Source organism: Variovorax sp. efr-133-TYG-130, from assembly GCF_030208835.1.
Lineage (GTDB): Bacteria > Pseudomonadota > Gammaproteobacteria > Burkholderiales > Burkholderiaceae_C > Variovorax.
Genome location: NZ_JARVTD010000002.1, coordinates 55337 through 112023, shown reverse-complemented (window position 1 = coordinate 112023; position 56687 = coordinate 55337). Strand labels below are relative to the sequence as shown.

Sequence of the window (56687 nt, the reverse complement as noted above, 5' to 3'; positions counted from 1 at the left end):
CTTCGGTACGGGAGACTGGCTTGCGACGATTGCGGAGCTGGTCGTCATCCGACGGGCCCCTTCGCGCCGATCGGCAATTCGGCGCTCCAGGAAGCGTGCGAACCGCGTGAGCGAGAAGCACAGGCAGAAGTAGATCGCCGCAAGAATGAAGTACACCTGAAATGGTTGAGTCATCAGCGAACTGTTGATCTGGTTGGCCGCGAACGTCACTTCGTTCACGCTGATCACGTACCCAAGGGACGTTTCCTTAATGGTCGAAACAAACTGGCTGACCAGCGCCGGCACCATGTTGTAGAGCGCCTGCGGGAGAACAACTTTCACCATCGTCTGCGTGTAGCTCAGGCCCACCGCGCGCGCCGCTTCGGTCTGCCCGCCAGGCAGCCCCTCGATGCCGGCGCGGACGATCTCTGCTAGGTAGGCAGCCTGGTAGATCACCAGCGTGATCACCATCGTCGTGAAGCCGCTGACCGTTCGGCCGGTCAGAACAGGTACGAAGAAGTAGACCCAGAAAATGAACATGAGCAACGGCACGCCGCGCACTCCGTAGATCACGGCGGCCGCCGGCATGCGCAGCCAGCGGAACGGACTGATCCGGGCCAGGGCGATGGCGACGCCGAGAGGAAATGCGAGCAGCAGTCCAAGAACGGAGAGAACCAACGTGACCGCCAACCCTCCCAATGGCCCGTTCGGGTACTGGCCCACGAGAAGCAGCGTGCCGTAGTCGCGCAGGATGAAGAGAACACTGTCCACGGCTCACCTCGTCCGGATGCGATAGCGGCTTTCAAGGCCAGCTCCCGCCGTCATGATCAAAAGAGAAACGCCTAGGTAGATCACCGTCGAGAGCATGTACACCTCGATGGTTTTGAACGATTGACTCTCGATCTCCCGCGTTGCGTAGGTCAGCTCCGCCACACCGATGGTCATGGCGAGACTCGTGTTCTTGAACAGCAACACCGAGTGGCTCACCAGCGTGGGCAAAGCAATCCGGAGCGCCTGCGGCAGTACGACGAGGCGCGAGGCTTGCAGGTAGGAAAGACCCATCGCGCGCGCCGCTTCCAGTTGCGACTTCGGAATCGACCGGACGCCGCCGCGCAAACCTTCGGAAACATAGGCCGCCATGCACAAGCCGATGGAGACGAAAGCCAGCAGGAACTCGCTGTTGTGTACATTGAGCCATTGCTGTGCAACTCGCGGCAGCAGCGCAGGCATGCCGAAGTACCAGAGGAAAATCTGCACGAGCATGGGGACGTTCTGGTGATACTCGACGTAGCTCGACACGAAAGCCTTGGCCACGCGGCTGTCCGCCATGCGAATCACCGCCAGCACCGTACCCAGCACGACGGCGAACAGCCATGCGGCCAGCGTGAGTTCGAACATCGTGAGCACGCCGTGCCATATCCATTGCGGATATTCGCCTCGCGACAGGACCGAGAAGTCGAGCTTGCTACCCATGACGTGCGTCCCGTTGCATGCGACCTATCAGCCCTTGATCGGCTCGATCTTGAAGCCGCGCTGCATCTTGTAGGACGTCCCGGTGCCCAGCCACTTGTCGAAGATCTGCCGTGCTTCGCCGGATTTTTCCATCGACTCCAGCGTGGCGTTCACCTGCTTGACGAAGGCCCCCTCTTCCTTGCGCATGCCGATGCCCCAAGGCTCCAGCATCAGGGAGGGCTCCAGCATGACGATGGGCACCGTGCTTTCGGACTGCTGGCGGAACTTCACGAGGTTGAGCTCGGAGACGGCAAACCCTTCAGCCTTCCCCTGCTGCATCGCGAGAAAGGCATTCGGCGGATCCTGGAAGGTGATGGTGGTTGCTCCGGGGATCATCTTGCGTACCAGCATCTCCGAACTGGAGCCCTTGACCGCGCTGACCCGCTTGCCCGTCAGATCCTTGAGAGAAGTGAATCCGCTGTCCTTGCGCGCAGCAACCTTCTGCTCGCTGGCAAAGTACTGATTGCTGAAGGCGATCTGCTCGGCACGCTCGGCGCTCCACCCCAGATTGGCGATCACGGCGTCCACCCGTCCCTGCTGCAGCTCGGGGATGCGAGCCGCCACCGAGATGAGCTTGAGTTCCAGCTTGACCCCCAGCGACTTGGCCAGTGCCTTGCAGAAGTCCACGTCGTAGCCTTCGACTTCCCGCGTCTGGGCGTTGGAAAAGCTGAACGGCTCGGCCGTACCCAGGGTGCCGCAGACGAAGGTTCCCTTTGCCTTGATATCGGCGAGTTGGTCTGCTTGCGCGAGGTTGGCCAACAGCGCCAGGCAGGCGCCGGCAATGAGGATCGATGCAGTCTTTTTCATAGGGCGACTCCGGGCAAGTTGAACGAAATGAGAGGACATCAGGAAAGATCGCGTACCGCGTCTTGCAGGAAGCTGCAGCCCTGCTCGATCACGTCGACGCCGGTGGCAAAGGACATGCGCAAGTGGTTGGGCATGCCGTAGGACGTTCCATCGATCGTCGCGACGCTGGCATGCTCGAGGAAGTAGTGCACTACGTCGACATCGGAAGAAAGAACGCTGCCCTCCGGCGTGGTGCGTCCGATCAATCCGGCCACGCTGGGGAAGACATAGAACGCTCCGTCCGGCGGAGCGCACTCGAGACCCGAAACCTCCCGCAGCAGCTGCACCATGCGGTCCCTGCGACTGCCGAACAAGGCCGCAGCCGCCCCGACCGACTCCTGTGGGCCTTCGAGCGCAATGACCGCTGCAGCCTGGCCTATCGAACTCGGGCACGACGTGCTCTGCGACAGCAGCATGGTGATGGCCTTGATCAACGACACGGGACCGGCGCCGTAGCCGATTCGCCATCCGGTCATTGCATAGGCTTTCGAGACACCGTTGATCAACAGTGTGCGCTCCGCCAGCTCAGGCAGTGCACCCAGCGGAGACACGTGCACTGCATCGCCGTAGACGAAGTGCTCGTAGATCTCGTCGGTCATCAGCCAGACGTGCGGGTGCCGCTTCAAGACCTCGCCCAGCGCCGCCAGCTCGCCGCGGGTATAGACCGCCCCCGTCGGGTTGTTGGGCGTGTTGAGAACCAGCCACCGCGTCCGAGGGGTGATGGCAGCGCCCAGCGCCGCTGGCGTCAACTTGAATCCCTCGCGCTGCGAGCTCGGCACCACGACAGCCGTACCGCCGTGAAGCGCCACCATGTCCGGATACGAGACCCAGTACGGCGCAGGCACGATCACCTCGTCCCCCGCGTTCAGCGTCGCGGCAAAGGCGTTGTAGATGATGTGCTTTGCCCCATTGCCCACGGCGATGTTCTCTGGCTTGAATGCCAGTGCGTTCTCGCGTTGCAGCTTGTCGGCGATGGCCTGCCGCAGGGCGGGCGTGCCGTTGGATGCGGTGTAACGGGTCTGCCCGGCCAGCAGGGCGGCCACTCCGCCGTCGACGATGTGGCGCGGTGTCGGGAAGTCGGGCTCGCCGATGGTGAAGTCGACGATGCGGCGGCCGGCCGCGCGCATGGCATCGACCCGGGTCTTCGCGGCCATGCTGGGTGAAGGTTTGACGCCGAAGAGGCGTTGGGCCAACAAGGTGCTCACAGGGGTCTCCGGAAAAGTTGAATGGGAGGGAGTGGCCGACGGGTTCAGAGGCCGTGGGGCGCAAACGCTTTGGTGAGCCAGGATTGCTCGACCTTTCCGTTGGCGATCTCCGCCTTGATCGCCGCCTCGAAGCGGGCGGTCTGTTCGATCGCGTCCAGCAGGCGGGCGGCCTCCGTCGGGGGGAAACTCACGATTCCATCGTCGTCGGCAACCACGATGTCGCCGGGCTGCACGATCTGCCCACCTACGCTCACGGGCACGTTGACGGCGCCAGGCCCGTTCTTGTAAGGCCCGCGGTGAATGGCGGCACGCGCATAGCAGGGGAAGTCGGCTTCGCGAAAGGCCGCTGCATCACGGATCGCGCCATCGAGGACGAGGCCAGTGCAGCCGCGCTGTTGCGCGTAAAGCATGATGAGTTCGCCCACCAGCGCATTGTTCGTATCCCCACCGCCATCGATGACCAGCACATGGCCTGGAGCGCACATCATCAGGGCCTTGTAGATCAGCAGGTTGTCGCCCGGGCGCGTCTTGACCGTGATCGCCGTTCCCACCAGCTTCCTGTGCCGGTGAAAACGATGCAACCCGACGATCCCGCTGAGGCGCTGCAGGTTGTCGCTGATGTGGGGGGTAGCCACTTCCCGAAACGCGGCCAGCACATTTTCCGGCGCGACGGGTGGTGCGGGGTGAATGGCAAAACTGGAAGCAACCATGGACATACGCCTCAACATCAATTCGATGGCGCAATTGTGAAAGTTGCCTAAAATTTCAAAAAGCGAAATTTTTCGGGAAATTTGGTGGAAAAAAAGGAAACCATTCAGGGTTTTTCCGGACCATGATGACCTTCAAGCAACTGGAAGCCCTTTATTGGGTTGTGCAGTTGGGCGGCTTCTCCCAAGCCGCCCGGAAACTGCACACCTCGATATCCGCGGTGTCGAAACGGGTGCACGAGTTGGAAGCAAGCTTCGACCTGGAGCTCTTCGACCGGTCCCAGCGCACAGCCCGCCTCACCGAAAAAGGCGAGGAAATGTTTGTATTGGCCAAGAAGCTCCTCGAGCACCGGGACGCCGCCATCGACCAGATCGGCAAGTCGGAGGTCATCGAACGCCGCGTGCGCATCGGCGTGACCGAGTTCACCGCCATGACCTGGTTGCACCGGCTGGTGGATGCGATCCAGCGCTACTACCCCAAGGTCACGATCGAGCCCGACGTGGATGCAAGCGGCAACCTGAAGGAGAAGCTGCTGGCGGATGAACTGGACCTGGTGCTCGTGCCGGACGTGTTCGCGGAAGCGCACCTGCCGAGCCATGTGGTCGGCGAGTTCTCCAGCGTCTGGATGTGCAAGCCGGGGTTCGTCGAGCCGGGAAAGGCCTTCCGGCTGCATGAATTGGCATCACGCCGACTGCTGCTGCAGGGCAGTCGGTCGGGCGCGGGCATGGCCCACAACAGCTGGATGAAATCGCTTGGCGTCCAACCGTCCAATGTGATCATCGTCAACAACCTCGTGGCGATGATCGGTCTGACCGCATCGGGTCTCGGCATCGGCTGCATGCCGGAGAAATGCCTGGCCCCGATGGTGGCCACCGGATCGCTGATGGTCATCGCGTGCACGCCGGCACCGCCTGTGATGAAGTACGTCGCGATGTACAAGGGAGATCAACGAAGCACGTTGATCTCCTCGATCGTGATGCTTTCCCAGGAGTGCTGCGACTTCAGTCGAATGTTCGAGATTTCCTCGTAAGCAATGAAGGCTCCTGCCACCGGCAGCAGCGATTGGTGCCGCCATGACACGGTGGCAACCGCCCTCGACCTTTCATAGGAGGTCTCATGCGCCCCGCGAAGGCCTGGTGCTCCGTCAGCCGGATACAGAGACGGCGTTGAAGCGCGTCCGATCGTCTTTCGCGCGAGCATCACCAACATGGGCGTGCCGTCCTCCGACAAAGAACTCAACCACTATTAGAAATGCGCTTTCGACGCCGGCGAATATGGATTGGGCCGCTTGGTCAATCAACTGCAACTCGGATGCGATTGCCTTGGCGCCATCACCTACTTCGACATCCCCGCGGCCGACGATTTCGGGTTGCCGTATGTGATGACGAACGCCGTGTGCATGCGCGAGGAAGGCTACGGCATGCTCTGGAAGCACTACGAATCCCGCTCAAGCGTGCTCGAGATGCGGCGGTCGCATCGGCTTGTGACCCGTTTCTTCTGCGCCGTCACCAACTACGATTGCGGATTCTTCTGGTACCTCTATCAGGACGGAACCATATAGTTCGAGGTCAAGCTCACCGGAATCATCCAGACAGCCGCGCTGGCACTTGGCCAGCGCTCTGCCACGGGCGGCACGGCGACACCGGAGATCTAAGGCCTCGCCCATCAACACTTCTTCAGTGCCCGGCTGCACATGATGGTGGATGAGAGAAGAACACGGTCGTCGAGGCGGAGTTCGCCCTCCGAGCGAAAGGAGATGGAAATGGCAACGTGTTCGATGCCATTTCCACCACGCTAACGATGGGGCACTTGGCGGCTCGTGAAGCCGATAGGCACACGGGTTGGTTCTGGAAGGTGGTAAACCCGAATGTGCTGGCAAGCTTGCGCCCCTGATCAGCGCTGGACATGTCGAGGCGCCGGCGCGGGTGGCCTTGGCACCAGCGACGAACAAAGCCGGGGTGCAGCAAAGCAAACAGCGCTTCAGCGTGCTGTACGCGGCCGTCGTGCTATCGCGTTCAGCTAGGCCAAGGGTTTCTGGGATTCACTACGCCCATTTGCTAAGCTCGCGGCCTACTTCATAGGCAACAGCGACAAGCCTATCGTGACCGTGTCAGCCTATAGACCTCACAGCAATGTGTACCGCTTTTTGCGGCACCTATGACGCCCTTTCGAGGAAAACTAAGAATTCGCCACCTCGAGATCGTCTTGTTGGTTGCGGATCAAGGCAGCCTATCCAAGGCCGCGTCCCTGCTGATCGCCGACCGCATCGACATCGCATTTCGCAGTGGATCCTTCCAAGACTCCAGCAATGTGATCCGGCGAATCTTCGCGAGCAACGGCGAACTGATCGCCAGTCCTGCCTATCTGGCGGCGCACGGCACGCCCACTGACCCCGAAGAACTGCGCGAGCATGAGTGCGTGGTGCAGTGCAATACCGGTAGCGGCGTCACATGGCACTTGCAGGACATGAATGGCATGCAGAAGGAGGTGCGCGTGAGGGGACGTTTCAACAGCAACGTACAAGAAGTTCTGCGCAAGGCCGCGTGCGCCGGCCTTGGCATCGCGGCACTGCCGTCCGTCCTGACTGCATCAGATATCGCGACGGGCAGGCTGGTGCGGGTGCTGCCGCAGTACACGCGGGCCGGCCGCGGCCTGAGCGTTGTCTACCCCAGCCGCCAGCAGCGGCCAATGGCAGTGGCGTTGTTCGCCGACATGGCCGTGGAGAAGCTCAGTCATCAGGATTGGGTGCCAATCAGCCAGCGATAGTGGGCACCGCGATCAGAGTGAACGATGGGCCGGGCGTTGCCGTCGGCTACGGTCTGGATGGCTGCATTCAGCATCGTGAGTTGCACGGGCGACATCTTTCTTGTTGCTCCTTCTCATTGCCTGCAGCAGCGAACGAGCATCAAGCGTCGTCCGCACGTGCACCGGCAAGCTGCTCGGCATAGCTGAAGACTCCCGGTGTTCCGCCCGTATGGATGAACACAATGTTCTGGCCCGGCTTGAAATGACGCACGGCCAGATCCATCGCACCCGCCATGGATTTGCCCGTGTAGCAAGGATCCAGCAGGAGGCCCTCGGTGCGCGCCAGAAGGTCGATGGCGGCCATGCCAGCGTCCGACGGAATGGCATAGCCGGCGCCGATATAGTCATCCAGCACGCGCACCTCTTCCTCGGCCAGCGTTGCGTCCAACCCGATCAGCCTGGCTGCGGCCTCGACGTCGTGCAGGATGCGAGGCCTGAGCTCGGCCACACTGCGGTTGATAGTCAGGCCTATCACTGGCAAACGCGCGCCGCTCACCATTCCGCCGAGCAGCAACCCACTCTGTATGCAGCCCGAGCCCGATGCGAACACCATCGCATCTATGCCAATACCGGCGTCCTCAGATTGCTGCACCAGTTCCTGCACCAAGCCGACGTAGCCGAGCGCACCCACCGGCGAATAGCCGCCGCCCGGAATGATGAAAGGCTTGGCACCCTGGTCCTTCAGTTCGCGGGCCACGCGCTCCATTGCCGGCTCCAGTTCGGCCAGCGAGTCCACGTCAGCGTAGACGAGACGTGCGCCGAGCACATGGTTCAGTAGCATGTTGCCTTGCAGCGGCACCGGGGCGCCGCTGGGACGTCGCAGCACCAACACAACGTTCAGTCCCAGCCGGCTGGCGGCCGCCGCCGTCAGTCGCACGTGGTTCGATGTCGTCGGCCCGCACGTGATAACCGTGTCCGCACCGTCGGCCAGCGCGCGGCCGAACAATGTTCCCAGCGATCGCGTCTTGGATCCTCCAAAAGCCAGTCCGGTCAGGTCGTCGCGCTTGACCCACAGCCGGGCACCGCCCAGGCGACTCGAAAGCCTTTTCAGTTCCTGCAGGGGTGTCGGGTACTCACCTAACGCGGCAACCGGCACATGATCGGGAAGCGTCATTGCTTCAGGCCTCTTGTCATTTCGATCTCAGGCGCTCAGCGCCGGCAGGGCGGCCTGTCGGAGCGCATCATCAAGCCAAGGCGACACCAGGAGCCCCTCTTCGATCTCCTTGATGCGCTGAGCCTCGAGTTCCACCTTTTTCTGCGCAGCCGCTAGCACTCCTTCGACTTCATTGCGCGGTATCACGACCACGCCATCCACGTCGCCCACCACCAGGTCGCCCGGGTTGACGGCGACGCCCCCCACCGACACCGGAATGCTCAGGCGGCCTGGCAGGCCTTTGGTGGGTCCGCACGGGTTCGTGCCGCCAGCGAAGATTGGAAAATTGCCGGCCGCCAACGAGGCCGTGTCGCGCGAAGCCGCGTCCACGACGAAGCCACCCAGGCTTGCCGCCTCGGCTTGGGTCACCATCAGGTCGCCGAATAGCGCGCAGGTGGTGTCCGCCTTGCCGTCCACCACGATCACGTCGCCCGGCTTTGCAACCGCAAGGGCCACATGGAACATCAGGTTGTCGCCGGGGCGCACTTCCACGGTATAGGCTGGACCGCACACGGTCATCGCGGGGTTCAGCGCACGAATCCGGGAATTCATGGTGCCGCGACGACCGGCCACATCGCACAGGATGGCGGCCTGGAACTGGCGGGCGCGCGCAATCTGGTCGGGGGTCACGCGATCGAATTCGGAGGTGGATTGATAGGACATGAGGTCTCCAGTTGAAATGGGGTTATGGCTTGCGCAGTTCATCCACCGCGGCAGCGATCGCCGCACAGCCGCGGTCAATCTCGGCAGCGGCGGTAGCGAAGGAAAAACGCAGGTATGGCGACAGGCCGTAAGAGGTGCCGTTGATGGTGACGACGCCGGCATGCTCGATGAGGTAGTTCGCCACATCCTGGTCGGTCTTCAGCCGGACGCCGGCGGGCGTGCTGCGCCCGATCAAGCCGGCGATGGAGGCAAACACGTAGAACGCGCCGAGGGGCAGGTCGCACTCGATGCCGTCGATGGCGCTCAGTTGGGTCGCCAGGCGATCGCGCCGGCTCTCGAAGAGCCTGGCGGCCTCGGCCACGCAATCCTGCGGGCCGTTCAGCGCCTCCACGGCGGCGGCCTGGGCGGCCGAGGTCGCGCACGTCGTGCTCTGGGTGATCAGCAGCGTGATGGCCTTGACCAGTTCGGCCGGCCCGGCACCGTAGCCGATGCGCCAGCCGGTCATCGCGTAAGCCTTGGAGACGCCGTTGATGACCAGCGTACGCCCGCGCAGTTCGGGCATCGTCTGCAGGATGCAAACATGACTCGCGCCGTTATAGGCGAAGTGCTCATAGATTTCGTCTGTCATCACCCACACCTGCGGATGCTTGAGCAGTACCTCGCCGAGCGCGCGCAGCTCCGCCTTCGAGTAGACCGCGCCCGTCGGATTGTTGGGCGAGTTCAGCACCAGCCAACGCGTGCGCGGCGTGATCGCCCGCTCCAACGCGGCCGGTGTCAGCTTGAAGCCGCTCGTTGCCGGGCAGTCCACGATCTTCGGCACGCCGCCGTTGATGAGGACCATCTCGGGATACGAAACCCAGTACGGCGCAGGGATGACTACTTCGTCGCCAGCATTCAGCGAGGCAGTGAAAGCATTGAAGATGATGTGCTTGGCACCGCATCCCACCACGATTTCGGGAAGCTCGTAATCCAGACCGTTCTCGCGCTTGAGCTTGCCGATGATGGCGTTGCGCAGCGGCAGGGTACCGGCCGAAGCGGTGTAGCGAGTCTGCCCTTGCAAGAGCGCCTTGGTGCCGGCCTCGACGATGTGCGCGGGCGTTGGAAAGTCTGGCTCCCCAACGGTGAAGTCGATGATCTCCCGGCCGGCGGCACGCAGCGCGTCGGCCTTGGCCTTTGCGGCGATGCTGGCCGAGGGCTTCACTTGGCCCAGGCGCGAGGCGACGATGGAGGTTGTGCTGCTCATGCGCTGTCACTCCCTGCTCTTGGCGGGCGACCAGGCGGTCACCTCGATCTCGACGTCCACGTCCTGCGACAGCTTGGCTTCCACGGTGCTGCGCACCGGCAATCCTTCGATGAAGTAAGTCGCATAGATCTCGTTAAAAGGCTTCATCAGCTTGATGTCGGAAAGCCAGCATGTGGCGCGCACCACGTGCTCCATGCCCAGGCCGTGTTCGGCCAGGCTGGCGGCGATGGCATCGAGCACATTGCGGGTTTGCGCCTGGATGTCGCCGCGCAGCGGCGTGAGGTCATCGTTCTTCGGCGTCTGGCCGGAGAGGAACAGGAAATCGCCGGCGCGCACGGCTTTGGACAGGGGTGCGGCGAGCGGAGACGGAAAGCGGATCGGCAAAGACATGTGGTTGTTCCTGGTGATGAAGAGAAGGTCTGTCGAGTGACGTGAGACGGGCGCGGATTCAGCTGAACCGCTCCAGTGCCATCGGGCCAGTGGCTACCGGCGGCGCTGCCCCTCGCACCAGAGCCGATACGCACTGCGCAGTCACCGCCGAAAGCGTCAGGCCGTTGTGCGCGTGGCCGAACGCGTAGTGGATGCCGGGTGCGTCGGGAACCGTCCCGATTGCCGGCAAGCCGTCAGGCAGCGAGGGGCGGATCCCCATCCATGGTTTGGCCTGCGCACCATCAACCTGCCGCAGGTACTGCTGCGCCAGCGTCAGCAGCATGTGGGCCCTGCTCCAACTGGGCGGGGAGTCCCAGCGCGCGAATTCCGCCGTGCCAGCCAGCCGCAGTCCTTCGTCCATGGGCGTGGCTGCGAAGTGCGGCTCTCCGAAAACAATGGGGCGCCTGAGTTGGAGCCCAGGTCGCGGCAGCATCAGGTGGTATCCCCGTTCTGACACCAGCGGAACGCGGCGGAAGAAGGGCTGCATAAGCGAGCCGCTCCAGAATCCCCCACAGACCACGACTTGGCCGTAGTTCGCGCTGCCCCGTGTGCCTCGGACCGCGATCTGGCCGTCCGGCAGTCGGGACAAGGCGCGGACCTCGTCCTGCACGAACTGCACCCCGTGGCGACGAAGATGCTCCGCATAGCGCAGCCCCAGTCCTTGCGGATTGCTGCAGCGCCCGGAGTTCTCGAACAATAGCCCGCCCACGATCTCGGGAACCAGTGCGGGCTCGAGGTCCTGCATCTCCGCGCCCGACAATCGGCGCACCGGCAAGCCGTGGCGATTCCAGGTGTCCATGCAAGCCGCCTTCTTCTCCAGCGCAGCGACTGTCTTGTAGGCAACCAAGCCTCCATCACGCGTCAGCAAAGCGGCCGCGTCCGCCTGCGCGGCCAGCTTCGAGACCGATTCGAATGCGAGGCGGGTCATGGCGGCCAGCGTGTCGGTCACCTTGGCGAGAGCCTGGGACTTGAGGACGCTGAGCGCGCGCATGCTCCACGGCAGCATGTGGCCGACGTAGCCGGGACGGATCACCAACGGGCCGTCCTTGGCCAGCAGCAGCCTGGGCATCTGCCAGAGCATGTCGGGCGACGCGGGCGGAAAGATGTTGGCGTCGGACAGGTAGCCAGCGTTGCCCGCGGAGCACGCCTGCATGGGTGCATCGCGCTCGATGAGCGTCACGGCGTGGCCATCGCGCAGCAGTTCCATCGCCACCGACAGGCCGATGATGCCGCCGCCGACGACCGCGATCGATTCCTGCGAAGAGGAACGGTTCATGACAGGTGGAGGCTCAGTGCGAGCGCAGGTCCGACAGGAAGCGCTTGGCGCGCTCGCTCTGCGGGTTGGTGAAGAATGCATCGGGCTTGCCCGTCTCGACCAGCCGGCCTTGATCCATGAACCACACGCGATTGCTGACCTCGCGCGCGAAATTCATCTCATGCGTCACGCACATCATCGTCATACCATCGCGCGCCAGCGATCTCATGACGTTGAGCACCTCGCCCACCATTTCCGGATCCAGCGCACTGGTCGGTTCATCGAACAGCATGACCGGCGGCTCCATCGCCAGGGCTCTGGCGATGGCGACCCGCTGCTGCTGGCCGCCGGAGAGTTGCTGCGGGTATGCCTCGGCCTTGTGCGCCAGGCCCACGCGGTCGAGCAACTGCATGCCCTTCTCTCGCGCCGCGGCCTTGGACTTGCCGGTGACCTTCACAGGGGCAAGGCAGACGTTGTCGAGTGCCGACATGTGCGGGAACAAGTTGAATTGCTGGAACACAAAACCTACCTGCGTGCGAAACCGATTGATGTCCACCGACTTGTCGTGCACGTCCTTACCCTCCAGAAAGATCTGGCCGCCCTGAATTTCTTCCAGCCGGTTGACAGTGCGGATCAGAGTCGATTTGCCTGAACCGGAGGGGCCGCAAACGACCACCACCTCCCCTTTGCCGACCTGTTCAGTGACATCGGCCAGCGCGTGGTAATCGCCATACCACTTGTTAACTTTGGAGAAGCGGATCATTGGATGTTCCTGCGGAGGGGGTGACATGGGACCGCCGACGCTCCACCCGGCGCTCGAGGGCACGCGCGGTCTGCGTCAGGGCGAAACAGACGAGGAAATAGATCGACGACAGCGTGATGAACACTTCCAGCGGCTTGGTCAGCAAGGCGGAATTGACCTGGTTGGCCGAGAAGGTGAGTTCGTGCACGCTGATCACGTAGCCGATGGATGTCTCCTTGATGGTGGAAACAAACTGGCTGATCAGGCTGGGCAACATGTTGTAGAGCGCCTGCGGCAGGATCACCTGGCGCATCGTCAGTCCGTAGCTCATACCCAGCGAGCGAGAAGCCTCAGTCTGCCCTCGCGGCAACGCCTCGATGCCGGCGCGCACGATCTCGGACATGTAGGTCGCCTGGTACAGCACGAGGGTGACGACCAGCGTGGTGAAGGCGCTGGTGGGACGACCGATGAGCACCGGAACCAGGAAGTAGCTCCAGAACACCAGCATCACCAGAGGGATACCCCGGATCACATAGACGAACACGGTGCTCGGCCATTTCAGGATCGCATAGGGCGACAGGCGGCACAGCGCCAAGGCGATGGACAGCGGAAACGCCAGCCCCAGACCGAGCACCGACAGGATCAGCGTCAGCGCCAGTCCTCCGAGCGGTCCGTTGGGCGCCTGGCCGATCAGCAGGCTGGGCAGATGGTCTTGAAGGATTTCCCACATGGCCTATCTCCCCGGTACCTGCATGCGCCGGGCCACGAGCACGCCGACGCCCATCAGCCCTAGGGAGACCAGCAGATAGAACGCGGTGGCCAGCGTGTACGCCTCGAACGTCCTGAACGTCTGGTTCTCGATCTCGCGCACCACGTACGTCAGCTCCGCTGCGCCCAGTGCCATGGCTAGGCTCGTGTTCTTGAACAGGATGATCGTGTGGTTGATGAACGGCGGCAGCGCCGTACGCATGGCCTGCGGCAGCACCACGAAGCGCATGGTCTTCAGAAAGCTTAGTCCCAGCGAGCGGGAGGCTTCTTGCTGACCCGGTGGCACAGCGCGCAAGCCGCTGCGAACGTCCTCGCAGAAATACGCGGACATGCACAGCCCGATGGCGATCGAGGCGAAGATGAGTTCGCCGTTGTGGCCGTTGATCCACGATTGCGCAGCGTCCGGCAGCAAGGTCGGAATGCCGAAGTACCACAGGAAGAGGTGCGCGAGGATGGGCACGTTCTGCTGATACGACACCCACGCCGCGACCCCGCGCTCGGCCACCGGATTGCCGGTGACCCGTAAGGTGGCCAGCGCCACTCCTAGAACGAAGGCCAGGAGCCAACTCGCCACCGTCAGCAGGCCCGTGAACTTGATGCCCGCGAGAAGGTGGTCAAGGTTGGGCGCGGCCAGGAGCGAAGTGAAATTCAGACTGATGGACATGGCATCCCCTTCTGTGACCGACCTTCATCTCAACCCTTGATCTGCTCGACCGCGAAGTCGCGGCGCATCTGGTAGGTGGTCTTCGGCCCCATCCACTTGTCGAAGATTTGCTGCGCTTCGCCTGACTTCTCCAGGGCGTCGAGCGCGTCGTTCACCGCCTTCTCCAGCGCGGGTTCACCTTTCTTCATGCCGAGGCCCCAGTATTCGCGGCCGACGGGCGGACTCAGCACTTCGATGTTCGCGCTCGGGCCCAGCTTCGCGATGAAACGGCGCATCAGCGATTCGGAGAGGACGTAGCCCTCCACCTTGTTCTGCACCAGCGCAGTGAATGCCGAAGGCGCGTCGTCGTAGCTCACCAACTGCGCGGTGGGCACCACCTTTTGCATGAGCGGAATGTTGCTCGAACCCTTGATGGTCGCGACACGCTTGCCAGCGAGATCGTCACGCTGCTGGAAAGCGCCCTTCTTCGCCGCGACCGACTGATTGCTGACGAAATAAGCTTTGGAGAACGCGATCTGTTCTGCGCGGCTCGGGTTGTAGCCGAGCACTGCCGCCAGGATGTCCACGCGTCCCTGGGTCAGCTCGGGAATACGCGCCTCCAGCGAAACAACCTTGGGCTCCGCCTTCAGCCCCAGCAGCTTGGCCACGGCCTTACAGAAATCCACGTCGTAGCCCACGACATCGCGCGAAGCCGTGTCCTGGAATGCAAACGGCTCCAGCGTGCCGACGACGCCGCACACCAACGTTCCCTTGGCCTTGATGTCCGACAGCTGATCTGCGCGTGCCGAGGCGACGACAAGAAACAGGCCCGCCATAGCCAGGCAGGAGAAGAGTTTTCCGAATTTCATGATCGTCGCTTTCAGAGTTGAAGGAGGGATCAGTGAGTCGGCCTTTGCGACACAGCAAGGGCGGACGAAGCTCACGGACAGACGGATTCTTCTCACCCGGGGATATTCCGTAAAGGGATATTTATCGATACGATATGGTTCATTTTTGAGAACTATTACAAGGGTAAGCCACGGCAGCGTGGGCACTTGGCGGAGGACGCTGGATGACGACTTTTAGAGAACTTGAAGCCCTCGCGGCGGTGGTGGACATGGGCTCGTTCAAAGGTGCGGCCCGCAGTCTCAACACCTCGCAATCAGCGGTATCCCGCCTCATTCAGGACTTCGAAGCCGAGTTCGCATTGCCCCTGTTCTCTCGCGATCAGCGCGCTGCCCGCCTGACCGTGGCTGGCCAGGAGGCGCTGCGCATCGCGCGAGCCATCCTCAAGCAGCGCGCCACGCTGACCGAACGCTTTTGCAGCGCCGAACTCGTTTCGGCCGGGCTGCGCTTCGGCGTCACGGAACTCGCTGCGGTCACATGGCTTCCGCGGTTTGTCGGCAGGTTGCGCGAGCTGTACCCCAAGGTCCACCTCGAGGTCGAGGTAGGTTCCTCGCCTGAATTGCACGACAAGGTACGCAGCGGCAGACTGAACATGGCCGTGGTAGTCGATGTGATCCGGAGCACCGAGATGATCCGTATACCCGTCGGGGCGGCTGCGACGGGCTGGTTCAGCGCACCCGGGTTGCTGCACTCGGACCGCCTGTCGCTGAACGAGCTGGAGCGGCAGACGCTGCTTCTTCAAGGACCATCGACCGGTGCCGGCCGGCGTCTTGAAGCCTGGCTCAAAGAACGCTCCATGAAGCCCGCGAATGTGATTCAGAGCGACAGCTTGGCGGCGCTGTCCGGCATTGCCGCGGCCGGGCTCGGCATCGCGAATCTGCCAAGGGCCATGGCAATGGACGCCCTTCAGCGCGGGAGCCTGCGGGAAACGCAGATTCCCGTCGATCCGCCCGACTTGCACTACGTGGCGATCGCACGCATAGACACGATTTCCGCGTTCCATCGATCCGTCATCGAAGTTGCGCAACTCAGTTGCGACTTCGACACGCCGTTCCACACACTGCCCGCACTTTGCGCCCAGGAACTACGCGCATGCTGACGATCAAGCAGATCCAGGCGTTCTACTGGGTGGCGCGCATGGGCACGCTCAGCAAAGCCGCCGAGAAGCTGCACATCACGCAATCGGCCACGACGAAGCGCTTGCAGGAAGTTGAAGCGCTCGCCGCGGCGCCCCTCTTCGAGAACGTCGGACGCAAGAACGCGCTGACTGCGAAGGGCCAGGAACTCGCGACAGAGTGCGAGCGGCTGTTCGCCCTGCTCGACGAGTTGGACCTCATGAAGGGATCCACGCAGCAGCCGGCGCGCATCGTGCATGTGGGGCTCACCGAATTGACGGCGCTGACATGGTTCGGCCGCTTCATCAGGGAGATGAAGAACACCTACCCCGCCGTTGTCATTCAGCCAGAGATCGACCTTTCGACATTGCTGCGCCAGCGCGTGGAAGAGGGCAGGCTGGACTTCGCGATCCTGCCGGACCCATCACCCGTGGAAGGGCTGGAGCGTATGCAGCTGGGCGTCGTGCCGTTCAGCTGGTTCGCTGCGCCAGGCGCATTCGCGCCCGATGTGGTCCATCCACTGCGCGACCTCGCAAGGTTGCCGGTCATCGAACAAAGCGCCAACTCGATCATCACCGAGCTGTGTGCGCAACTGTGGGAGGACACGGGCGTGCAGCCCGAGCGGATCTATGGCGGGAACAATGCGAATGCCCTGGCCGCCCTGATTTCCGCAGGAGTGGGTATCAGTTGCCTGCCCATCGCGATGTTCACGCAGGAGGTCGACCGAGGACAACTGCAGCTTGTCAAGACGACCCCGACGGCCCCGAAGGTTCCGTATCACTTTTGCTTCTTGAGACATCTCCACTCGGCGCTCGGCTATGGTGTCGCGGATATTGCCAAGCGGTCGTTCTCCCTGAGTCATGAGGGGTGATGGCGTGACGTGGAATGTGGTCCTGTAGCCATGGTCATCCGAGTTGTCTTGAGCGAGCACTGCATGCAGGGTAGCACTTGGTCGTGGGCGAGTCGCTGACCTGAACGTGACCAACCTCACCCCAATCTTTCCTTGCTGGCGCCGACGCAATCTTGACCAGCAACCTCAAAGAAAACTATGGCAAGAAATTGGAGCAAATAAAGTGCGCGAACGCTAGTCGTAGGCAATCGATTGCGTATCGCCATCGATCGCGAACAGTTGACTCGAGATCGTCGACGCCACACCGATGGGCGCGGCGCGCAGGTCCTCTACGACGCCGTGGGTCAGGACACCTGGGACGCATCAGTTCGCTCGCTGGTCATGCGTGGCACGTCGTGAGCTTCTGATCGGTTTCGGGTCCAGCGCCGCCGATTGACATCAACGTACTGGGCGATACGGCTCGCTCCATCCGACGCGACCCCGCTTTGTCCACTACGCGGCTCAATGCCACGACCTTATGGTCGTATCGAATTGGAGAGGCCTGTGAGACGACAGCTTGCATCCGAGGGAGATTCATTCCATAGGAGCATATATTCGAGATAGAAAAAGTCGCTTTTCTTCGAGCCCGGGCCACCGAACAATCACCGCTCTTCACTGGCTTCACTTTTCCCAACATGTCTACTCCCCAGTCCAGCTCCATATCGCCTCGTCCGCTGTCCAGTTTTCGAGCGCACGAAAATACCGTCTACGTCTCAGGACAAGTCGGAGTTATCGATGGAAAAATTCTCGAAGGCTTCGAGGCCCAGATGAAGCAGACACTGGGTAACTTGCAAACCGTACTCACGGCAGCGGGAACTTCCAAGGAGAGGGTGTTGAAATGCACCTGTTTCGTCCGCAACGAGGCCGACACAACTGCCTTCAACCGCATGTACGCCGAGTTCTTTGCGCCAGGCCCCTTCCCAGCACGAAGCACATTGCTCGGCGGCCCGACAACGCTCGAGATCCTTGTAGAGATCGAGGCGATCGCAGCACGCGCCTAGGCCGACAGGGGCAACGCCTCAGGTTTGAAACAACTGCGTGAAATCGCAAGTCTCCTTCGCCAACTGGGCGATCAGCGGCAAGAAGGTGTCATTCGAATCAGCCCGGTATGTCGCCAGATACTCAGGCCGGGGCAAACTGGGGGCGGCCTCGATGACCTCGAGCAATCCGACGTCGGCCATGACGCGTAAACATGCGCTTGGCAGATAGCTAACCCCGGCGCCGGCCACAGTCATTCCGATCTGGGCCAACAGGCTATTGCTCACCATGACCTGCGCGGGCTTCAGGTCGTTCACTCGGAACCATTTATCGAGCAGCTTTCCATTGGCTGACTTCACCTGCTGACGGATGATGGGGTACTTCATCAGGTCGCTCGCGCGCATTGATCGGCGCGTGCCTCGCACCAGTCCCGGCTTGCTCATCCAGTCGAAATAGAGCCGGCCGACATGCTCCGAAGCAAAACGGTCGTCGCGAACGCTGTCCGTAGCGATGATTAAGTCGAGTTCCCCGGTCAGCAACTTCTCGCGCAGCACGACTTCGCTGTCCACATTGGGCTCCACGCGCACGCGAGGGAAACGCGAAGTCACCATGTTGACCAGTCGCGGCAACCAGGTCAGAGCGGTCACCTCGGTCACCCCGATGCAAAGGCGCCGCTCGCGCAGTTGCGGGCTGACGAAATTCTCCATCGCAAGATCACGCTCCTGCAGCAGCCGCTGCGCGGTTCGGAACATCTCTTCACCACGGCTTGAAAGCCGCGCGGTGCGAAGACTGCGGTCGAACAGTTGCGTCTCGACCAGAGCCTCGAGTTCTTGCACGCGTTTCGAGACCGCCGACTGGGTGGTGTGCAGTTGATTGGCCGCTTGCGAAAACCCGCCAAGCTTGACCACCCAGTACAGGGCTTCCAGATGCTTGAATGTGAACACCGTGACTCCAGGTGCCCGCGATGACGTGTCGTCAGGAGAAATCGCAGGTAGGTATGAAATATCGCATTCTCAATGGCGTAGATGAAGCCGTCTACATATCGTCGGCAGGAATGCAACTGGAATCCGAAATATCGCTTTTTTTAGCGACGACCGAGTTTCAGAATTTGCCGACCTCTGCGATAGCCAAGCTTCCACCGAAAGAATCGATCCCGATGAGCACTGACTTTTCCGACTGCGTCGCCCGAATCAAGCCTTCCGGTGCGCTGGACCCCGAGATGGTCGGCGAAGTGATCAGCGTGACGAAGGCGCCGGCACGTGACGGCATGGCCATGATGTGCGTGACGCATGAAATGGGCTTTGCGCGCGAGATCGCACACCGTGTCTGGTTCATGGACGAGGGAGAGATTCTGGAAAGGGGGGCACCGCAGGACTTCTTCAGTGGAGCGGCGCATCCGCGCGCAAAGGCCTTTCTTTCGGACATCCATGACCGCTGATCCGAGAGCTGGGGCCAGGAGTTCCAGAGTCGTGGTAGTGGGCGCGGGAATCATCGGCGCTGCGGTCGCTTTGCGGCTGCAGAAAGACGGATATGCGGTCTCGATCGTTGATCGCCAGGCACCGATGAACGGTTGCTCGGCCGGCAATGCAGGCCACTTGTCGGAGTCAAGCATCTTCCCGCCCGTCTCGCCATCGCTGCTGATTCAGCTGCCGCGCCTGCTGATGGCTCGCGACGGGCCGGTCGTGGTCGGGGCTGCTTACGCGCCGAAGCTCGCGAGTTGGGCAATGCATGCCCTGCCGCTGATGCGTGCGACGGCGCGCACCCGGGTGACGGACGCAATGACCTCGCTGACCGTTCCCTCCTTCGAACACCTATACCGACTCGCGCGCATTGCCGACGCCACCAACCTTCTGGATCGCGATGGCGTGGTGTTGGCTTTTCGCCATGCCGCTGCACTCGAGAAGATCGCGGCCGCGATCCCCCAATGGTTGGAACATGGCATCGCTGTCGAGCGCCTGGCTACTACGGATCTCGCAGAGAGCGAGCCGGCCCTGAGCAAGGGCCTTGCGGGTGGCCTGCTGTTCAAGAATTCCGGGCGCTGCGTCGACCCTCAGGCGCTGGGCCTGCGCCTGCTGCAGTCGGCGCTGCGCTATGGCGCCAGTTTCCAGCAAGCCGGTGTTCAGGAGATCCGGAGAGATGCAAGTGGCCTCTCGGTCCGAACCTCCACAGGGTCCATAAATGCCGACCATGTTGTCGTCTGCGCTGGACTCGCATCCGCCGAACTGCTGCGCGCACTTGGCTGCAAGGTGCCCCTCGCCTCGGAGCGGGGCTACCACTTGATGCTGCCGGCTGCCACCGGCCTGCTGCGACGACCGGTGGCTTTTCCGGAGCACTACTTCATCGCCACCCCAATGAATGCGGGCCTGCGCCTGGCAGGTACTGCGGAGTTCAAGGCTCCCGATGCTGCGCCGGACTATCGACGAGCCGAAGCTCTGCGAGCGCACGCCAAACCGTTCTTCGAGCGACTGCCGGATCGCGATGCGGTCCCCTGGATGGGCGTGCGTCCGAGCACTCCTGACGGGTTGCCCGTGATCGGTGAGATCGAGGGCGTCCCGGGCGTGCTTGCAGCCTTTGGCCATGGTCATTGCGGACTGACCTGGTCCGGCATCACGGCCTCCTGCGTGTCGGCTTTGCTTGGCGGCGATGCCGTCGATTGCGACCTTCGCGCGTTCGCACCGAAACGCTTCGGTAGCGTCTTCAACCATCGAAGCAGATGACGTCGGTCCAGACCATCAACTCGCTCTCTGACTCGTTTGCCGAGCTTGATGTAGAGCTCAACGGCTCGAATCCGATCTTCGTAGGAATACATGAACTACTTTCAGGCAGTTCAAGTTTTGTCCGCATTCCCGCGCAACAGCACCCTCAAAGAAAATCAAGGCAGGCAATGGAGTAAATAAAGTGCGCCAGCGTCAGCTCAGGCAATCGATCGCGTGCCGCCATCGATTTGGAACAGCTGACCCTAGATCGTCGACGCCACATCCGACGCGAGAAACATCGCGAGTGCAGGTCACTGTTCCACCAAGCCAGCATTTGAGCAAAGGATGGAACATCCGTTCCGGGTGATCAAACGGCAGTTCGGCTTGGCGAAGGTGCGGTTCAAGGGCTTGGCCAAGAACACGGCCCTTGTGATCAAGCTGGTCGCGCTGTCTAACCTGTGGATGGCCAGAAGGAAATTGATTGCGACGATGGGACAGGTGCGTCTGCGGGCGCCGTGAAGGGGCCACAAGGCCCTCAACCGTATGAGATGCACCGTGCGATGAGCCTGCGAGGGCTGCGGGACAACGCGCACACTCGTCATCAAGCCGTTTTACGACTTGATCAGATGTTCTCCAAGTGCCCGATCTGGGCCGAGCGCGCCGCTTTTCCTGGAGCACAGGCCCCTTCTATCCGGTCGAGCACCGCTGTACGTCGGTCCATGCAGGCCACACCTCGCACCTTACGGGGTCGCTTGGCCGGTTTTGCACAGCGCGACCGGAATCGCCAAGACACGGGACGCCCGTCGCGCCATGATGCCAATCGCGCTCGACGCGGTCGGGCTTACAGGAATTTCGCGGCTTATGCTCACGGCCAACCTTGATATCGGAAGTCTGAAATTCGGACTCATCGGCGCCGGTCGCCTTGGATACGCGCTCGCCTGGGCGCTGGCGTCCGCTCACTGCACGGTGCATGCGGCGGCGAGTCGCGACGCCAGAGAGGCCGATCGGCTCGCAGGCAAAACCAGGAGTTGTCGAGTCATCACTGCACAGGCAGTCGCCGACGAATGCGGTATTGTGTTTGTGACTAGGCCGGATGGGGCCATCGCGTCGGCTACTGCCGCTTTGAATTGCCCCCCCGGAATCGGTGTGGTGCACTGCAGTGGGGCGACCTCCGTTGACGCTTTGGCCAAGGCCGCGGCCGACGGCGCGCTGATCGGCGGCTTTCACCCGGCACACCTTCGGGCACCCCGAGGCTGCGGCGCGCACCCTGGCAGGCTGCACCGTGACCATCGAGGCCTCGGGAATTCTGAACGCCGTGCTGATACAGCTCAGTGCCAGAGTCGGGTGTGCGGTCAACCATCTGTCACCCGGAATGCGCGCGAAGTATCACGCCGCCGCGTACCCGTCACAGCACGGCGGCGTGTTACTGGGCGAAGCGGCACGCATCTGGCAATCTTGGGGCGCCGACGAAGAAGGTGCGATGCGCGCACTTCTTCCGCTTGCGCGAAGCACGCTGGCGCCAGTCGAAGCGGTAAGCATTGCCAAGGGTATGCCCGACTCTTTCCCCCACGGCGATATCGATGCATTCCACTTGCGCAAGAGGCCGGCGACATCAACAGCACTGGAGCCGCCGCGTCCGGTCGACTGTGCAGCGATGAAGAGAGGCCGATAGAAATCGGTCACCGAGGTCACCGGACCAAGGCGCGGCCTTCAGACGCATCGCCGAGACGACGTAGTCCACACATCAAATCGGTCCATGTGCCTGCGCTCGGACATCCTGGATCTACATCCTAAAGACACATGACGAACTTTGACTATTCGACAAGATCTCTGCGCGGAGAAAAGTGTCATGACTACTGGAGTTCGATCATTGCCGAGCGCCTGATCCCGGCGGCAGGCCGCTTTGACCGGGCATCCGATTTCCAGGCCAGCCTTAGCGGCCATGAGCTTGGGCCGCTGACCGTCTGCCGACTGAGCGCGAACGAACACGAGTTCCGCCGGACGGCCAGCCATGTTCGCACAAGCACCCAGGATGACATTGTCTTTGCGCTCATGCAGGCGGGCTCCGCAAAGATGAGTCAGAACGGCGTCGATGCGGTCCTAGGGGCCGGAGACATCGTTTTGTACGACTCAGCCCGCCCCTTCGAGCATCATCTGTCACCGGAGTCGATGCTCCTGATCCGCATAGGCCGGCGCCATCTGGCCGCCCGGTTTCCTCGTTTCGAGGACATGATGTCCATTCAGATTGACGGGCATCAGTCGATAGGTCGGGTGCTGCGCTGCATGGCCGAAGAGGCGTGGCACCTTGACGACGACGCGGCGCCGGGTCCTTGCAGGTCTCGGTTCGCATGGAGCTTTCTCGATATGCTCTCGGCATGCCTCGAGAGAATGGCCGGAGATCTCAGACAACCGGAGAGCGCACGGTATCGCAAGCTTTTCCTGAAGGCTCAGAGCCATATCAGCGAGAGGCTGCATGAGGTGGGATTGTGTGCGGAGGACATCGCTGACGCCCTGTATGTCTCCTCCAGAACTCTAGCACGCGCGTTCGCGCATCACGATTGCTCGGTAAGCAAGTCGATCTGGGAACTTCGTCTGAAATCCGGCTATGCCCTGTTGAACGAGCGACGTGTGGCACAGATTTCCGACGCAGCATTTCAGACCGGGTTCAATGACCTGTCTCATTTTTCGCGGCTGTTCAAGCGTCGATTCGGCAAGCGACCTAGTGACGTGCTGCGCAGCGGTGCCTGACCGCGCACCTGAGCCGAACTTCCGGGACCCGTAGCGCATGTCCGTCGTCGTTGAGCGCTAAGTGGAGGACTGTGTTGCTGCGACTTCTCCGACCGGCAAGTGCCTGCAGGGTCGGTCGTAGTGGCCAGCCGATAACGGTCAAGACGGAACATTTGCAACTGCACTGCGGTGGTTGTCGGCTGTCAGCGCCGAATTGCTGCGCTTAATAGCGCGCCGCGCGAACGCACCGTCGATCACAAGTCGAGCACCAAGGTGCAACTCCTGGCGTTCAGACAACAAGTGGTTGGCAAGCCCGAACAACTCAGTTGGCACGACTGTCCAAATGCTCGCGAGTGCTGATTCACATAATGCTTTGAGCCTCTTTTCTGGCTTCTTCAATCTCAGAAATACAAGGACATAAGCATCATGCAAGTCAAGTCTCTGGCCCTTTTGGCTTCGCTAATCTTAAGCGTTGCGCACCATGCGATCGCCGCCGAAAAGATTGTTGTTGGCATGTCCAACTCGTTCTATGGCAACACATGGAAACATCAAATGGTGGAGCTGTTCACCGAGGCGGCCGACAAGGCGAAGGCCGATGGGGCGATCGACAGCTACCACATCGGAAACGGCGACGGGAGTCCGACCCAGCAGATTGCACAAATCAGTGAGTTCATTCTCAAGGGCGTCAACGTCCTGATAGTCAATCCGGCATCCGAAGCGGCGTTGAACGGCATCCTCGAAAAGGCATGCAGCGCGAAGATCACCGTGGTCGCCTTCGACGGCATCGTCACGGCGCCGTGTGCCTACAACCTGAACTTCCAGTTCGACTATCAGACCGGCCTTACGAAGGCGCTCATCGACTCGATCGGCGGCAAGGGCAACGTCTTGCAGGTGCGCGGTTTCGCAGGCACCTCGCCCGATGCGCAGATGTTCAAAGCCCAGAATCTGGCGCTCAAGGACTATCCCGACATCAAGCTCGTAGCGACGGTGCGTGGTGACTTCAACGCAGCGGTCGCCCAGGCGCAGGTCAGCAACATCCTGCCGACCCTGCCCCACATCGACCTGGTGCTCTCTCAGGGCGGTGGCGACGACTACGGTATCGCCAAGGCCTTCGACAACGCGCCCCAGTACAGATCCAAGCTGCCTGTCATCGGCGGCGCAGGTTCATCCGACTTCATCCGCTGGTGGGACGAGAAGTCTAAGTCGAGCGGCTACAAGACGATGTCGGTGAACACGAGCCCCGGCATCGTGACCGCCGCGATGTGGTACGCCATCGCCATCCGACAAGGCGCGAAAGTACCCAAGACCCAGAGCATGGCGGTGGTCTCGATCGATCAGAAGAACCTCGGCGAGTTCTCGAAGACGCCGCCCGGAAAGATCATCGCGCCGACATACGATCAGGCATGGGTCAGGACGAACCTGCTGAACGCAAAGTAACCGCCCCCACAGCGGCAACCAGGCGCCTCTCAGGGCGCTTTGCTTTTGTGAAGCACAACACCCATGAAAACCACCCTCAACCTGCAGGAGCGAGAGCGTCCTGCCGTGCAGTCCCGCGAGATCTTCCTCTCACTGCGACGATTGACAAAGATCTACGGCGAGACCCGGGCCAACAGCAACATTTCCTTTGATATTCACTGCGGCGAGGTCATCGGCCTCGTTGGTGCCAACGGCGCGGGGAAAAGCACGCTGGTGCAGTCGATCTCCGGCCTGGTGCGTCCGGATGAGGGTGAACTCGTGTTCGGTCCAGAGGCCTCGCGGCCAGAACACTTCACACGAAGCGACGCGCAGGTCCGCGGTATACGGACGGTCTTCCAGGAGCATTCGCTGTCTCCCAATCTGTCGGCGGTCGAAAATTTCCTGATCGAGTACAGCTCCGGCACCGATCGCAGATGGCGCGCGCAGATGCGAGCAATGGCCACCGAGAGCCTCCAGTCGATCTTCCCGCATACCCGCATCGATCTGAACTGCCCGGTCGAACAACTGCCGCTGGCCGAGCGACAGATGATCGAGATCGCGCGCGCGGCGTGCGATCCGCGCCTTCGGCTTTTGATTCTCGACGAGCCGACCTCGTCCCTGGATGCTCGTCAGAGCGAGTCCCTGCGTGCGTTCGTACGTCGCCGCGCACGGGACGGCGTCTCGTTCATCTTCATCAGTCACAAGCTGAAGGAGGTCATCCATCTGACTGACCGCTTCGTCGTGCTCAAGAACGGTACGCTCGTCTCGCAGGGCGACACGAGGGACAGCAGCATCGAGCATCTGTTGCGAGAGATGGGGACGACCGCGACGACCGGCGTGCATCGGAGTATCCGCAAATGCGTGCAGGAATCTGCCGGCACCTGCGGACTTCGAATGGCCGAGACCGACGCTTCGAACGGCCTGGGACATCCCCTTGAAATTCTAAAAGGCGAGGTAGTGGGCTTGGCCGGTCTTGAGGGAAACGGCCAGTCGCAGATGCTGCGTGAGATCCTGCGCCAAGCGCGTGTGCAGGGCCCTTTGATTGCCGAGCGGGGCCTGACCGCGTCGTTCGTCACAGGGGACAGGGTTGAGGAGGGAATTCTGCCCGGTCTGTCAGTGTTGAAGAACACCCTGGTCAGCCTTGTAGCCAAAACGCCGTGGCTGACACCGATCTCCCCCCGCGCCGAGCGAGAGGCGGCAGCTCGATTCCTCAACGATCTGGGCGTGCCCGACGACCGATTCGACGCCAAGATCACCGAGATGAGCGGAGGCAATCAGCAGAAGGCGCTCATGGTTCGGCCACTGCTCATCGGTGCCGACATCCTGCTGCTCGATGACCCGACCCGTGGGGTCGACGTACAGACCAAGCGTCAGATCTACGAGCTCATCCACCGATCGGCCGACGATGGCCGCATCGTGGTGTGGTACAGCTCCGAGGACACCGAGTTTCATCAGTGCGACAGGGTCTTGGTGCTCCACGACCAGCGCATCGTCAAGGAACTTAGACATGACGAAATCGGCGAGCAGGCCATCCTCGACGCCTCGTTCTCGCACGTCGCGGATCACGGCACGGACGAGCGCGTCGACGATCGCCGCGAATGGAGTACCGTCGCCATCGGGGCCCTGCCGTTCCTCGTGCTCGCGCTGGTCTACGGCGCGATCGTCCTGCTCAACCCTGCCGCAGCTTCGGGATTCGGGCTTAGCCTGTTGCTGACCGCCGCCATCAATCTGGTCTTCGTCGCGTTGGGCCAGATGTTCATCGTGAGCGGCGCACAGATCGATCTCGGGGCAGGTCCATTCGCCGCGCTCGTCAGCGTCATCGCCGCGACGTTGATGCCAGCGTTTCCTCTTGCCGGAATCGCCGCGATCCTCGCGTTGGTGTGCCTCTACATCGGACTCGGCGCAGCGATCGTCGTCAACGCACTCCCCTCCCTGGTCGTCACGCTTGGGGCTTCGTTCGTCTGGCTGGGAGTCGGCCACACCCTGCTTCCCACGCCCGGCGGGACGAGTCCCGAGTGGCTCGTGAAGATGTTCGACTTCGACCTCCCCTTCCTGTCGACACCGCTCGTTCTGATCCTGCTCCCGGCGATCCTCGCCTGGGGCGTCTCCCGGTCCCGCCTGGGTGTAGCCCTCCTTGGCTTTGGCCGCAATCCCGGTGCGCTCGTTAAAAGCGGCTGGTCCGCGATCGGTAACCAGGCCGTCCGCTACGGGATCGCCGCCGCCTTCATCACCGTAGGCGGACTGTCCATGACAGCGCTGAACAACGCCGCCGACGTCAATTCGGGTTCGTCGTTGACGCTCCTGAGCGTCGCGACGGTTGTGATCGGTGGCTGCCCGCTCCACGGCGGAGTGATGCGCCCCTTTTCCGTTGCGGCGGGCGCGATCACGCTATCGCTCGTGGGAACGTTGCTGGGGAGTCTCGGCGTGAGCACGAGCTATACGGCGGCGATACAGGGCGGGCTGCTCCTGGGGCTGCTGCTCGTCCAGGTGCTCGAACGGAAGGTGGCGCGATGAAGGCGTTGAACGGCAAAGAATGGGCCGGATGTGCAGTCGGCATCGTCCTGCTCTGGTTGATCCTGTCGTACGCGACCGGAGACGTTCGGCTGTCCAGCCTCGTCGGGATCCTGGTGTCGGCAGCCTTTCTGACAGTGGTGTCGATCGGCCAGGCATTCACCATCACCACAGGCCGCGCCAACATCGACCTTTCCGTCGCCAGCATGGTGACGATGGGCGCATTCATCACGACCCGGATATCCGACGGCAGCGCTGGCAATCTGGCCGCGGCACTGGCTTCCACGATGGCTGCAGGTCTTCTGGTGGGCGCGGCGAACGGATTCGTCGTCTCCAGGCTCCGTCTGCCGGCCATCATCGTCACGCTCGGCGTGGGCTACATCCTCGCAACTGCGTGTCAGCTTCTCAATTCAGGCATCGGCATGGCGAACTTCGGGCCGCTCGCACAGGTCTCGAATGGCTGGATCGCGGCGATTCCCGTCGTCGTCCTGCTAGCGCTCGTGGTCACGGTCGGATCCAGCTGGCTCTTGACCAGGTCTGCCTTCGGACATTCGATTATCGCCACGGGTCAAAACCATCGCGCTGCAGAGCTTGCCGGCATCAGGGTTCATTGCGTGACCATCGCATGCTTCATGATCAGCGGGTGTCTCGCGGCATTGGTCGGCGCTGTCCTGGCCGCGCGCTCGGGCGGGGCGTTCCTGGACATGGGCAGCGCCTACCTCATTCAATCGATCGGTGCCGTGGTGATAGGCGGGACCGCGATCGTGGGCGGACGCACGACCTTTCTGGGCACCATGCTTGGCTCAGTCATGCTCGTGCTGCTGGTGACCGTCATGCAGGTATTCAGGCTGCCGACAGGAATCCAGGAGATCATCCAGGGCATCATCATCACTTTCATCCTGCTGGTATCCAGGCTGATGGCGAAGCGAGCGCGCACGGCGGCTTAAAGTACGCGCAGGGGTGTCGCCAAGGCCCGCATCGGCCGTGCTGCCAGCGACACGGACCCGCTGCGGCTGCCCGACAGTCGAGGCTGGCATGCACGATCATGAGTTCGTGGGCGCTCGACAGGCTCTATTCCTGGATGCGCCTCCCGACGCGGGAAGCGACATCCGCTCGCCTTGATGCTCTTCGCCCCTATCGAGGTTGCTCGCAGCGGGACTGTTGGCCAGGATGCGTCGGCGCTGACTGGGCTCGGCTCCAACGCGGGAATGACTTACGACACGCTTGGAGACACGGTGCCGATCGCCCTGATGGGTCATCCGACCTGCGTCCCTCCGGGACGGTGAGGAGCCCGAGGGGTTCATTCGCCACCTGCAGTTCGTCGCCCCGCGACATAGCGATGGGGTGACGTGTTCCTGGACACCGTAGCAGATCGGGCTTGCGTTGCGCCGGCGTCCGCAGGTCACGTCAGCGGCCGATCAGGTTCACTGCGGCAACCAGAACGACGAAGCGCGCACTCCTTGCCGGCCACGGCGTTCTCCTCTTGCTCCGTACCGTGCACGGGGGGCGGTCCCACGGCGAGTTGGGCAGTGCGATGGGCGCCAAACGGCTGCCATCTGGGCTCCTCGGGAAGACCCTCTCACTCAAACCTGTAGTCGTCCATAGCCTGTCTACCGTACCCTCGCGGCGTGCGGCATGGAGAGGCATGCTTATTGCGTGTACGCCGCCACCAGTTCGACTGCCGCATGACGTCAGATTGAATCGACTGTTGCCATTTTGACCCCAGACGACCTTAGGAGGCAGCGCTCCATGAACGTACAGTACTCCACGCAGACCGTGGAAGCCAACCGTCGCTTCGAATTCTGGAAGGAGGTCGTGTGCAAGCACCTCATTCCCGGCGCAAGCTGGAAGTTGGAGGACGCCCCGTTCGACGGAACGCTCGACATCCATGAGTTCGGCAGCACGCATGTGGGTGTGCTCTCCTCGCCGGGCTTCCACTGGCGACGGGAGTCATCGCATATCCGTGTCGCGCCGGACGACGACATCTGGCTGGGATACCTGATCGATGGGACGGCGAAGGTCAGTCAGGGAGGGCGCGAGGCGTCGTTCCGGAGCGGCGACATGATCCTCTACGACTCGGCACGGCCCTTCGACTTCTTCACCGCACCCAGGAAGATGTATGCCCTGCGGCTGCGCCGCGAACAGCTGCTCAGTCGCCTACCGCGCGCCGAGAGCATGACGGCAACGGTCATCGATTCGAAGCGCCCGGGTCTCATGGCCCTGCAGTCCATGATCGTGGAGGCTGCGACGACCGCCTTCCCCGACGCAGCCGTTGCCGATCGATATCTGAGCGCGCTGCTGGACGTCGTCGCGTTGAGTATGGGGCCGCAGTCCGACCAGCGGCAGGCAGTGCACGAAAGAGACCTGTTCACCAAGGTCTGCGCCTATATCAGGGAGCGCTACGCTTCGGCAGAGCTTTCCCTGCAGTCGCTCGCGCAGGCACATCATGTGTCGGAGCGCACCATCACCCGCGCGTTCGCGATGCACAACCAGACGCCCATGAAACTGGTCCGGTCAGTACGCCTGCAGGCAAGCCATCGCGCACTGAGCGGCGGCCAGGCGCGAAGCGTGACATCCACGGCCTTCGATTGCGGCTTCACGGACCTCTCACACTTCAGCCGCGCGTTTCGCGCGGAGTTCGGGTGCACACCGCATAGTGTGCTGAACGGTCTGGAAGATCAGATCCGTCCCGCGCAAACGATCTCGCACTGACGCGGTCGTCAGAACGGGCAACCTGATCACGATTGCACTGGCGCTAACACCGTGGGGCTAAGCGGATGACATCGATGACACTTCCATCTCGGTACTCGACGACACCTACGACACGAGACACACCTTCTTTGCGCGGCGTGCGAGGCCCGTGGTGCGCAGCTGCAAGCACGCAAAGTTCATCAATGGACTTCACCGGCAGCCCCGCTGCTACCAGATCCCTGGCCAGTTGATTTCGACGGGGATTTACGGCGATGCCTGCCTCAGTAACGACCACGTCGATGGACTCGCCTGGCGTTGTGACGCAGTTCACCCGCTGTACGATCTTCGGGCCCGCTGCGGATGCAAGGCGTGTGGTAACGATAGCCAGCTTGGAGCCTGCCGCCGTATCGGCGTGCCCGCCTGAGCCACCGAGGATCCGGCCCGTCGACCCGGTGATCACGTTGACGTTGAAGTCAACATCGACCTCGGCGGCCCCCAGAATCATCGCGTCGAGCCGATCCACCACGGCCCCGCGGTTGCATGGGCTGGCGTATAGGGACGCCGACATCGCCTGGTGCCTGGGATCGCGCCGGTAGGACTCGACCGATGCCAGGTCAAAGCACTGCACGTCGAACAGAGTGCGGAACAAGCCTTCATCCAGCATCGCGCAGAGGTGGCCGGTGATCCCTCCGGCGGCAAAACTACCCTTGACGCCGGAAGCCTGCATCAGCGCTCGCAGCTGCATAGCCACCGCCAGGGAGATGCCGCCGGCGCCAGTCTGAAACGAGAACCCATCTACGAGCAAACCGGACGCGGCGATCACGCGGGCCGCAGCGTGCGCGATCTCCAGGCCGACCGGATCAGACGTGGGGCGCGTAGTGCCGGACAGAATGCCCTTTGGGTCGCCGATTGAATCGACCCGGACGACAAAATCGACCAGGTCCTGCGAGATGTCGATCGGGCATGCAGGATACGGCACCAGATGGTCGGTCACGGCCACCACCCGGTCCGCGTAGCGCGCGTCGACCATGGCGTAGCCCAGGGGACCACAGGCCGAAGGTCCGTGGGCGCCATTGATGTTGCCGTAGTCATCTGCTGAAGGCGCGCCGATGAACGCAACGTCGATGTGCAGTTCCCCCGTTTCGATGGAGCGAGCGCGCCCGCCGTGCGTTTGCATCACCACAGGCCTGCTCAATACGCCGTCTGAAACCGCATCAGCGACCGGTCCCGACATGTAGGCGGTCACGATCCGCGCCACGAGGCCGCTGCGCATGTGCGCCACCAGCGGTGCATGAATCGGGAACAGCGAACTGGCCGCGACGGTCAGACCTTTCAGTCCACGTGCCGCGCAGACTTCCATGACCATGTTCAACACGTGGTCGCCGTTGCGTAGATGGTGATGAAAGGACAGCGTGGCGCCGTCGCCAACTTCGCACGCTTGCAGTGCCGCGTCGATCGAGGCCAGACACTTGGAATGCCCCGTTTGGACAGCGTACATCCTGACGCTGGCAGGCTTGGCGACGTTGAGTGGCTCACTTGAGCGGTACGGACGCACCGTCCCGTAGCCCTCTATGAATGAGGGTAATGCGCGATCAGGGTTCATTGCCAATTCGGATTCAGTGGTGGCAGGTCGTGCTCGCATCGCATGGCAGCCTTATTTGGAGCACTCAGACGCTGACGCGAGCCGAACGCTTGAGCGCCCCGCTGCAGACGTTCGAGGTCCTCAGACTCCTTGCCCCACAGAAGGTCGTTAAGAAAATCAAGCATGGAATGTCTCCGTTGCTGTGGTTGTCAATGCAAGTGATCCGCTGCCGCCCCACAACTTGATCGCGAAAATGGCTTCGGGCTCAACAATCACGCCTAAGGGAAGCGATCTCATGCCGACTGCGGAGCGGGCATGGCAACCCGCCTCGCCGAGCACTTCAATCCACAGGTCCGAGCAGCCGTTTGATCATCTGGGCATGCGCCAGAAAATCGGACTCGGCGTTGACCATGCCCGTCATCTTCGCGACCGCCTCGACGCGGGAAGATCGCCGACCACGGCCTTGGCGACCGACAGCAGTTTCAAGCCAACGTGCCTGCAGCCGACGGCCGAGAGTCTGCCCGACCTTGCCGCAACCAACGATGTTGAGAGTTTTCTTCATGACCGTCATCTCCTCGGTCCTTATTTACGGTCGAACCACACGGTCTGGACATTCATAAATTCATGAACGCCGTAGCTCGACAATTCGCGGCCGTAGCCGCTCTTCTTGACCCCGCCGATCGGCACACGCGGGTCCGAAGCGGAGAAGCTGTTGACGAAGAAGCCACCGGTTTCGACTTCTCCTGCCAGTTGTCGGGCCAGTTCGCGGTTCTCCGTCCATACCACCCCACTCAGGCCGTAGTCGCTGTTGTTGGCCAACGCTACCGCTTCTCGCACGTCGGCAGCCACTGTCAACGAGGCCACCGGACCAAAGGTTTCGCGGTCGAACACCGCCATGCCTGGCCGGACGTCGGCAAGAACCGTAGCCGGGTAATAGAAACCGCTACCCTCGGGCCGCTCCCCACCGAGCAGCAGACGTGCGCCTGCCTGCACGCTGGCTTGCACTTGCGCGTGCAACTCGTCGCGCAGGTCGGCGCGCGCGATCGGACCGAGGTAGGTGTCTTCCTGCATCGGATCGCCCAGCTTCATGGTCTTCACCCCTTCCACGAAGCGTGCGGTGAATTCCTCCGCGATGGGCTGCTCCAGGATGATGCGCTTGGCGGCGATGCAGATCTGGCCGGTGTTCTGGAAGCGGCCTACCAGCGCTGCCTGGACCGCGCCTTCAATGTCCGCGTCGGCCAGCACGATGAACGGATCTGACCCGCCCAGCTCCAGCACGGTTTTCTTGAGGGCTGCGCCGGCCTGGGCCGCAATGGCCGAGCCGGCACGCACGCTCCCGGTCACCGTGACGGCGGAAATCCGGGGGTCCGCGATGATGCGAGAAACTTGGTCGTTGGTGACGTTGACGACCTCAAACACGCCCTCAGGTAGGCCGGCCTCCTGCAACACGCTCTTGACCAGATAAGCGCACCCCATGACGTTCGGCGCGTGCTTGAGCAGATAGCCATTGCCGCCGACCAGCACTGGCACGGCACCCCGCAGGACCTGCCAGAACGGAAAGTTCCAGGGCATGACTGCCAGGACGGTGCCCATTGGGCGATAAGCCACATAGGCATCGGGTCCAATGGACGACGGCTGGTCGGCCACGAGCGACTCACCGTGCTCCGCGTACCAGTCGCACATCACTGCGCATTTCTCGACTTCGCCTCGCGCTTGCTGAACGGGCTTGCCCATTTCCATCGTGGCCATCTTCGCGATCTGGTGGATATCCCTGCGCAGAATGGCCGAGATGCGCCGCATCACCGCGACGCGCTCTGCCGCAGGCGTCTTGGACCACAACTCGAATCCCCGACGCGAACGCTGGAGCGCGTTCTCGACCTCGGCGTCGCTTTGACACGGATACCGCTCAACCATTTCGCCGGTTGCCGGGTTGATTGAGGTTGCGGCTTCGCCCTTGAAGGTCTCTTGTGTCATGTCGATGTGCTCCTGTTAGTGGTGGTCTTTGGCAGATGTGGTTTCGCGCGTCTTGAGCAGCGTGACCAGCTCTGGGACAAACGTGTCCGCCCCTCCCTGGGCCACCGCGCTTCCGAACGTCTCGAGAACGGCGTTCGCGATGTCTTGCACCGCGCCCGTTTCGCCGGCCATCTTGGTGTAGTAGCCGAGGTCCTTCTGCGCATTGCTCATGGCGAAGCGCAGGGCGGAGCTGTCGTTCGCGAGCATGAAGGGCCTGAGCCGGTCGAGCGCGGCGCCGTGCCCACCGCCCTTCGTCAGAATCTCGACGAACACGCTGGGTTCGATCCCGGCGCGCAGCGCGCAGGCGCCGGCTTCTGCCATGAGCGCAACGGTACCGAGCGACACGTAGTTGTGCAGCAGTTTCATGCGGTGCCCGGCGCCCACAGGGCCCGAATGAACCACGTTTTCAGCAAAGCAGCGCAACGCAGGCAGGCATTCTGCGAATAGCTCGAGGGAGCCTCCCACCAACAGGTTCAACCGCCCTTCCGCAGCCTCCTTTGGCGTACGGGTCATGGGGGCATCCAAGAAACGCCCTCCTGCAGCATGGACGGCTTCGGCGAGCCGTTCGGTGGAACTAGGGACGGCCGTGGAGCAGTCGATCACCACAGCCTTGGCCTTCAGCCCGGAAAGCACGCCGTCTGACTCGAGCAATACCGCTTCGACCTGTGGCGTCCCTGTGACGCACAAAATCACCATGTCGGCGTCCGAAGCTACTTCTCGCGGCGTTTTGCGTGTCGCCGCGCCCCCCGAAATGAGCGCATCTAGCGGCTGGTTTCCGGGATGCTCCAGCAAAGTCAGCGCGTGTCCGTGCTTTTGAAGGTTGGTGGCAATACCGTGCCCCATAAGGCCGATGCCGATCATGCCAATTTTCATGGTGTGTATCTGTTGATGTGGAAAAGGGTTGGTCAGCGATTGACCAAGCGAGCGGGGATGGCGACGATGACCAAGAGAGCACTGATCAGCATGCACGCGCTAAGCGCATACATGCCCCTGCCCGTGCTCTGGAGTTACGTCCTTGATGAATCCGACCATGTAGGGGCTGACGAATCCCGCCAAGTTACCTAGCAAGTTGACTAATGCAATGCCACCAATGGTGAATACGACGCTTTTCACTCCAGCGGTCCGCAAACGCGCTGCGTGGGTCGGTTGCCATCAAACTTCAAGGGATTTCCTAGAAGTCTCATATCTGGAGCTAGTGGGTGGGGGACTGTTCGCACCATATCGACTTCTTGAACAAATTGGTTTTCTAGTGCCTGTGGTACGGTCAAAACCGGGGAAATCGGAAGAACACCACTCAAGGCTTCAAGCCAATGCGAGGTAGGACTTTCACTAAAAACACGGTCAAGTGCCTGGGTAAGTTCGTCTCGATATCGCGCGCGAAGAGCCTGATTCGCGAAGTGCGGTTCCTCGGTAATATTCGGTTCACCGAGCACGCCCAACAACGCGTTCCAAAACTTGTCCGTCATGCACATCACGTAAACCCAACCATCGGCAGTCCGAAAGGTCTGTACTGGGGGGACAGAGAGATGTGCGCCGCGCGGCAGACGCGTCGGTGCATCACCAGTGTTCAGATACCAAGTGCCTGCATAGCCAAGCTGGTGTAGCGCGACATCGAACAAGCTGACGTCAACATCGCACCCCTGCCCCGTTTCGAAGGGTACCTCTATGCCCAGATCTGGTGGAATTCGTGACTGATGATCGGGTAGATGCGCTCAGTGAAATTGGGGAGATCCGCGAGGAGAGTCGTTCCGGCGGCGCTTCCCAAGGATGCAAGCATGGCCTCCTCGGACTCAAACCATAGCTCTGAGAATCCGTCATAGCCGAACTCGGGAAAGCGCTCCCGATCAACCAGATTGACGGAATAGCGCAAGAGGTTGGGCAGCCTCTTGCAGAGCTCTGCATGAACATGCAGCCAATGATTGGAAAATTGGGCTTGGGACATGTCGCCCCTTTTCACCACGAGCCCGAGCCGCTTCACACTGTTAGGGTTCATATGCGTGTCTCCTTCGACGTAAATTCGAGTTGCCGGCTAAAGGGCGCAAAATCAAAACCGAGGATGCTTCGAATGCCAATCGGTTGCTTGCTGGAACGCCCATCCGGCGCGAAAGAGCGATGATTCACCGAAATGCGGGGCCACAAACTGGAACGCAATCGGAGCGTTTTCACTGGTGCGCCCGCCGGGCAAAGTGATTGTCGGATGTCCGGACATGTCGAATGGAGCTGTGTACCGAAGCATGCCTGAAAACAATTCGGCGTCGGTTCCAAATCTGGCCATCAACTCTTTTGTAGGGCCTGAGATCGAAAAAGCAGGAACCAGCAACAAGTCAACGGACTGGAATAAAGCGGTCACGCGCCCACGAAAATCTGCACGTGCCAGCCATAGCTTTTGGTACTCCAAAGCTGTGAGCTTTCGGCCCTGGTCAATCAGACCGGCAAGAGCCGGACCGTACTCGTCACGACGCGCTGGAAAATCTCCTTCGTGATAAACAGCGGTTTCGACTGCGCAGAGCGGAACCCAGTCCTGAAGCGCCTGCTCCGCGTCCGGGAAGTTGACTGGACGAACCTGTCCACCAAGCCCCTGAACGACGCTTTGTACGTGCTCGAGCACGCGCCGAGCGGACTCGTCCACTCGCGCCGAAGTCCAGGATTCATCGATGCCGATGCGAAGACCTTTCAATCCCCGAGTCATTAAGTTCAAATAGTCCGCGACTGGTTCTTGGCTCGCAGTGGGGTCCAGAGGATCGGCCCCGGCAATCGCAAACAACATCGCTGCAGCGTCGGCCGCCGAGCGTGTCATGGGTCCAACGTGATCCAGCGATGCAGCGAGTTCATGCACCCCGTAACGGCTGACGCGACCCCAGGTCGGCTTGAGTCCCGTGATGCCATTCATTGCAGAAGGAAATCGAATCGAGCCACCGGTGTCGGTACCGAGAGAACCGAAACAAAGACCCGCTGCGGTCGCGACGCCCGACCCGCTTGACGATGCGCCCGACCAAAGCTCGCTACTCCACGGATTCACTGGCGGCACGACGTCCGGATGATGGTCTGCAAAGGCACCTTCCGTCTGCGCCAGTTTGCCGAGTATCACAGCGCCAGCGCCGCGAAGCTTGGTGATTACCGTTGCGTCCTTTGAAGGCACGAAGCTTTTTTTGATCGGCATGCCATGGGTGGTGGTTACGCCAGCCGTCTCCACCAGGTCTTTGACCGCGATGGGAACGCCATGAAGGGGGCCAAGGGTCTCACCGCTTGCAATTTGAGCATCCGCAGTATTCGCGGCTGCAAGAGCGAACTCGGGAATGACAGTGAAGTAACTATGCAATTTACCGTCGAGCTTCTCGATTCTCTGCAGCATGTGCTGGGTCACCTCGACGGACGACAACTCGCGAGATTGAATCAAACGACCCACGGTAAGTAAATCGAGGTAGTGCAAATCTTCATTCATAAAGAATCCAGTTTTCTACTTAAAGTTGATTAGGGCGAGCTATCGCAAATCTCTGAGGTGGCCGCTCTGCGGCCAACCTCGACGCGGGGAGTGCTTTTTTATGTGCGGTCTTGGAGCGCTCGATGGCGGAGGATCAACGCTGATGCCCCGGCAATTTCGACGTTGCCCGATCCATCAATTCAGCGCTTCCCAGAAGCTTTGCCCACTCAGACGGACCCATTTCAATTTCACGATCGGTCAAAAGGCATCCATCGAGTTCGCTCGCCAACAGTTCCCAATCGACGTTCTGTCCGATGAACACGATTTCCTGCCGACAATCGCCGACGTGCTCATCCCACTTTGACGTAATACCCTCGAGACGATAGTCGTCTGCGGGCCACTGCTCTTTGGGAATAAACCGCCACCATTTGCCCATGAAACCCCAACGGAACTCTCCGCTGCTTTGAACCAGCATGGAAATGTCGTGAAAATTGTTGGCCGTCCAGAAGTAGCCCTTGGTGCGCAGCAGCCGCCCGTTCTTCCAAGGTTGGTCCAGCAACTTCAGCAGACGGCCGGGATGAAACGGGCTGCGCTCGCGGTACACCCATGACGAAATCCCAAACGCTTCGGATTCGGAGTGTGGAACTTCCACGTCTTCAAGCCGGCGCATCCATCCAGGAGAATTTATGAGACTGGGCAAGTCAAACCTGCCGGTGTTCAGTACTTCTGGGAGATCAACCCTGCCGTTTTCGATAGGGAGAATCTTCGCAGCAGGATTCAAGGCCCCGAGGATCGTACGCAACTCCTGGTACCTGCCTTCACCAATGACATCGACGTGACTCACCAGGATGACATTGGCAAATTCGACTTGCTCGGTCAGAAGCTCTGAGAGTGGACGTTTCGGCCCGTCACTGGCAGTATTTTCGATGTACGACGACGATTCCAGCAGCGTTGTAAAAGTCTCTCCGTTGACTACGGTCACCAACGTATCCAAGCGAGCCAACTCACTGAGACTGAAACCTTCCTTGTCGAGGAAAGCGAAGGTTTCAGCGACCGGCATCGGCTCGGAAACGCCGGTGGACTCGATCAGCAAGTAATCAAACGCGTTGGCGCGCGCGAGCTCGCCCACATGATCCAAGAGGTCAGAACGCAGGGTGCAGCAAATGCACCCGTTGCTCATCTCCACAAGCTGATCCGTACCCTTTAGAAGGGCCGCGTTTCGAGCGACATCCTCTGCGTCAATGTTGACCTCGCTCATGTCATTGACGATCACCGCAACCTTCATTCCCTCTCTATTGCGAAGGACATGGTTAAGGACCGTTGTCTTTCCAGACCCAAGAAAGCCTGACAGCACCGTTACGGGCAACCTACCTGTGCCAGGAGAGTACTCGGAGGACATCTCGAAGCTCAGGCCAGCGCAGTTTCCTTGGCCGGCTTTGCAGCCTGCTTGGAGGGGATGTCCCCGTCCTTCACGGCCACAGCCACCCTGTCCAAGTAGCCCTCGAACAAATCGACGACGACCGTTCCGTCGTCAGCTGCACTGCCCCAAAGGTCTTTGACGTCGAATTCAACGTGGTAAGTCGATTGCATCTGCGCAGATTTGTCGCCGTGCCCGATGGTGTCAGGGAATGGCCACTTGACCGATGTACGGTGCAAGATCTTCCCCTCTTTGCCCCGTACGTAGGCGGGCATGCGGATGTGTCCCGCAACAAATTCCTCGCGAACCTTGACACGGTCACCGATCTCGAACGGCGGGCGCTCCGGGGGCGCCGGCCGACCGGGGGAGCTATAGCCCCGAGCCAACTGAAAATCTTCGCCGAGACAGGCGTCAAGTTCTTCCTTGCTTATCACGCCCTGCTCGACCAGCAAGGTGGCCGTACCAATGACGATCCGGTCGTAGTAGGAGGCACCGAAATAATGGCGTGCGCCCATACGTTCAATCGCGTGGCGCAGTTCGTCGACGCTGAACTGCTTCATGTGATCGGCGGCGAGAAAAAGAAGGCTGTACGCCAGATGCTCCCAATCCTCATGGAAAATCGGCTTGTAGGTCAGGCTGTTTTTGGTATGCGGCACTTTGCCGAATCCCTGAACGCCGCCGAGATCGTGAATTCCGTCCATGGTTTACCTCTTGAATGTTCGTGAAAGTGAGCTCAGGAAACGTGCGGACGCGCGACCCCGATTAGCACATCCTTGGTGACCAGTGTTGCCAGCTCTTCTTCGGACATGTCCTCCGTACCTTCCGGACGCACCGGAAGGACCATGTAGCGCGTCTCGGCAGTCGTGTCCCACACCTTGACTGCAACGTCATCAGGAAGATCTTCTCCGAGCTCGCGAAGTACGGTGCGGCCCTCCCGGACAAGGCGGGCGCGGTATTCGAAACTCTTGTACCACTCGGGCGGCAGGCCCAGCACCGGCCAGTTCGTGCACGAGCACAGGCTGCAGACGATCACGTTTTGCAGCGTCGGGGTGTTCGGGAGTGCCACGATGTACTCGCCCTGCGGCCCGGTGTACCCGAACTGTTCACAGGCTTTGGTACCGTCCTTCAAAAGCAGTTCGCGGAAGGCCGGATCGACCCAAGCGCGGGCAACGACGCGAGCGCCATTGGAGGGATCCCAAACTTCCTCCATGAGCTTCGTGAAATTTCCGATAAATCCTTCAGGGATGAGCTTTTTGTCATCCAAGACCTTGAACAAGGCACGAGCGCGGTCACCCGGGGTGTTAGAGCTTTGCCCGACGGCTTCATGTTTCATTGCAGATTCTCCGGAGTTGAACAAACGTCGCACGATGCTGCTTATCAAGCGCTCGTTCGATGCTAAGTGCGGGTGCACGTGGACCGATGAGCTAAGCCCAATGTAATGACTTCGGCCCCAAACTGCTTGGGCGAGAGAGACGCACCACTTGTCTATGGCGGACATGTTGCCAGTCCTCGAGTCTTGTCGCGCACGAAGCTCTATCGGGTTCATTTCGGCTCGAGTCTTGCTCGGACGCATGGCTTGACTGGATAACTTGCCCCTTTCCTTTATAGGACGCCACGATTCCGCTTAGCAGTGCAGAGATCGAGATCGTCTCTGCTGAGCGCAGATGTTCCACGCCGCCGTGGCCGTGGCCGTGGCCGTGGCCAAGCCCGGCGACGTGATCGTCGTCGATAGCAAGGCCGACAACACATGCGCGCTGTTCGGCGACCTGATGGTCACGCAGGGTGCCGCCGCGAAGCTGGGCGGCTTCGTCGTGGATGCGGCCTCGCGCGACACGCCGAGCTGGCTCTGGGCGACTTCCCGGTCTTCGCGGCTGGCTCCCCCCTGCGGACCGCCAAGGGCTTGCCGCGCTTGCACATCCCCGTCTCGGTGGGCGGCGTGGCGGTGAACCCGGGCGACCTAGTGGTAAGCGACGTCGATGGCGTGGTGGTGGTCCCGCGCGGCGAGGTCGAGGCCGTGTTGGCGGCGGCGCAGAAGAAGGTCGACGCCGAGGCCCAGTGCATCAAGGAGATCGAGGAAGGCATCCTCGTGTCGCCCCAGCTGGACGACAGGCTGCGCCAAGCCGGCCTGCCCGCCCTCGGAGCTTGATGATGGCTTGTTGGCTCCGACCGGAAACTGAGCCAGTGGGGATACGGCTAAAAACTTGGACTTGTTTATGCTGTCGGGTACACAGGGCGATGACTGCAGCCTGCTTCAGCTCGGGCGGGCGTAGTGACGCGTTAGGTCGGCCACGCCTGGCGAGCACAGCTGAAGAGGCACGGCCTGAATCCGGCGCTCAGACGGTCACTCGGCGGATACCCGAGCGTCTTGATGGTTCTCGCAATGCAGCGCCCGTGCGCGAGGGGTTGCTCGATGGCCAGCATCTGCTGCGCCCGTGAATATTTAGCTTTGTGCGCGCATATCCGCACCGGAGGCCCGAGCCCTGCTCATACGCCCGATGTCAGCTTTTGAGAGCGTCTTCTGTTGGGTAACCCAACTGGTGAATGGTCTCGGCGACTCGCTTGCCGAGTCTGATGTAGAAGCTCAGCGGCTCGAATCCGATCTTCGTAGGAGCACATGAACTACTTTCAGGTGGTGCAAGTTTTTTTCCGCGTCCCCGCGCAACAGCACGCTCAAAGAAAACTGTCGCAAGAAATTGGGTAAGTAAAGTGCGACAGCGGTCAGCTCAGGCAATCGACTGCGTGTCGCCATCGATCGGGAACAACTGACCCGAGATCGTCGACGCCACATCCGACGCGAGAAACATCGCGAGTGCAGCCACCTGTTCCGGCTCCACCAGCTTCTTGATGGACATGTTTTGCATCGCGAGGGCGGTCTCCTGCGCGATGGACCGGCCCGACTGGCTCGCTCGGCCCTTGAGGACGTTCTGGAAGCGGTCTCCATTGACTGCGCCCGGCAGGATCGCGTTGACACGGATGCCGGAATCGCCCAGCTCGATCGCGAGCGTCTTGGTCAAGCCCGCCAAACCCCATTTCGTCGTCGAGTACGCGCTCCGGTTCGGATACCCCAGGCGCCCCGCCAATGCAGACATGTTGAGAATGACGCCCGACTTGCTGGCGCGAAGATGTGGGATGCAGAGTTGGGTGACGTGAAAGGTCCCCTTCAAGTTGACCTCGAGCACTTTGCTCCAGACCTCCGGGTCGGAGCGTTCGAGCGGGGCTGTCTCACCACCGATGCCGGCGTTGTTGACCAGGACGTCGAGCCCTCCCAACTGCGAATGCATGGACGCGACCGTGCGTTCGACAGCGGACCGATCCGAGACATCGCACACATCGGTCGAGATGGCAGGGAACTCCTTCGCGAGCGATCTCAATGCCGGTGCGTCGATGTCGCACACATGAACACGCGCGCCCGCCTGAGCAAAGGCGATCGCGATGGCGCGCCCGATCCCCGACGCTCCCGCAGTCACGAAGACCTGCCTGTCCCGCAGTTCAAAATCCATGCTCAAACTCCTGTCATGCCTCTGAGTCCAGAGGAAGTCGATCACAAAGCAGCGCCCATGCCATGGTGATGCCGGCAAGCGCAATTGCACCTGGCGTGCAGCGCCATGCGCCTTCGTCCGCGCTGAAGAGATGAAAGATGCGCCAGGCAGGCATCGCGACGAGGCCAACTACCGCTTCAGCGCCGCGCCACCGAGATAGGTTTCCGTCACGCGCTGGTCGTGCTGGAGATCGACGCTCGGACCTTCAAGAACGACCTTGCCGGTCTCGAGCACGTAGCCATAGTCGCTGATCTGCAGTGCGGCACGAGCGTTCTGCTCGACCAGCAGGATCGCCACGCCCGACTGCTTCAGGTCCGCGATGATCCGGAAGATCTCCTTCACGATCAGAGGCGCGAGGCCAAGGCTCGGCTCATCAAGCAGCAACACCTTCGGCTTTGCCATCAGCGCGCGCCCCAGAACGAGCATCGCGCGCTCACCGCCCGAAAGCGTTCCTGCCAGCTGGTCCCGTCGCTCTTTCATGCGGGGGAAGCGGTGGAAGACCTCTTCCATGGTCTTCTCATGATCGCGGTCACCGAGGGCGTGACGTGCGTAGGCGCCCATCAGTAGGTTGTCCTCCACCGTCATCGTGGAAAACAGCTCGCGTGTCTCGGGGACCAGCGTCATGCCTTCCATGACGCGCGCCTCGACCTTGGTCCGCGTCTGCGGCCTGCCCAGGAACGAGATTTCGCCCTTGGACGCCAACTGCCCCATGATCGCCGCCAGCATGGTGGTCTTGCCCGCACCGTTGGGGCCGATCACGGTCACCATCTGCCCTGAGGCGACTGCCAGACTGGCACCGTGCAATGCCTCGACCTTGCCGTAGGCCACGGACAGGTTCTTGACGTCCAGGATCGGACCCGCGCCAGCGGCCTTGCTCAAACCGGCATTCATTCGGCGCTTCCCAGATAGGCCTCGAGCACGGCAGCGTTCTGCTGGATCTCCGAAGGGAGGCCTTCCGCGATCTTCTGGCCGAATTCCATCACGACGATCCGGTCGACCAGACCCATCACGAAGTCCATGTCATGCTCGACCAGAAGAATGCCCATGCCTTCGTCACGTAGCTTTCGGAGCAAGTCCGCAAGCGACTCCTTCTCCTTCAGCCGCAGGCCCGCGGCCGGTTCGTCGAGCAACAGCAGACAGGGGTCTGCGGCGAGTGCTCGTGCAATCTCCAGCATCCGTTGGTCGCCCAACGAAAGACTGCCGGCAGGCGTGTTCTTGAAGGCCCCGAGGCCGACCCGATCGAGTTGTCGCGATGCCTCTTTAAGCAGGCTTTTCTCTTCGGCTCTTTCGAGGTGGAGCGAGGCGCGCACAACACCCCCTGAGCCGCGCAGATGGGCGCCAATGGCCACGTTCTCCAATGCGCTCAGGTGTGCGATGAGCTTCACGTGCTGGAAGGTACGGCTCATGCCCAGTTTGGCGATCTCGTGCGGCCCCAGGTCGTTGACGCGGCTCCCCAGGAACTGCACCTCACCGGAAGTGACCGGCAGCACGCCGGAGATCAGGTTGAACATGGTGCTCTTGCCGGCGCCGTTGGGGCCGAGCAATGCCAGGATCTCGCCGGCCTTGACGCTCAGGCTGACACCGCCGACCGCCACCAGGCCGCCGAAACGCTTGGTGGCTTCAGACACCTCGAGCATCGTGGTCCCGAGCGCTGGCAGGGTACGGCGCGGGAGCGCGGTAGCCGAGCTGAAGTCAAAGGTCGGAGGTTGAAGGTCGCCATCGCGCGATCTGCCGAACCGCGCTTGCAACAGCGGGAACAAACCTTCCGGCGCACGATGCAGCAGCGCGATGGTCAGCACCGAAAGCACGATCACCTCATAGTTGCCGGTCTGTCCGAGCAGCTGCGGCAACGCGGTCGTGAGCCACTCCTTGAGCAGCGTGATCAGGCCAGCCCCCAGGATCGCACCCCAGATGTATCCGGCGCCGCCGATGACCGCCATGAACAGGTACTCGATGCCGTAGTTGAGGCCGAACGGTGTCGGATTCACGAAACGCTGCAGGTGCGCGTAGAGCCAACCCGAGACCGCGGCAAGCAACGCGGAGACCACGAACACCACGATCTTGGTTCGAGGGATGTTCACGCCCATCGATTCCGCCATCACGCGGCCACCCTTCAGGCACCGGATCGCCCTGCCCTCGCGTGACGACAGCAGGTTGCGAAGCAGCAGGATGGCACCCAGGACGAAGAACCAGATCAGGTAGGAGAAGCTGCGGCCATTGTCGAAAACCATGCCGAACAAGCTCACGAGGGGAATGTTGCTGATGCCCGTGTGCCCACCGAGGAAGCCCAGGTTCCCCGCGAGAAAATACAGGCTCAAGCCCCAGGCGATCGTACTCAGCGGAAGGTAGTGGCCCGCCAGCCGCAACGTCAGCGCGCCGAGCACGAGCGCGGCAAGCGCCGACAACGCCATGCCGATAAACAGCGTCACCCAGGGCGACAGGCCCGCAACGGTGGCGAAGTATGCCGCCGCATAGGCCCCGACGCCCACGAAGGCCGCCTGGCCGAACGACGTCATGCCACCGATGCCAGTAAGGAGCGCCAGGCCTACGGCGACCAGGCTATAGAGGCCCGCGTAGTTCAGGATCGTGACGAAGGATTCGGGCAGCACCATGGGTCCGACAGCCACGAGAACAAGAAACGCGGCGAGAAAGATACGGGGGGCGTTCATTCGTCGTCCTCTTCGATGTGGGTGGATTTGAGCGAGCGCCACAAAAGCACAGGGAGGATCAATGTGAAGACGATGACCTCCTTGTAGGAGCTTGCCCAGAACGAGGAATAGGACTCGAGCAACCCCACCAGGATGGCGCCGGCAGCGGCCAGCGGATAGCTCACCAGGCCACCGATGATGGCCGCGACAAACCCTTTCAAGCCGATGAGGAAGCCGGTGTCATAGAAGATCGTTGTGATCGGCCCGATCAGCAGTCCGGAGAGCGCGCCGATCGCTGCCGTCAACGTAAACGCAAGCGCACCGGCACCGGTCGAACTGATTCCCATAAGTTGAGCACCGGCGCGATTGACGGCCGTGGCCTTCAATGCCTTGCCCTTGAAGGTGCGATTGAAAAACCAGAACAGCGCGCCGATGGCGACGACGCTGGCCGCGATGACCAGCAATGACTGGCCCGTGATCTGGAGAGGACCGACCTGCCAGCGCTCGTCGCTGAACGCAGGAATGCGAGATCCCTCGGCACCGAACATGACGAGGCCGAGCCCGGTCAATGCGAGGTGGACCGCCACGGAAATGATCAGCAGAACGAGGACCGAGCCCTGCGCGACAGGCTGGTACGCCACTCGGTACAGCACAGGCCCGAGCGGGACCACCAGGGCCAGTGTCATGGCCGCCTGAATCATCAGGGGAAGCTCGCGTGGAGCCAGCCAGACGATGACCATCGCAAGGATCAGCGGGGCGACGCCATAGACGAGAACCGCGCGAACGATGCGGCCACGGTCTCCATCCCTTGCGGCGACTCCGAGTTCCATCACCAACGCCAGGAGAGCGAGCGCAACGAGTAGCCATAGCGTGCCCGGCGTCTTTCCGGCTTGGAACGCTGCCATGGTCAGTACGCTGAAGGCGACGAACTCGCCCTGGGGCACGAAGATGACGCGAGTCACCGTGAACACCAGGACGATGCCGACCGCCAGAAGGGCGTAGATGGCGCCGGTAAGGAGGCCGTCCTGAAACAGGAAGGCGGCGACAGTCAGATCCATGGGAGCTTCTTTCTGATGGCGAAGTCCACGATCCTCAATCGCCCCGGAACCCCGAAGCCTTCACGATCCCACCCCACCGGACCGCCTGTTCCTTGAGCATGCGGTCCGTCTCATCGCGGCCTGCGCCAGTGACGGTGAAGCCGGCCTCGATAAGCTTTTGCTTGACCTCGGGCGACTGAACTGCGAGCAGGAAATTGCGGTTGAGAAGATCGAGGATCGCGACCGGTGTGCCCGCAGGCGCGAGCACGCCAAGCCATGAGGAGAAGTTGAGCTTAGGCATGCCGGCCTCGCCCGTGGTCGGCACATCCGGCAGCAATGGCGAGCGCGACTTGGCCGTGATCGCCAATGCCCTCATCTTCCCTCCTTTGATCTGGGCGCTGGCAACGGCAGTCGACACCCATGCGCCGCTGACGTCACCCGCGATGATGGCGGTCACCGCATCGCCCGTGTTGCGAAAGTGGATCGGCTCGACCTTGACGCCGGCCTGCAGACCGAACTCGACAGCGCCAAAATGCCCCGGGCTACCGGCACCGAAGGTTGCGAAGTTCAACGGGTTCGCCTTCCCCTTGTTGTCGGCGACCAGTTCTGCGAGCGTCTTGTATGGAGAGCTCGGCGGAACGACAAGCACGAAGTCGGCCCATGCGAGTTCGGCGACCGCAACCAGCTCGCGTGCCGGGTCATAAGCAAGCTTGGTGAACGCGGCGGGTGCGATGCTGACCGAACCCGCTTCTGCCAGCAGCAGGTTGTAGCCATCGGCCGGAGACTTGGCCACGACCTGCGACGCAATCTGTCCGCCCGCCCCCGGCCTGTTGTCGATGATCAACGGTTGCTTCACGAGTTCTCCGACCTTCTGGCCGACGACTCTTGCAAGCAGGTCAGGCCCGGTACCCGGAGGAAATCCCACGCTCAGCTTGATCGAGCGGTCAGGAAAAGTCTGGGCGCTCGTCGAGAACGGCGCCGCGAGCGCCAAGAGGGGAATCAGCGCCGCGACCGCGCGAGAAGCGATCGTTGTCATCATTGTTTTTTTCATGTCGAAGCCTAGGCGTTGCGCGTGAGTTCCAAATCCACCTTGTCGGGCGAACCCTCCAGCCCGCCCAACAGGGCACGCTGATCCCCTGGAATGACCATGCTGAACTTCGAATCCACCGAGGTGTATTCAAAGTAGCCCATGCGCGCGATCGGCCTGACCTTGACGATGTCGACCAATCCCTCGGCATCGAGCACTTCGTCGGCGATGTGGATCGCCACGACCTTGCCGAACACCACGTCGGCACTGCCCATCGGACCGTTGCCCGGAAAGCGAAGCGTGTTGAGGTACTTGCACTCGAACTGGATCGGCGACCGCTTCACACGCATCGCCTTGACGAGTCGCGAAGGCGCCTTCTCGAGGCCCGCAAGCTCGAACTCGTCGACCTCCGGAGGCAGTTCCTGCGCGCTGATGTTCACCGCCTCGCGAAGATCCCAAGTGGCCATGTTCCAGACGAACTCACCGGACTGCTCGGCGTTGCGAACCGTGTCCTTGCGCACACCCTTGCTATCCTGATTGGACGCGAACATCACGATGGGCGGATTGAAAGTCACGTTCTGGAACTGACTGTAGGGAGCGAGGTTGTGATTGCCGTGCTCGTCGACCGTCGAGATCCAGCCGATCGGACGGGGCACCACGCATGACTTGAATGGGTCATGCTTCAGGCCATGGGGAATGGTTCCGGGTTCGTAGTACATGGAGAGTCCAGATCAGGCCCCGCTCGCGCGGGCGCCGGTTAAATGAGAGGTTCGATCGCAGTTGCGTCAAGGAACCCGCGCCGCGGCGACAAGCACGAACAACATGGTGGCGGGCTTGTCGCTCCGGTTGCGCCAGGCGTGACGGGTGCCGCGCTGAACGACCAGGTCATGAGGCGACAGCTTCTTTATCTCGCCGTCGTCCAACTCGAGATGGATCTCGCCTTCGAGCAGCATGCTGTAGTCGATGGAGTCGGTCGTATGCATGCCAGGGCTGTCCATCTCGAAGCGCTCGGCGAGACCAGGAAGGTTGGTCATGTACTCGCCTCCGGCCGCAGCGGGATTGAAATCCGGGCTTGCCATCACGCTATCTGGCGGGAAGGTGACGACCTGCAGGATGGTTCCACCGGCAGAAGGAATCCAGGACTTGGCCGCGAGCGAAGGGTCGTGATCAGGAGGCTGCGGAACCGTGGAGTCTGCAAAAGTTTCCCAAGCAAACGTGGTTTCGAAGCCCGGCACATGCACGAATTTTTTCGCATGCGGCGCAGGGCCGTCAGCGACGAAGATCGATTTTCCCGAGGCACTGTGGCCTGTGACGATCCGACGTACTTTCATGTTTGTCTCCTTTATGTAGATTCATGGGTGCAGGGGCAAGAGCCCTGATGCTCAATGCATGATCACGACGTTCGTGAACCCGCCGCCGCGTTGGTCGATCGCATCGAGTGCCTCGTTGACTTTGTCGAGCGGAAACCGCTCGTGTTCGAAAACGCCCAGGTCCAGCGTCCCAGCGGCTGCCATCGCCGCCATGTCCTCTCCTTCGGCCGTCGTGAACCAGAGCGACCCGATGTACGACTTCTGAAGGCACATCAGGGGGAAGGGTTCAAGCGGGATGGGATCTGCGACGCCGCCGATGTTGATGGCCTTGCCACCGCGGCGAAGCGCGTTGAAAGAGTCCAGAACCGTGCTGACCGGCGCATTCGGACCAAGGGTCTCGATCACCGCATCCACGCCGTAGCCGTCGGTCGCTTCCATGATGACCTCGGAGGTCGGACGCTCACCAAGCGCGATCGGCACGACACGGGATGGATCCAGCTTGCGGATCTTCTCGAGCAGAGTCTTGTTTCGTCCGGTACCAAACACTTTCGCGGCGCCCATCGCAAGCGCCAGGATGACGGCGCCGAGGCCCAACGTACCGGTCGCACCATCGACCAACACGGTCTGGCCCGGTGAGAACTGGGCCTTGCGCAGCGCGGAGTAGGACGTTCCCAGATAGCCGAAGCGGGCTGCCTGTTCGAACGAGATGCTGTCCGGCAGCTTCACGAGGTTCGCAGCAGGCGCCGTCAGGTACTGCCCGAATCCACCATACGGATAGTCTTCGTAAACCTGTTGCGATCCCGGGCCGAAGCCAAAGTACCCCTGGAAGGTGTACGCCGTGCAGTTGATGAGGTCTCCGCGACGGCAGGCCGTGCAGCTGCCGCAGGACAGACCCGGGTTCACGTAGACACGGTCTCCGGGCTTGATGCCCGACCGCACCTGGCTGCCCACCTTGGAGACGATGCCGGCCGAGTCCAAGCCGTAGATCGCCGGCAACTTGGGCAGGGGAAGGAACGGAAACCAGGTCGGGTAGTTGGTCACCACATTGCGCAGGTTGGGAACAACTCCCGCTGCCTTGACCTCCACGAGTACGTCCGTAGGGCGAACCTCGGGCACCGGAATCTGATCGACCTGAAAGGGTTCGCCGATCGCATGCAGTCGCGCAGCGCGCATCAACTTTGTCATTGCTTGTCTCCTTGTCTAACCACTGAAGAGACCCACGGCATCGACCCGCCGCGGGCGACGAATCACTTGACGAGCTTCCAGTCGCCGGCCTCCACTTTCACCAGCACGCGCGCACGGTTGTCCACGCCGGCGTGGTCGGTGGGCGTCATGTTGTAGACGCCGTGCGTGCCCACGAGCTCCTTCGTCGACTCCAAAGCGTCACGGACAGCCTGGCGGAATTCCGGCGTGCCAGGCTTGGCCTTCTTCGACGCTGCCGCGACGGCCTGGTCGGCCAAGAGATAGGCGTCGTAGGAATAGGCCGCGAAGGCGTTGCGGCTGCCGGGACCGAAGGCACCTTCGTAGGCCTTGGTGAACTCGAGCGAGACCTTCTTGGTCACATTGGTGTCCGGCAGCTGTTCCGCCACCATCACCGGGCCTGTAGGGGCCATGGCGCCCTCGAGGCTCTTGCCGCCGACTCGGAGGAAGTCCTTGTTGATGACGCCGTGGTTGTGATAAACCTTGCCCTTGTAGCCTCGCTCCAACAGCGTCATCTGTGGCAGTGCGCCTGGCGTGCCAGAGCCACCCACCACGACGGCATCCGGATTGGCGGCAAGGATCTTCAGTGCCTGCCCCGCAACGCTGGTGTCCAGACGACCGTAGCGCTCCTCGGCAATGATCTTGATGCCCGCCGCATCGGCATTGGCCTTGAGACCGGCAAGGACCAGGTCGCCCCAGGAATCCGAAAACCCGATATAGCCCACGGTCTTGATACCTGAGGCCTTCATGTTTTCAGCGACCGCGCCCATCATCACGTTGACAGGCTGGGGAATCGAGAACACCCACGGGTTCTTGGAGGCGGCGCCACCCACTGGAGACAGCGCCAACTGTGGCGTCTTGAGTTCCGCCGCTACGTCAGTGATGGCGGTAGCCGCTGGCACACTGCTGGAGCCGATCAGCAGATCGACCTTGTCTTCCACGATCAGCTTCCTGGCGAGCCGCACTGCGTTGGTCGGATCGGTAGCGTCGTCCATCACCACGTACTGGACCGGCTGTCCGCCCAGCGTCTTGGGAAGCACGCTGAAGGTGTTCTTGTAGGGAATGCCCAGGGATGCGCCGGGGCCGGTGGCGCCGGTGATCACTCCCACCTTGACCTGGGCGATCGACGTCATGGCGAAGGCGGCCATGGCTGCTGCGAAGGCGAGCCTGAACTTCGAATTCAACATCTCTTTGTCTCCTTGGGGTCGTTTGAAATGAGTCAGAAGCCGAGTTGCCTTGCAACCACCAACTTCATGATGTCGCTCGTACCGCCGCCCACCATCGGGAAGTACGAATCGCGGAGGAAGCGCTGCACGGGGTATTCGTTCATCAAGCCGTAGCCGCCGAAGATCGAGAGCGCCATCTGACAGACCTCGTTGCAGCCGTCGCCTGCAACGATCTTCGCGAGCGCGGCCTCCGTCGTGATCGGTCGATCGGCATCCGCGAGCGCGGCGGCGTGGTACGTATAGAGGCGTGCCTGCTCCAGCTTCGCAAGCATGTCGACCAGCTTGAACTGCACCGCCTGGAACTTGCCGATGGGTTGGCCGAACTGCGATCGCTCCTTCGCATAGCGCAGCGCGGCGTCATAGGCCGCACGTCCGGTACCCAACGCCAGCGCTGCCGTGAAGATGCGATCGACGGTCAATGACTTGTAGGCATTCAGGAAGCCGCCACCCTCGCCCTCCCCCAGCCTGTGGTCGTCCGCGACGAAGACGTCTTCGAAAACGAGTTCGGCGGTATCCGAACTGCGTACCGAGAACTTGTCGAGCTTGCGTCCCACGGAAAATCCCGGCGAAGTGGTGTCCACCAGGAACAGCTCCAGCGCCTTGGCTCCCTTGCCGGGATTCGTGGTGGCGACGACCGTGATGAAGTCCGCCACCGTACCGTTGGTCGTGAAGATCTTGGTGCCGTTGATCAGCCAGCCGCCATCGACCTTGACCGCCTTGGTGCGCAACGACGCCGCGTCGGACCCGGAATTCGGCTCGGTGATCGCGAACGCGCCGATCTTCTCGCCGGTCAGCGCCGGCGCAAGATATTTCTCGTGGAGTGTCGGACCGCCCCACTGGAAGATGGTGTGGGTAGCGGTCGAACCCTGCATGCAAACACCGGCGGCGAAGCCCATAGATCCACGCGCAAGCTCCTCGCACAGCACCGTGAAGCACGAATACGGGTGCTGGAGGCCGCTGCCACCTGCACTCTCCGGATACATGGCTCCGAAGTAGCCGAGCTCACCCAGCTCCTTGAAAAGCTCGGTGGGGAAAGTACCCGCGTGATCGATGGCTTCGGCCTGCGGAATCAGACGTTCGTCGACCCAGCGTGCCACATAGCTGCGAAATTCTTCTACTTCGGTTTGGAGGTTGTTCATTGCTTGCCTCTCAATCGGTGCCGCTGCCGTATTGCTTGCGAAGCTCTTTTCGCAAGATCTTCCCGACGGCGCTTTTCGGTAGCGTGGTGGTGAAATAGATGGCCTTCGGGCACTTGTAGGCCGCGAGCTGGGAGCGAAGTCGCGCAATCAGCTCGTCTGCGCCGACGCGCACGCCCGGGCGCAGTACGACGGCAGCGACGACCTTCTCAACCCACTGAGGATCAGGGATGCCGAACACCGCGGCTTCCAGAACATCCGCATCGCGGTAGAGGCAGGCCTCGACCTCGGTCGGGTAGACGTTCTCGCCCCCCGTGACGACCATGTCATTCTTCCGATCCACGATGTAGAGGAAGCCTTCTGCATCGAAGTGGCCGAGGTCACCGGTCTTGAGCCAGCCAGCGGCGTCGAGGACGGCGCGCGTCGCGTCATCGTTGTGCCAATAGCCTTTCATGATGTCCGGACTGAAGACTTCGATCTCGCCAATGCCGCCCGGCTCGACCTCGCTTCGCATGTCGTCGACCAGGCGCACCGCGCGCCCAGGAAACGGCTTGCCGCAGGAGCTCAGCAAATGCTCGCCTTCGAGGGTTCCTGCGCGTCGATGCGCATCGGCATCCAGACCCGTCACGAAGCCCGCTTCGGTCGAGCCATAGCCCTGCGCAAACGCGCACGATGGAAAGGCGCGCATCGCGCGGCGCAGGATGTCCGGCGGCATGGAAGATGCCGCATAGAAAAGCACGCGCAGGCTCGAAAGCGATGCGCCTTCGACGCCGGGATGCGCGAGCAGCGCGCCGACCATCGTCGGCACCAGATGCACGTTGGTGATCTGCCGACGCTCGATCTCCTGAAGCACCGTGCCAGGACTGAATTCGGGCAGGATGAGCGTCGTGCAGCCGGCGAAGAAGCTCGGGAAAAGGTGGTACCACATACCGCCGACGTGGAACAGCGGCATGACGGCCATCGTCCTGTCCCGCTCGGTCAGCGCCAGCATTCCATTGGCCGCGGTTCGGCTGTTGCCCATGGCCGCCGAATGCGAGATCGCAACGCCCTTGGGGGCACCCGTCGTCCCACTGGTATAGATCAGCGCGAGGATGTCGTCGGGCGTCGCCAACTGCCGGGGCGTCGATGCAGACGACTTCGAGAGCAGACTCTCGTACGCGATCCAACCGGGAGCCTCCGCGCCGAGAAGCACAAAGTGCTCGACGCTCGGAAGCAACGGGCGAAGACTGTCGATCAACTCACGATGAGGACCATCGACGACGATCAACTTGGGCGCGCTGTGGGCGATGAGCTTCTGAAGCTCGACCGCTGCCAGGCGCCAATTGAGGGGGACGACTATCAGCCCCGACTGCGAGGCGCCATAGGCTTCCACATACTCAGGCCTGTTGCGAGACAGAATCGCGACTCGATCGCCGTGAACCAGCCCAAGGGCCGCGGCGGCGTTGCACAGCCGGTTCACCCGGTCGTGGAATGCGCCGAAGGTGACCGATGCGCCCTCGAGCGTCTCGAAGGCGACCTTTTCGGTCAGGGCCGAGCCCTGCTGCCCGAGGACCTCGCCCATCGTCGAGCGCTGTGCGGGCGCGTTCATCCCCGGACCACCTTCCCGGCCTTGCGATCGAGGAAGTCTCGCAGGCGCAGCTTTGCCTCGTCGTCGCCTTGGGCGATACCGACCATCAGCATCTCGGTGAACAGGCCGTTGTTGGGATCCTGCTCGACGATGCGGGGAATGGCCTGGATCACCGCGAAGTTCGCGAGCGGCGCGTTCTTGCCTATCTTTTCCGCGAGCGCGACGGCCTTCTCCAGGCCCTCGCCAGCCTCGACCAGGTACTGCGACAAACGCAGCAGCTGATGCGCTTCCTGCGCTTCATAGACCCGCCCGGACAGCATCATGTCGATGACGGTCGAAGCACCGATCAGTCGCGGCAAGCGCACCGTGCCGCCCGAGCCGAGGAAGATGCCTCGAGTGCCTTCGGGGAGCGCGTAATAGGCGCCCTTTTCCGCAACACGAATGTGCGCCGCGGCTGCAAGCTCGAGACCGCCGCCGATGACTGCGCCGTGCAGGACCGCCAAGACAGGGACCTTGCAGTACTGGATCGTCTCATTGAGGCGTTGACCGATGATGACGGTCTCGAAGCCCTCGGCGGTGCTCGTTTCTTTGAGTTCGTTGAGGTCCAGGCCGGCGCAAAAATTGTCCCCGACGCCGTACATCACGACGCCCTTGACGTCCGATGGGATGGTCGAGAAGAACGCCTGCAGACCGAGCACGAGTTCGTCGCTCAGCGCATTTCTCTTCTCTGGTCGGTTCAGGCCCAACAAGGCTACGTTGCCACGTCGTTCGACTTGAATGCATGCCGGCAGCGGGATCGGCCAGCTCGAAGTGTTGTCACTCATGGTTGTCCTTTTTGCGAGCCCTTCGGCTCGTCCTGTTCGCTGGCCACCTGAAGCTTGATCACGTTGACCAATTGCTCGTCGCGCCATGCCACCCACTGGTCGATGGGCTGACCATCCGAGACTTCCGCGCTGGCCGCCACGAGCCGAGCCGTGACTTCCGGCGTCAACTGCGGCTGGCTCATCGGTGTCCACCACTCCTCGATGGCCTTGCCGGCGTGATCCAGAATCCCCTTCATTCCGCCAGGACCGCCGGCCAGATGCAGCGTGAGCAGACTTCCCATCAGCGTCCAGCGCGGGCCGAGGCCGTAGCGCACGGCGGCATCGATGTCACGCGCAGACGCCACACCTTCGACCAAGCAGTGGACTGCTTCACGAACCAACGCGAACTGCAGGCGGTTGGTCATGTGCCCGGTTGCCTCGACGTTCAGCCGAATCGGCTGCTTGCCGACGTAGCGTGCGAAGCCAAGCGCCCATTCGACGACGGCCGAGGCAGTCTTCTTTCCGCCCACGACCTCTACCAGGGGAATCAGGTGCGATGGATTGAAGGGATGCACAACGACAAAGCGCTCCGGGTGTGCGCAGGCCTCCTGGAGTTGGGATGGAGGAATGCCACCCGTGCTGGAGAGAATGATCTTTTCCGCCCCCGCGGCACCGGAGATCTCCGCGAGAACTCGCGCCTTCAACTCCGGCTTCTCCGGAACGTTCTCCTGGATCAGGTCCGCCAATGCAGCGGCGTCGCCCGCGGTCGCATAGAAGCGCAGGCGCTCGAGCGGTGGAACCACCGCGTCGGCGATTTTCAGTTCCACGAGTGCGGGCCATGCCGCCCTCACGAAGGCGATCGCTCGCGCCTCCGCGCCCTCGGAAGGATCGTAGGCAAGCACTTCCATGCCGTGGGCCAGGAACAGTGCGGCCCAGCTGGCACCGACGGAGCCGGTCCCGATCACTGCGACGGAACGAATGTCCTGCGGGCTGCGGTATTTTTCAGACGACATAGGTGTTCCCCGACCGCTCGAGCAGCGGCCTGGCCAGATTCAGGAAATGGAGAGAGGCCGCTTACTGCAGCGGGCGCAAGCCCATGATTTGGCGCGCTTCGGTCGGCGTGGCCGGCTCGTAGCCGAGCTCTCTGACGATCCGCACCATGCGCTCCACAAGCTTCACGTTGGTCGCGAGTTCGCCGTGCTCGTAGTAAAGGTTGTCTTCAAGACCCACGCGGACATGACCGCCGAGAAGGAGACCGTGCGTCGTGGCGGGCAGTTGAGCCGTGCCGATGGCGCTCACGTTGAAGATCGCTTCCTTGGGAAGATGCTCAACCATCATCTGCAGGATCTTGGGGCTGTAGGGCAGCGCGCCCTGGAAGGCGTTGACGCCCAGCACGATATTGATGAAATAGGGAGGTTCGTCCAGCCCCTCCTTGATCGCGCGGCCGACATCCTGAATGATGTCTTCCAGGCTGAAGACTTCCCACTCGGGCTTGATGCCCCGGGCCTTCATCATCTCAGCCAGTTGTCGCGTGCGCTTCGGCGTGGTCGGCACGAGGATCTCCTTGCCGCCGAAGCTTGCGCAGATGGTCTGAGCGTCAAGGGTGCACATCTCGGCGCCGGGCGCTTCCATCCCCTTCACGCGCTCGTCGAAGTTGATCTCCCACAAGCCGTTGTTGAGCTGGTGAATCATGTCGCCGTTGACGCCACCGCCGGTCGAGTTGTTGAGCACGATGTCGCACTTGGCGCGGATCAGCTCGTTCATCTGCGTGTAGACCTTCGGATCGCAGGTGGCCTCGTCGTCGCTTGCGCGGCGTGCGTGCAGTGCAACGACGCTGGCCCCTGCGTTGTAGCAGCGGTAGGTGTCGTCTGCGATCTCTTGGGGTTGGGTCGGCAGGTTCGGGTTCTGCTGCTTGTTCGCCATGCCGCCAGTGGGCGCGACGGTCACGATGACTTTGGGCTTTGCCATGAAACTTGTCTCCAGGTTGACCGGTTGCATGTTGCGAACCGACTTGTCTGGGCGGAATGTTAGGCAGCTGCCTGTTATCTGAATAATGTTCGCGCTCTATAGTTGCTATTCATAAATCGGGTAACCCCTCCAATGAGACTAAGGGTTTACGCGAATTTTTCATGACGGGCGCGCCGCGGTTTTGCGCGCGCCGCCACCTGTCGCGTTGGGCGAGTTGGGATGGCTCGGGCGGACAAAAGTGGTGGACGCCAGCGGCACCTCCGCAGCGAAAGCTGGCTGTCGTGGTGGTATTGACGTTTGAGTAGGGGCCGGCTGCTCCGGGGCGACGCAACACCTACGTTCGGTCGGATTTGGCGATCTTGGCTCTACACGAGTCGCCGATTCGAAACCGCACCGATTCGTCTACGGATGCCACGTAGAGACCACTGTCGGCGTCTGCGCCGTAGGACGACCGGCGAGTGCGTACGAAAGCTCGTTCGCGGCTTTCATGATCGTCTTCGCATGGCCGATGAGCTTGGCTTTGGGCAAGCGATCCGCCGGCCCGGAAATGCACACCGACCCGAGCAAAGCCCAGCGCAAGCCGAAGACCGGCGCCGACACCGTCGCCACGTTCTTCTCGCGCTCGCCGATGGAGAAGTGATAGCCCTTCTTGCGGATGTCTTCATAGAGCTTTCCGGGCTGTCCGGAAAACGCAAGGATTACCCGACCGGGCGACCCCTGCTCCAAGGGAAGCATCGCGCCCATGCGCGCGTGATGGCGAATCGGTTGCGGCCCTTCCACGCGCGCAAGGCAGGTGCGCGAATTGCCTTCGCGCACATAGAAGGCCGCGCTCTCGCCCGTGGCTTGCGACAGCGCGAGCAGCATCGGCTCCACC

Annotated in this window: 53 protein-coding genes and 5 pseudogenes (2 of these 58 running past the window's edge); 17 read left to right on the top strand and 41 right to left on the bottom strand. The window is 61.7% G+C overall.

The genetic code is table 11. The features are described from left to right. The 5 genes in view from QRN67_RS01395 to QRN67_RS01375 are tightly spaced (at most 44 nt apart) and all read right to left on the bottom strand, a layout consistent with a single transcriptional unit that may run on beyond the window. On the bottom strand, positions 1-750 hold the 5' portion of the coding sequence (locus tag QRN67_RS01395; protein WP_285409981.1) for an amino acid ABC transporter permease. The gene continues 12 nt to the left of window position 1, outside the view; only the first 750 of its 762 coding nucleotides appear in the window; it begins with the start codon at positions 748-750; the stop codon falls past the left edge of the window. 3 nt (positions 751-753) lie between these two features. After that, positions 754-1452 carry an amino acid ABC transporter permease gene (locus QRN67_RS01390; protein ID WP_285409979.1) on the bottom strand — a complete coding sequence of 233 codons (699 nt, stop codon included), beginning with the start codon at positions 1450-1452 and terminating at the stop codon, positions 754-756. Between the two features lie 27 nt (positions 1453-1479). After that, positions 1480-2298: an ABC transporter substrate-binding protein gene (locus QRN67_RS01385; RefSeq protein ID WP_285409977.1), complete on the bottom strand. Its 819-nt coding sequence runs from the start codon at positions 2296-2298 to the stop codon at positions 1480-1482. A 38-nt stretch (positions 2299-2336) separates the two neighbouring features. Next, positions 2337-3542 carry an aminotransferase class I/II-fold pyridoxal phosphate-dependent enzyme gene (locus tag QRN67_RS01380; protein WP_350226803.1) on the bottom strand — a complete coding sequence of 402 codons (1206 nt, stop codon included), beginning with the start codon at positions 3540-3542 and terminating at the stop codon, positions 2337-2339. A 44-nt stretch (positions 3543-3586) separates the two neighbouring features. Beyond that, entirely contained in the window at positions 3587-4252 is a 666-nt protein-coding gene (locus QRN67_RS01375; protein ID WP_285409975.1) for an RraA family protein, read from the bottom strand. Between the two features lie 125 nt (positions 4253-4377). On the opposite strand from QRN67_RS01375, the gene QRN67_RS01370 reads away from it, so the two are divergent. The 3 genes and pseudogenes from QRN67_RS01370 to QRN67_RS01360 all read left to right on the top strand — a co-directional run bounded on the left by QRN67_RS01370 (position 4378) and on the right by QRN67_RS01360 (position 7016). Further along, positions 4378-5280: a LysR family transcriptional regulator gene (locus tag QRN67_RS01370; protein ID WP_285410152.1), complete on the top strand. Its 903-nt coding sequence runs from the start codon at positions 4378-4380 to the stop codon at positions 5278-5280. Positions 5281-5511: 231 nt separating this feature from the next. Continuing rightward, a pseudogene (locus tag QRN67_RS01365) lies at positions 5512-5811 on the top strand (copper amine oxidase); the annotation flags it as partial. 596 nt (positions 5812-6407) lie between these two features. Then, the gene (locus tag QRN67_RS01360) at positions 6408-7016 is read left to right on the top strand and encodes a substrate binding domain-containing protein (protein ID WP_285409973.1); all 609 of its coding nucleotides are present in this window, start codon (positions 6408-6410) and stop codon (positions 7014-7016) included. A gap of 139 nt (positions 7017-7155) precedes the next feature. On the opposite strand, the gene QRN67_RS01355 is transcribed toward QRN67_RS01360, so the two are convergent. From QRN67_RS01355 to QRN67_RS01315, 9 genes are read right to left on the bottom strand one after another with little or no spacing between them, the layout of a single operon-like run. Beyond that, positions 7156-8169: a D-cysteine desulfhydrase family protein gene (locus QRN67_RS01355; RefSeq protein ID WP_285409971.1), complete on the bottom strand. Its 1014-nt coding sequence runs from the start codon at positions 8167-8169 to the stop codon at positions 7156-7158. Positions 8170-8196: 27 nt separating this feature from the next. Further along, complete coding sequence (locus QRN67_RS01350) at positions 8197-8871, bottom strand: RraA family protein (RefSeq protein ID WP_285409969.1); 675 nt, start codon at positions 8869-8871, stop codon at positions 8197-8199. Between the two features lie 22 nt (positions 8872-8893). After that, a complete protein-coding gene (locus QRN67_RS01345; RefSeq protein WP_285409968.1) occupies positions 8894-10114 on the bottom strand; it encodes an aminotransferase class I/II-fold pyridoxal phosphate-dependent enzyme in 1221 nt (406 codons plus the stop codon). 6 nt (positions 10115-10120) lie between these two features. Further along, positions 10121-10504, bottom strand: coding sequence for a RidA family protein (locus QRN67_RS01340; RefSeq protein WP_285409966.1), 384 nt, complete (start codon positions 10502-10504; stop codon positions 10121-10123). Between the two features lie 58 nt (positions 10505-10562). Then, a complete protein-coding gene (locus tag QRN67_RS01335; RefSeq protein ID WP_285409965.1) occupies positions 10563-11819 on the bottom strand; it encodes an NAD(P)/FAD-dependent oxidoreductase in 1257 nt (418 codons plus the stop codon). 13 nt (positions 11820-11832) lie between these two features. Further along, positions 11833-12561, bottom strand: a complete 729-nt coding sequence (locus tag QRN67_RS01330; RefSeq protein ID WP_285409964.1) for an amino acid ABC transporter ATP-binding protein — start codon at positions 12559-12561, stop codon at positions 11833-11835. Continuing rightward, positions 12539-13270, bottom strand: a complete 732-nt coding sequence (locus QRN67_RS01325; protein WP_285409963.1) for an amino acid ABC transporter permease — start codon at positions 13268-13270, stop codon at positions 12539-12541. The genes QRN67_RS01330 and QRN67_RS01325 overlap by 23 nt, the downstream gene beginning before the upstream one ends. 3 nt (positions 13271-13273) lie before the next feature. Then, positions 13274-13972: an amino acid ABC transporter permease gene (locus tag QRN67_RS01320; RefSeq protein WP_285409961.1), complete on the bottom strand. Its 699-nt coding sequence runs from the start codon at positions 13970-13972 to the stop codon at positions 13274-13276. A 29-nt stretch (positions 13973-14001) separates the two neighbouring features. Then, the gene (locus tag QRN67_RS01315) at positions 14002-14820 is read right to left on the bottom strand and encodes an ABC transporter substrate-binding protein (protein WP_285409960.1); all 819 of its coding nucleotides are present in this window, start codon (positions 14818-14820) and stop codon (positions 14002-14004) included. Positions 14821-15023: 203 nt separating this feature from the next. Between QRN67_RS01315 and QRN67_RS01310 the strand changes: the two genes are divergently transcribed. From QRN67_RS01310 to QRN67_RS01300, 3 genes are all read left to right on the top strand, one after another. Further along, complete coding sequence (locus QRN67_RS01310; RefSeq protein ID WP_285409959.1) at positions 15024-15956, top strand: LysR family transcriptional regulator; 933 nt, start codon at positions 15024-15026, stop codon at positions 15954-15956. Next, on the top strand, positions 15950-16843 hold the full coding sequence (locus QRN67_RS01305) for a LysR family transcriptional regulator (RefSeq protein ID WP_285409958.1): 894 nt from the start codon (positions 15950-15952) through the stop codon (positions 16841-16843). Before QRN67_RS01310 ends, QRN67_RS01305 begins: the two co-directional genes overlap by 7 nt. A gap of 653 nt (positions 16844-17496) precedes the next feature. Continuing rightward, positions 17497-17862 carry a RidA family protein gene (locus tag QRN67_RS01300; RefSeq protein WP_285409957.1) on the top strand — a complete coding sequence of 122 codons (366 nt, stop codon included), beginning with the start codon at positions 17497-17499 and terminating at the stop codon, positions 17860-17862. A gap of 18 nt (positions 17863-17880) precedes the next feature. Here QRN67_RS01300 and QRN67_RS01295 read toward each other — a convergent pair whose 3' ends face one another. Next, on the bottom strand, positions 17881-18783 hold the full coding sequence (locus QRN67_RS01295) for a LysR family transcriptional regulator (protein WP_285409956.1): 903 nt from the start codon (positions 18781-18783) through the stop codon (positions 17881-17883). Positions 18784-19031: 248 nt separating this feature from the next. On the opposite strand from QRN67_RS01295, the pseudogene QRN67_RS01290 reads away from it, so the two are divergent. From QRN67_RS01290 to QRN67_RS01250, 10 genes and pseudogenes are all read left to right on the top strand, one after another. Then, a pseudogene (locus QRN67_RS01290) lies at positions 19032-19277 on the top strand (amino acid ABC transporter ATP-binding protein); the annotation flags it as partial. Further along, positions 19267-20556 (top strand): NAD(P)/FAD-dependent oxidoreductase, encoded by a 1290-nt coding sequence (locus tag QRN67_RS01285; RefSeq protein ID WP_285409955.1) that lies wholly within the window; start codon positions 19267-19269, stop codon positions 20554-20556. The pseudogene QRN67_RS01290 and the gene QRN67_RS01285, both read left to right, overlap by 11 nt. 324 nt (positions 20557-20880) lie before the next feature. Then, positions 20881-21054: pseudogene (locus QRN67_RS01280) on the top strand (IS5/IS1182 family transposase); the annotation flags it as partial. Positions 21055-21345: 291 nt separating this feature from the next. Further along, positions 21346-21753: pseudogene (locus QRN67_RS33190) on the top strand (NAD(P)-binding domain-containing protein); the annotation flags it as partial. Positions 21754-21817: 64 nt separating this feature from the next. Further along, positions 21818-22207, top strand: a complete 390-nt coding sequence (locus QRN67_RS01275) for a DUF2520 domain-containing protein (RefSeq protein WP_285409954.1) — start codon at positions 21818-21820, stop codon at positions 22205-22207. A gap of 128 nt (positions 22208-22335) precedes the next feature. After that, positions 22336-23283 carry an AraC-like ligand-binding domain-containing protein gene (locus QRN67_RS01270; RefSeq protein WP_285409953.1) on the top strand — a complete coding sequence of 316 codons (948 nt, stop codon included), beginning with the start codon at positions 22336-22338 and terminating at the stop codon, positions 23281-23283. Positions 23284-23688: 405 nt separating this feature from the next. Beyond that, a complete protein-coding gene (locus tag QRN67_RS01265; protein WP_285409952.1) occupies positions 23689-24699 on the top strand; it encodes a substrate-binding domain-containing protein in 1011 nt (336 codons plus the stop codon). A gap of 63 nt (positions 24700-24762) precedes the next feature. Beyond that, positions 24763-27231: an ATP-binding cassette domain-containing protein gene (locus tag QRN67_RS01260; RefSeq protein ID WP_285409951.1), complete on the top strand. Its 2469-nt coding sequence runs from the start codon at positions 24763-24765 to the stop codon at positions 27229-27231. Beyond that, positions 27228-28175, top strand: a complete 948-nt coding sequence (locus QRN67_RS01255) for an ABC transporter permease (protein ID WP_285409950.1) — start codon at positions 27228-27230, stop codon at positions 28173-28175. The genes QRN67_RS01260 and QRN67_RS01255 overlap by 4 nt, the downstream gene beginning before the upstream one ends. 802 nt (positions 28176-28977) lie before the next feature. Next, positions 28978-29940: a helix-turn-helix domain-containing protein gene (locus QRN67_RS01250; RefSeq protein ID WP_285409949.1), complete on the top strand. Its 963-nt coding sequence runs from the start codon at positions 28978-28980 to the stop codon at positions 29938-29940. 43 nt (positions 29941-29983) lie between these two features. Here QRN67_RS01250 and citF read toward each other — a convergent pair whose 3' ends face one another. The 11 genes from citF to nthA form a co-directional block, all read right to left on the bottom strand. Further along, entirely contained in the window at positions 29984-31522 is a 1539-nt protein-coding gene (gene citF / locus QRN67_RS01245) for a citrate lyase subunit alpha (RefSeq protein WP_285409948.1), read from the bottom strand. Further along, the gene (locus QRN67_RS01240; RefSeq protein WP_285409947.1) at positions 31519-31686 is read right to left on the bottom strand and encodes a hypothetical protein; all 168 of its coding nucleotides are present in this window, start codon (positions 31684-31686) and stop codon (positions 31519-31521) included. Before QRN67_RS01240 ends, citF begins: the two co-directional genes overlap by 4 nt. Before the next feature lie 155 nt (positions 31687-31841). After that, positions 31842-32063, bottom strand: coding sequence for a hypothetical protein (locus tag QRN67_RS01235; protein WP_285409946.1), 222 nt, complete (start codon positions 32061-32063; stop codon positions 31842-31844). Positions 32064-32083: 20 nt separating this feature from the next. Then, a complete protein-coding gene (locus QRN67_RS01230) occupies positions 32084-33475 on the bottom strand; it encodes an NAD-dependent succinate-semialdehyde dehydrogenase (protein WP_285409945.1) in 1392 nt (463 codons plus the stop codon). Positions 33476-33490: 15 nt separating this feature from the next. Then, the gene (locus QRN67_RS01225) at positions 33491-34423 is read right to left on the bottom strand and encodes an NAD(P)-dependent oxidoreductase (RefSeq protein ID WP_285410151.1); all 933 of its coding nucleotides are present in this window, start codon (positions 34421-34423) and stop codon (positions 33491-33493) included. A gap of 200 nt (positions 34424-34623) precedes the next feature. Beyond that, positions 34624-35181 (bottom strand): CoA transferase, encoded by a 558-nt coding sequence (locus QRN67_RS01215; RefSeq protein WP_285410150.1) that lies wholly within the window; start codon positions 35179-35181, stop codon positions 34624-34626. Further along, positions 35178-35507 (bottom strand): EthD family reductase, encoded by a 330-nt coding sequence (locus QRN67_RS01210; RefSeq protein WP_285409944.1) that lies wholly within the window; start codon positions 35505-35507, stop codon positions 35178-35180. The genes QRN67_RS01215 and QRN67_RS01210 overlap by 4 nt, the downstream gene beginning before the upstream one ends. Before the next feature lie 51 nt (positions 35508-35558). Beyond that, positions 35559-36956: an amidase gene (locus QRN67_RS01205; protein ID WP_285409943.1), complete on the bottom strand. Its 1398-nt coding sequence runs from the start codon at positions 36954-36956 to the stop codon at positions 35559-35561. A 133-nt stretch (positions 36957-37089) separates the two neighbouring features. Further along, positions 37090-38334 (bottom strand): GTP-binding protein, encoded by a 1245-nt coding sequence (locus QRN67_RS01200; RefSeq protein WP_285409942.1) that lies wholly within the window; start codon positions 38332-38334, stop codon positions 37090-37092. Between the two features lie 8 nt (positions 38335-38342). Further along, positions 38343-39053, bottom strand: coding sequence for a nitrile hydratase subunit beta (gene nthB, locus QRN67_RS01195; protein ID WP_285409941.1), 711 nt, complete (start codon positions 39051-39053; stop codon positions 38343-38345). Positions 39054-39085: 32 nt separating this feature from the next. Then, the gene (gene nthA / locus QRN67_RS01190) at positions 39086-39685 is read right to left on the bottom strand and encodes a nitrile hydratase subunit alpha (protein ID WP_285409940.1); all 600 of its coding nucleotides are present in this window, start codon (positions 39683-39685) and stop codon (positions 39086-39088) included. 331 nt (positions 39686-40016) lie between these two features. Here nthA and QRN67_RS01185 point away from each other — a divergent pair. Beyond that, a pseudogene (locus QRN67_RS01185) lies at positions 40017-40498 on the top strand (RraA family protein). Positions 40499-41075: 577 nt separating this feature from the next. On the opposite strand, the gene QRN67_RS01175 reads toward QRN67_RS01185, so the two are convergent. From QRN67_RS01175 to QRN67_RS01105, 15 genes are all read right to left on the bottom strand, one after another. Continuing rightward, positions 41076-41852: an SDR family oxidoreductase gene (locus tag QRN67_RS01175; protein WP_285409939.1), complete on the bottom strand. Its 777-nt coding sequence runs from the start codon at positions 41850-41852 to the stop codon at positions 41076-41078. Between the two features lie 168 nt (positions 41853-42020). Beyond that, the gene (locus QRN67_RS01170) at positions 42021-42782 is read right to left on the bottom strand and encodes an ABC transporter ATP-binding protein (RefSeq protein ID WP_285409938.1); all 762 of its coding nucleotides are present in this window, start codon (positions 42780-42782) and stop codon (positions 42021-42023) included. After that, entirely contained in the window at positions 42779-44560 is a 1782-nt protein-coding gene (locus QRN67_RS01165) for a branched-chain amino acid ABC transporter ATP-binding protein/permease (protein WP_285409937.1), read from the bottom strand. The genes QRN67_RS01170 and QRN67_RS01165 overlap by 4 nt, the downstream gene beginning before the upstream one ends. Further along, the gene (locus tag QRN67_RS01160) at positions 44557-45597 is read right to left on the bottom strand and encodes a branched-chain amino acid ABC transporter permease (protein WP_285409936.1); all 1041 of its coding nucleotides are present in this window, start codon (positions 45595-45597) and stop codon (positions 44557-44559) included. Before QRN67_RS01160 ends, QRN67_RS01165 begins: the two co-directional genes overlap by 4 nt. Before the next feature lie 34 nt (positions 45598-45631). Then, the gene (locus QRN67_RS01155) at positions 45632-46627 is read right to left on the bottom strand and encodes a Bug family tripartite tricarboxylate transporter substrate binding protein (RefSeq protein WP_285409935.1); all 996 of its coding nucleotides are present in this window, start codon (positions 46625-46627) and stop codon (positions 45632-45634) included. Between the two features lie 8 nt (positions 46628-46635). Continuing rightward, positions 46636-47322, bottom strand: a complete 687-nt coding sequence (locus QRN67_RS01150; protein WP_285409934.1) for a flavin reductase family protein — start codon at positions 47320-47322, stop codon at positions 46636-46638. Positions 47323-47388: 66 nt separating this feature from the next. Continuing rightward, positions 47389-47934, bottom strand: coding sequence for a cupin domain-containing protein (locus QRN67_RS01145; RefSeq protein WP_285409933.1), 546 nt, complete (start codon positions 47932-47934; stop codon positions 47389-47391). A 51-nt stretch (positions 47935-47985) separates the two neighbouring features. Next, positions 47986-49098: an alcohol dehydrogenase catalytic domain-containing protein gene (locus QRN67_RS01140; protein ID WP_285409932.1), complete on the bottom strand. Its 1113-nt coding sequence runs from the start codon at positions 49096-49098 to the stop codon at positions 47986-47988. Positions 49099-49160: 62 nt separating this feature from the next. Then, positions 49161-50300 carry an ABC transporter substrate-binding protein gene (locus tag QRN67_RS01135; protein WP_285409931.1) on the bottom strand — a complete coding sequence of 380 codons (1140 nt, stop codon included), beginning with the start codon at positions 50298-50300 and terminating at the stop codon, positions 49161-49163. A gap of 32 nt (positions 50301-50332) precedes the next feature. Further along, entirely contained in the window at positions 50333-51478 is a 1146-nt protein-coding gene (locus tag QRN67_RS01130; RefSeq protein WP_285409930.1) for an acyl-CoA dehydrogenase family protein, read from the bottom strand. Positions 51479-51488: 10 nt separating this feature from the next. Beyond that, positions 51489-53063, bottom strand: coding sequence for a class I adenylate-forming enzyme family protein (locus QRN67_RS01125; RefSeq protein WP_285409929.1), 1575 nt, complete (start codon positions 53061-53063; stop codon positions 51489-51491). Continuing rightward, positions 53060-53866: a crotonase/enoyl-CoA hydratase family protein gene (locus QRN67_RS01120; RefSeq protein WP_285409928.1), complete on the bottom strand. Its 807-nt coding sequence runs from the start codon at positions 53864-53866 to the stop codon at positions 53060-53062. The genes QRN67_RS01125 and QRN67_RS01120 overlap by 4 nt, the downstream gene beginning before the upstream one ends. Beyond that, positions 53863-54858, bottom strand: a complete 996-nt coding sequence (locus tag QRN67_RS01115; RefSeq protein ID WP_285409927.1) for a 3-hydroxyacyl-CoA dehydrogenase NAD-binding domain-containing protein — start codon at positions 54856-54858, stop codon at positions 53863-53865. Before QRN67_RS01115 ends, QRN67_RS01120 begins: the two co-directional genes overlap by 4 nt. Before the next feature lie 61 nt (positions 54859-54919). Continuing rightward, a complete protein-coding gene (locus tag QRN67_RS01110; protein ID WP_285409926.1) occupies positions 54920-55813 on the bottom strand; it encodes a beta-keto acid cleavage family enzyme in 894 nt (297 codons plus the stop codon). A 402-nt stretch (positions 55814-56215) separates the two neighbouring features. Further along, a protein-coding gene (locus QRN67_RS01105) for an IclR family transcriptional regulator (protein ID WP_503010842.1) crosses the window boundary here: on the bottom strand, positions 56216-56687 show its 3' portion. 356 nt of this gene lie beyond the right edge of the window; the window shows 472 of its 828 coding nt (coding positions 357-828); the start codon falls outside the window, past its right edge — the gene reads right to left on this strand; its stop codon occupies positions 56216-56218.

Excerpts from the sequence above, each read along its gene's own strand:
- QRN67_RS01205 (WP_285409943.1), bottom strand. The coding sequence starts at position 36,956 with ATGAATGAAGATTTGCACTACCTCGATTTACTTACCGTGGGTCGTTTG.
- QRN67_RS01150 (WP_285409934.1), bottom strand. The coding sequence starts at position 47,322 with ATGTACTACGAACCCGGAACCATTCCCCATGGCCTGAAGCATGACCCA.
- QRN67_RS01265 (WP_285409952.1), top strand. The coding sequence starts at position 23,689 with ATGCAAGTCAAGTCTCTGGCCCTTTTGGCTTCGCTAATCTTAAGCGTT.
- QRN67_RS01360 (WP_285409973.1), top strand. The coding sequence starts at position 6,408 with ATGACGCCCTTTCGAGGAAAACTAAGAATTCGCCACCTCGAGATCGTC.
- QRN67_RS01310 (WP_285409959.1), top strand. The coding sequence starts at position 15,024 with ATGACGACTTTTAGAGAACTTGAAGCCCTCGCGGCGGTGGTGGACATG.
- QRN67_RS01330 (WP_285409964.1), bottom strand. The coding sequence starts at position 12,561 with ATGATCCGCTTCTCCAAAGTTAACAAGTGGTATGGCGATTACCACGCG.
- QRN67_RS01125 (WP_285409929.1), bottom strand. The coding sequence starts at position 53,063 with ATGAACGCGCCCGCACAGCGCTCGACGATGGGCGAGGTCCTCGGGCAG.
- nthA (WP_285409940.1), bottom strand. The coding sequence starts at position 39,685 with ATGAAACATGAAGCCGTCGGGCAAAGCTCTAACACCCCGGGTGACCGC.
- QRN67_RS01140 (WP_285409932.1), bottom strand. The coding sequence starts at position 49,098 with ATGACAAAGTTGATGCGCGCTGCGCGACTGCATGCGATCGGCGAACCC.
- nthB (WP_285409941.1), bottom strand. The coding sequence starts at position 39,053 with ATGGACGGAATTCACGATCTCGGCGGCGTTCAGGGATTCGGCAAAGTG.
- QRN67_RS01165 (WP_285409937.1), bottom strand. The coding sequence starts at position 44,560 with ATGAACGCCCCCCGTATCTTTCTCGCCGCGTTTCTTGTTCTCGTGGCT.
- QRN67_RS01145 (WP_285409933.1), bottom strand. The coding sequence starts at position 47,934 with ATGAAAGTACGTCGGATCGTCACAGGCCACAGTGCCTCGGGAAAATCG.
- QRN67_RS01170 (WP_285409938.1), bottom strand. The coding sequence starts at position 42,782 with ATGAATGCCGGTTTGAGCAAGGCCGCTGGCGCGGGTCCGATCCTGGAC.
- QRN67_RS01120 (WP_285409928.1), bottom strand. The coding sequence starts at position 53,866 with ATGAGTGACAACACTTCGAGCTGGCCGATCCCGCTGCCGGCATGCATT.
- QRN67_RS01305 (WP_285409958.1), top strand. The coding sequence starts at position 15,950 with ATGCTGACGATCAAGCAGATCCAGGCGTTCTACTGGGTGGCGCGCATG.
- QRN67_RS01135 (WP_285409931.1), bottom strand. The coding sequence starts at position 50,300 with ATGTTGAATTCGAAGTTCAGGCTCGCCTTCGCAGCAGCCATGGCCGCC.
- QRN67_RS01325 (WP_285409963.1), bottom strand. The coding sequence starts at position 13,270 with ATGTGGGAAATCCTTCAAGACCATCTGCCCAGCCTGCTGATCGGCCAG.
- QRN67_RS01230 (WP_285409945.1), bottom strand. The coding sequence starts at position 33,475 with ATGACACAAGAGACCTTCAAGGGCGAAGCCGCAACCTCAATCAACCCG.
- QRN67_RS01115 (WP_285409927.1), bottom strand. The coding sequence starts at position 54,858 with ATGTCGTCTGAAAAATACCGCAGCCCGCAGGACATTCGTTCCGTCGCA.
- QRN67_RS01270 (WP_285409953.1), top strand. The coding sequence starts at position 22,336 with ATGACGAACTTTGACTATTCGACAAGATCTCTGCGCGGAGAAAAGTGT.
- citF (WP_285409948.1), bottom strand. The coding sequence starts at position 31,522 with ATGAACCCTGATCGCGCATTACCCTCATTCATAGAGGGCTACGGGACG.
- QRN67_RS01130 (WP_285409930.1), bottom strand. The coding sequence starts at position 51,478 with ATGAACAACCTCCAAACCGAAGTAGAAGAATTTCGCAGCTATGTGGCA.
- QRN67_RS01315 (WP_285409960.1), bottom strand. The coding sequence starts at position 14,820 with ATGAAATTCGGAAAACTCTTCTCCTGCCTGGCTATGGCGGGCCTGTTT.
- QRN67_RS01340 (WP_285409966.1), bottom strand. The coding sequence starts at position 10,504 with ATGTCTTTGCCGATCCGCTTTCCGTCTCCGCTCGCCGCACCCCTGTCC.
- QRN67_RS01335 (WP_285409965.1), bottom strand. The coding sequence starts at position 11,819 with ATGAACCGTTCCTCTTCGCAGGAATCGATCGCGGTCGTCGGCGGCGGC.
- QRN67_RS01375 (WP_285409975.1), bottom strand. The coding sequence starts at position 4,252 with ATGGTTGCTTCCAGTTTTGCCATTCACCCCGCACCACCCGTCGCGCCG.
- QRN67_RS01200 (WP_285409942.1), bottom strand. The coding sequence starts at position 38,334 with ATGTCCTCCGAGTACTCTCCTGGCACAGGTAGGTTGCCCGTAACGGTG.
- QRN67_RS01345 (WP_285409968.1), bottom strand. The coding sequence starts at position 10,114 with ATGAGCAGCACAACCTCCATCGTCGCCTCGCGCCTGGGCCAAGTGAAG.
- QRN67_RS01250 (WP_285409949.1), top strand. The coding sequence starts at position 28,978 with ATGAACGTACAGTACTCCACGCAGACCGTGGAAGCCAACCGTCGCTTC.
- QRN67_RS01390 (WP_285409979.1), bottom strand. The coding sequence starts at position 1,452 with ATGGGTAGCAAGCTCGACTTCTCGGTCCTGTCGCGAGGCGAATATCCG.
- QRN67_RS01240 (WP_285409947.1), bottom strand. The coding sequence starts at position 31,686 with ATGCTTGATTTTCTTAACGACCTTCTGTGGGGCAAGGAGTCTGAGGAC.
- QRN67_RS01255 (WP_285409950.1), top strand. The coding sequence starts at position 27,228 with ATGAAGGCGTTGAACGGCAAAGAATGGGCCGGATGTGCAGTCGGCATC.
- QRN67_RS01210 (WP_285409944.1), bottom strand. The coding sequence starts at position 35,507 with ATGAACCCTAACAGTGTGAAGCGGCTCGGGCTCGTGGTGAAAAGGGGC.
- QRN67_RS01110 (WP_285409926.1), bottom strand. The coding sequence starts at position 55,813 with ATGGCAAAGCCCAAAGTCATCGTGACCGTCGCGCCCACTGGCGGCATG.
- QRN67_RS01385 (WP_285409977.1), bottom strand. The coding sequence starts at position 2,298 with ATGAAAAAGACTGCATCGATCCTCATTGCCGGCGCCTGCCTGGCGCTG.
- QRN67_RS01320 (WP_285409961.1), bottom strand. The coding sequence starts at position 13,972 with ATGTCCATCAGTCTGAATTTCACTTCGCTCCTGGCCGCGCCCAACCTT.
- QRN67_RS01285 (WP_285409955.1), top strand. The coding sequence starts at position 19,267 with ATGACCGCTGATCCGAGAGCTGGGGCCAGGAGTTCCAGAGTCGTGGTA.
- QRN67_RS01155 (WP_285409935.1), bottom strand. The coding sequence starts at position 46,627 with ATGAAAAAAACAATGATGACAACGATCGCTTCTCGCGCGGTCGCGGCG.
- QRN67_RS01300 (WP_285409957.1), top strand. The coding sequence starts at position 17,497 with ATGTCTACTCCCCAGTCCAGCTCCATATCGCCTCGTCCGCTGTCCAGT.
- QRN67_RS01355 (WP_285409971.1), bottom strand. The coding sequence starts at position 8,169 with ATGACGCTTCCCGATCATGTGCCGGTTGCCGCGTTAGGTGAGTACCCG.
- QRN67_RS01350 (WP_285409969.1), bottom strand. The coding sequence starts at position 8,871 with ATGTCCTATCAATCCACCTCCGAATTCGATCGCGTGACCCCCGACCAG.
- QRN67_RS01260 (WP_285409951.1), top strand. The coding sequence starts at position 24,763 with ATGAAAACCACCCTCAACCTGCAGGAGCGAGAGCGTCCTGCCGTGCAG.
- QRN67_RS01160 (WP_285409936.1), bottom strand. The coding sequence starts at position 45,597 with ATGGATCTGACTGTCGCCGCCTTCCTGTTTCAGGACGGCCTCCTTACC.
- QRN67_RS01175 (WP_285409939.1), bottom strand. The coding sequence starts at position 41,852 with ATGGATTTTGAACTGCGGGACAGGCAGGTCTTCGTGACTGCGGGAGCG.
- QRN67_RS01235 (WP_285409946.1), bottom strand. The coding sequence starts at position 32,063 with ATGAAGAAAACTCTCAACATCGTTGGTTGCGGCAAGGTCGGGCAGACT.
- QRN67_RS01370 (WP_285410152.1), top strand. The coding sequence starts at position 4,378 with ATGACCTTCAAGCAACTGGAAGCCCTTTATTGGGTTGTGCAGTTGGGC.